Annotated in this window: 54 protein-coding genes and 2 pseudogenes (1 of these 56 running past the window's edge); 16 read left to right on the forward strand and 40 right to left on the reverse strand. The window is 37.3% G+C overall.

Annotation, left to right across the window (positions count from 1 at the left end; translation table 11 throughout):
* Nucleotides 1–352 (reverse strand): arylamine N-acetyltransferase (locus DL897_RS19090; protein ID WP_145962234.1); only part of this gene is annotated, 352 nt, incomplete at its 3' end.
* 212 nt (nt 353–564) lie between these two features.
* Between DL897_RS19090 and DL897_RS15055 the strand changes: the two genes are divergently transcribed.
* Nucleotides 565–798, forward strand: coding sequence for a helix-turn-helix transcriptional regulator (locus DL897_RS15055; RefSeq protein WP_113659951.1), 234 nt, complete (start codon nt 565–567; stop codon nt 796–798).
* Nucleotides 799–1114: 316 nt separating this feature from the next.
* On the opposite strand, the gene DL897_RS15060 is transcribed toward DL897_RS15055, so the two are convergent.
* The 3 genes from DL897_RS15060 to DL897_RS15070 form a co-directional block, all read right to left on the reverse strand.
* Nucleotides 1115–1720, reverse strand: a complete 606-nt coding sequence (locus DL897_RS15060; RefSeq protein WP_113659952.1) for an alpha/beta hydrolase — start codon at nt 1718–1720, stop codon at nt 1115–1117.
* Nucleotides 1717–2670, reverse strand: coding sequence for a ring-cleaving dioxygenase (locus DL897_RS15065; RefSeq protein WP_113659953.1), 954 nt, complete (start codon nt 2668–2670; stop codon nt 1717–1719). The genes DL897_RS15060 and DL897_RS15065 overlap by 4 nt, the downstream gene beginning before the upstream one ends.
* Nucleotides 2671–2947: 277 nt before the next feature.
* The gene (locus tag DL897_RS15070) at nt 2948–3343 is read right to left on the reverse strand and encodes a DoxX family protein (RefSeq protein WP_113659954.1); all 396 of its coding nucleotides are present in this window, start codon (nt 3341–3343) and stop codon (nt 2948–2950) included.
* A gap of 125 nt (nt 3344–3468) precedes the next feature.
* On the opposite strand from DL897_RS15070, the gene DL897_RS15075 reads away from it, so the two are divergent.
* The gene (locus DL897_RS15075; protein WP_113659955.1) at nt 3469–3780 is read left to right on the forward strand and encodes a winged helix-turn-helix transcriptional regulator; all 312 of its coding nucleotides are present in this window, start codon (nt 3469–3471) and stop codon (nt 3778–3780) included.
* Between the two features lie 725 nt (nt 3781–4505).
* On the opposite strand, the gene DL897_RS15080 is transcribed toward DL897_RS15075, so the two are convergent.
* On the reverse strand, nt 4506–5912 hold the full coding sequence (locus DL897_RS15080; RefSeq protein WP_113659956.1) for a Piwi domain-containing protein: 1407 nt from the start codon (nt 5910–5912) through the stop codon (nt 4506–4508).
* Nucleotides 5913–6199: 287 nt separating this feature from the next.
* A complete protein-coding gene (locus DL897_RS15085) occupies nt 6200–6715 on the reverse strand; it encodes a hypothetical protein (protein WP_113659957.1) in 516 nt (171 codons plus the stop codon).
* A 351-nt stretch (nt 6716–7066) separates the two neighbouring features.
* On the opposite strand from DL897_RS15085, the gene DL897_RS15090 reads away from it, so the two are divergent.
* Complete coding sequence (locus DL897_RS15090; protein WP_168188818.1) at nt 7067–7660, forward strand: competence protein CoiA family protein; 594 nt, start codon at nt 7067–7069, stop codon at nt 7658–7660.
* 216 nt (nt 7661–7876) lie between these two features.
* On the opposite strand, the gene DL897_RS15095 is transcribed toward DL897_RS15090, so the two are convergent.
* The 4 genes from DL897_RS15095 to DL897_RS15110 form a co-directional block, all read right to left on the reverse strand.
* On the reverse strand, nt 7877–8299 hold the full coding sequence (locus DL897_RS15095) for a hypothetical protein (protein ID WP_113659959.1): 423 nt from the start codon (nt 8297–8299) through the stop codon (nt 7877–7879).
* Between the two features lie 6 nt (nt 8300–8305).
* Complete coding sequence (locus DL897_RS15100; protein ID WP_113659960.1) at nt 8306–9586, reverse strand: ParM/StbA family protein; 1281 nt, start codon at nt 9584–9586, stop codon at nt 8306–8308.
* Between the two features lie 557 nt (nt 9587–10143).
* Nucleotides 10144–10347: a hypothetical protein gene (locus DL897_RS15105; protein ID WP_113659961.1), complete on the reverse strand. Its 204-nt coding sequence runs from the start codon at nt 10345–10347 to the stop codon at nt 10144–10146.
* Nucleotides 10348–10939: 592 nt separating this feature from the next.
* Complete coding sequence (locus DL897_RS15110) at nt 10940–12280, reverse strand: hypothetical protein (RefSeq protein ID WP_113659962.1); 1341 nt, start codon at nt 12278–12280, stop codon at nt 10940–10942.
* Nucleotides 12281–13065: 785 nt separating this feature from the next.
* Between DL897_RS15110 and DL897_RS18920 the strand changes: the two genes are divergently transcribed.
* A complete protein-coding gene (locus tag DL897_RS18920; RefSeq protein WP_276308595.1) occupies nt 13066–13194 on the forward strand; it encodes a hypothetical protein in 129 nt (42 codons plus the stop codon).
* A gap of 133 nt (nt 13195–13327) precedes the next feature.
* Here the strand turns inward: DL897_RS18920 and DL897_RS18325 are convergent, their stop codons facing one another.
* The 3 genes from DL897_RS18325 to DL897_RS15115 form a co-directional block, all read right to left on the reverse strand.
* Nucleotides 13328–13480, reverse strand: coding sequence for a hypothetical protein (locus DL897_RS18325; RefSeq protein WP_168188819.1), 153 nt, complete (start codon nt 13478–13480; stop codon nt 13328–13330).
* Between the two features lie 188 nt (nt 13481–13668).
* Nucleotides 13669–13794 (reverse strand): hypothetical protein, encoded by a 126-nt coding sequence (locus DL897_RS18925; protein ID WP_276308596.1) that lies wholly within the window; start codon nt 13792–13794, stop codon nt 13669–13671.
* 11 nt (nt 13795–13805) lie between these two features.
* On the reverse strand, nt 13806–14018 hold the full coding sequence (locus tag DL897_RS15115; RefSeq protein ID WP_113659963.1) for a helix-turn-helix domain-containing protein: 213 nt from the start codon (nt 14016–14018) through the stop codon (nt 13806–13808).
* 143 nt (nt 14019–14161) lie between these two features.
* Between DL897_RS15115 and DL897_RS15120 the strand changes: the two genes are divergently transcribed.
* Nucleotides 14162–14590, forward strand: coding sequence for a hypothetical protein (locus DL897_RS15120; RefSeq protein WP_113659964.1), 429 nt, complete (start codon nt 14162–14164; stop codon nt 14588–14590).
* 234 nt (nt 14591–14824) lie between these two features.
* On the opposite strand, the gene DL897_RS15125 is transcribed toward DL897_RS15120, so the two are convergent.
* The 8 genes from DL897_RS15125 to DL897_RS15160 form a co-directional block, all read right to left on the reverse strand.
* Nucleotides 14825–18166: a replication-relaxation family protein gene (locus DL897_RS15125; protein ID WP_113659965.1), complete on the reverse strand. Its 3342-nt coding sequence runs from the start codon at nt 18164–18166 to the stop codon at nt 14825–14827.
* A 158-nt stretch (nt 18167–18324) separates the two neighbouring features.
* Nucleotides 18325–18840, reverse strand: coding sequence for a hypothetical protein (locus tag DL897_RS15130; protein WP_113659966.1), 516 nt, complete (start codon nt 18838–18840; stop codon nt 18325–18327).
* Nucleotides 18841–18852: 12 nt separating this feature from the next.
* Nucleotides 18853–19368, reverse strand: coding sequence for a hypothetical protein (locus tag DL897_RS15135; protein WP_113659967.1), 516 nt, complete (start codon nt 19366–19368; stop codon nt 18853–18855).
* Entirely contained in the window at nt 19369–21924 is a 2556-nt protein-coding gene (locus tag DL897_RS15140; protein WP_113659968.1) for a CD3337/EF1877 family mobilome membrane protein, read from the reverse strand. It abuts the gene before it with no gap.
* A 19-nt stretch (nt 21925–21943) separates the two neighbouring features.
* Nucleotides 21944–24475, reverse strand: a complete 2532-nt coding sequence (locus DL897_RS15145) for an ATP-binding protein (RefSeq protein ID WP_113659969.1) — start codon at nt 24473–24475, stop codon at nt 21944–21946.
* A 4-nt stretch (nt 24476–24479) separates the two neighbouring features.
* A complete protein-coding gene (locus tag DL897_RS15150) occupies nt 24480–24902 on the reverse strand; it encodes a TcpE family conjugal transfer membrane protein (protein WP_113659970.1) in 423 nt (140 codons plus the stop codon).
* 1 nt (nt 24903) lies between these two features.
* On the reverse strand, nt 24904–25149 hold the full coding sequence (locus DL897_RS15155; protein ID WP_113659971.1) for a hypothetical protein: 246 nt from the start codon (nt 25147–25149) through the stop codon (nt 24904–24906).
* Between the two features lie 12 nt (nt 25150–25161).
* Nucleotides 25162–26097: a conjugal transfer protein gene (locus DL897_RS15160; RefSeq protein WP_113659972.1), complete on the reverse strand. Its 936-nt coding sequence runs from the start codon at nt 26095–26097 to the stop codon at nt 25162–25164.
* Between the two features lie 106 nt (nt 26098–26203).
* Here DL897_RS15160 and DL897_RS15165 point away from each other — a divergent pair, with 106 nt between their 5' ends.
* From DL897_RS15165 to DL897_RS15180, 4 genes are all read left to right on the forward strand, one after another.
* Nucleotides 26204–26782, forward strand: coding sequence for a hypothetical protein (locus DL897_RS15165; protein WP_113659973.1), 579 nt, complete (start codon nt 26204–26206; stop codon nt 26780–26782).
* A gap of 15 nt (nt 26783–26797) precedes the next feature.
* Nucleotides 26798–28534, forward strand: a complete 1737-nt coding sequence (locus DL897_RS18510) for a transglycosylase SLT domain-containing protein (RefSeq protein ID WP_206186537.1) — start codon at nt 26798–26800, stop codon at nt 28532–28534.
* Between the two features lie 102 nt (nt 28535–28636).
* Nucleotides 28637–30238 carry a hypothetical protein gene (locus DL897_RS15175; protein ID WP_113659974.1) on the forward strand — a complete coding sequence of 534 codons (1602 nt, stop codon included), beginning with the start codon at nt 28637–28639 and terminating at the stop codon, nt 30236–30238.
* A 53-nt stretch (nt 30239–30291) separates the two neighbouring features.
* Nucleotides 30292–31461, forward strand: coding sequence for a type VII secretion protein EssB/YukC (locus tag DL897_RS15180; RefSeq protein WP_168188820.1), 1170 nt, complete (start codon nt 30292–30294; stop codon nt 31459–31461).
* Between the two features lie 17 nt (nt 31462–31478).
* Here DL897_RS15180 and DL897_RS15185 read toward each other — a convergent pair whose 3' ends face one another.
* Together DL897_RS15185 and DL897_RS15190 are read right to left on the reverse strand one after the other, a co-directional pair.
* Nucleotides 31479–32306 (reverse strand): hypothetical protein, encoded by an 828-nt coding sequence (locus DL897_RS15185; RefSeq protein ID WP_113659976.1) that lies wholly within the window; start codon nt 32304–32306, stop codon nt 31479–31481.
* Nucleotides 32307–32486: 180 nt separating this feature from the next.
* A complete protein-coding gene (locus DL897_RS15190; protein WP_113659977.1) occupies nt 32487–34079 on the reverse strand; it encodes a L,D-transpeptidase in 1593 nt (530 codons plus the stop codon).
* 104 nt (nt 34080–34183) lie between these two features.
* On the opposite strand from DL897_RS15190, the gene DL897_RS15195 reads away from it, so the two are divergent.
* The 3 genes from DL897_RS15195 to DL897_RS15205 all read left to right on the forward strand — a co-directional run bounded on the left by DL897_RS15195 (nt 34184) and on the right by DL897_RS15205 (nt 36729).
* Nucleotides 34184–34789 (forward strand): helix-turn-helix domain-containing protein, encoded by a 606-nt coding sequence (locus DL897_RS15195; RefSeq protein WP_113659978.1) that lies wholly within the window; start codon nt 34184–34186, stop codon nt 34787–34789.
* A gap of 394 nt (nt 34790–35183) precedes the next feature.
* Nucleotides 35184–36017 carry a ParA family protein gene (locus DL897_RS15200; protein WP_113659979.1) on the forward strand — a complete coding sequence of 278 codons (834 nt, stop codon included), beginning with the start codon at nt 35184–35186 and terminating at the stop codon, nt 36015–36017.
* On the forward strand, nt 36010–36729 hold the full coding sequence (locus tag DL897_RS15205) for a hypothetical protein (RefSeq protein WP_113659980.1): 720 nt from the start codon (nt 36010–36012) through the stop codon (nt 36727–36729). Before DL897_RS15200 ends, DL897_RS15205 begins: the two co-directional genes overlap by 8 nt.
* Nucleotides 36730–36810: 81 nt before the next feature.
* Here DL897_RS15205 and DL897_RS15210 read toward each other — a convergent pair whose 3' ends face one another.
* The 4 genes from DL897_RS15210 to DL897_RS15225 form a co-directional block, all read right to left on the reverse strand.
* Nucleotides 36811–37179, reverse strand: coding sequence for a helix-turn-helix domain-containing protein (locus DL897_RS15210; protein ID WP_113659981.1), 369 nt, complete (start codon nt 37177–37179; stop codon nt 36811–36813).
* Between the two features lie 465 nt (nt 37180–37644).
* Entirely contained in the window at nt 37645–39771 is a 2127-nt protein-coding gene (locus DL897_RS15215) for a heavy metal translocating P-type ATPase (protein ID WP_113659982.1), read from the reverse strand.
* Nucleotides 39752–40129, reverse strand: coding sequence for an ArsR/SmtB family transcription factor (locus DL897_RS15220; protein ID WP_113659983.1), 378 nt, complete (start codon nt 40127–40129; stop codon nt 39752–39754). The genes DL897_RS15215 and DL897_RS15220 overlap by 20 nt, the downstream gene beginning before the upstream one ends.
* A 131-nt stretch (nt 40130–40260) precedes the next feature.
* On the reverse strand, nt 40261–40632 hold the full coding sequence (locus tag DL897_RS15225) for an iron chaperone (RefSeq protein WP_113659984.1): 372 nt from the start codon (nt 40630–40632) through the stop codon (nt 40261–40263).
* Between the two features lie 582 nt (nt 40633–41214).
* Between DL897_RS15225 and ppsA the strand changes: the two genes are divergently transcribed.
* The gene (ppsA, locus tag DL897_RS15230) at nt 41215–43815 is read left to right on the forward strand and encodes a phosphoenolpyruvate synthase (RefSeq protein ID WP_113659985.1); all 2601 of its coding nucleotides are present in this window, start codon (nt 41215–41217) and stop codon (nt 43813–43815) included.
* A gap of 540 nt (nt 43816–44355) precedes the next feature.
* Here ppsA and DL897_RS18335 read toward each other — a convergent pair.
* Nucleotides 44356–44511 carry a hypothetical protein gene (locus DL897_RS18335; RefSeq protein ID WP_168188821.1) on the reverse strand — a complete coding sequence of 52 codons (156 nt, stop codon included), beginning with the start codon at nt 44509–44511 and terminating at the stop codon, nt 44356–44358.
* 22 nt (nt 44512–44533) lie between these two features.
* On the opposite strand from DL897_RS18335, the gene DL897_RS15235 reads away from it, so the two are divergent.
* A complete protein-coding gene (locus DL897_RS15235) occupies nt 44534–44872 on the forward strand; it encodes a site-specific integrase (RefSeq protein ID WP_276308597.1) in 339 nt (112 codons plus the stop codon).
* Nucleotides 44873–45046: 174 nt separating this feature from the next.
* Here DL897_RS15235 and DL897_RS15240 read toward each other — a convergent pair whose 3' ends face one another.
* The 7 genes and pseudogenes from DL897_RS15240 to DL897_RS15270 all read right to left on the reverse strand — a co-directional run bounded on the left by DL897_RS15240 (nt 45047) and on the right by DL897_RS15270 (nt 53223).
* Nucleotides 45047–45517 carry an SRPBCC family protein gene (locus DL897_RS15240; RefSeq protein ID WP_113659987.1) on the reverse strand — a complete coding sequence of 157 codons (471 nt, stop codon included), beginning with the start codon at nt 45515–45517 and terminating at the stop codon, nt 45047–45049.
* Nucleotides 45518–45547: 30 nt separating this feature from the next.
* A complete protein-coding gene (locus DL897_RS15245) occupies nt 45548–45988 on the reverse strand; it encodes an SRPBCC family protein (protein ID WP_113659988.1) in 441 nt (146 codons plus the stop codon).
* 5 nt (nt 45989–45993) lie between these two features.
* A pseudogene (locus DL897_RS15250) lies at nt 45994–46493 on the reverse strand (MerR family transcriptional regulator).
* Between the two features lie 506 nt (nt 46494–46999).
* On the reverse strand, nt 47000–47947 hold the full coding sequence (locus DL897_RS15255; RefSeq protein WP_168188822.1) for a GNAT family N-acetyltransferase: 948 nt from the start codon (nt 47945–47947) through the stop codon (nt 47000–47002).
* Nucleotides 47948–48341: 394 nt separating this feature from the next.
* Nucleotides 48342–48938, reverse strand: coding sequence for a TetR/AcrR family transcriptional regulator (locus tag DL897_RS15260; RefSeq protein ID WP_113660048.1), 597 nt, complete (start codon nt 48936–48938; stop codon nt 48342–48344).
* A gap of 8 nt (nt 48939–48946) precedes the next feature.
* The gene (locus tag DL897_RS15265) at nt 48947–49696 is read right to left on the reverse strand and encodes an alpha/beta fold hydrolase (RefSeq protein WP_113659990.1); all 750 of its coding nucleotides are present in this window, start codon (nt 49694–49696) and stop codon (nt 48947–48949) included.
* A 344-nt stretch (nt 49697–50040) separates the two neighbouring features.
* Nucleotides 50041–53223: a bifunctional cytochrome P450/NADPH--P450 reductase gene (locus DL897_RS15270; RefSeq protein WP_113659991.1), complete on the reverse strand. Its 3183-nt coding sequence runs from the start codon at nt 53221–53223 to the stop codon at nt 50041–50043.
* Between the two features lie 579 nt (nt 53224–53802).
* Here DL897_RS15270 and DL897_RS18705 point away from each other — a divergent pair.
* Both DL897_RS18705 and DL897_RS19095 read left to right on the forward strand, forming a co-directional pair.
* A pseudogene (locus DL897_RS18705) lies at nt 53803–54119 on the forward strand (MFS transporter); the annotation flags it as partial.
* Between the two features lie 114 nt (nt 54120–54233).
* Nucleotides 54234–54302, forward strand: a complete 69-nt coding sequence (locus tag DL897_RS19095; protein ID WP_420824143.1) for a DUF6506 family protein — start codon at nt 54234–54236, stop codon at nt 54300–54302.
* 550 nt (nt 54303–54852) lie between these two features.
* Here DL897_RS19095 and DL897_RS18710 read toward each other — a convergent pair.
* From DL897_RS18710 to DL897_RS15295, 5 genes are all read right to left on the reverse strand, one after another.
* The gene (locus DL897_RS18710; protein ID WP_240627467.1) at nt 54853–54987 is read right to left on the reverse strand and encodes a cytochrome P450; all 135 of its coding nucleotides are present in this window, start codon (nt 54985–54987) and stop codon (nt 54853–54855) included.
* Between the two features lie 68 nt (nt 54988–55055).
* Nucleotides 55056–56282: a serine hydrolase domain-containing protein gene (locus DL897_RS15280; protein WP_113659992.1), complete on the reverse strand. Its 1227-nt coding sequence runs from the start codon at nt 56280–56282 to the stop codon at nt 55056–55058.
* A 257-nt stretch (nt 56283–56539) separates the two neighbouring features.
* Entirely contained in the window at nt 56540–56908 is a 369-nt protein-coding gene (locus tag DL897_RS15285; protein WP_113659993.1) for a DUF1048 domain-containing protein, read from the reverse strand.
* Complete coding sequence (locus DL897_RS15290) at nt 56898–57230, reverse strand: PadR family transcriptional regulator (RefSeq protein WP_206186538.1); 333 nt, start codon at nt 57228–57230, stop codon at nt 56898–56900. Before DL897_RS15290 ends, DL897_RS15285 begins: the two co-directional genes overlap by 11 nt.
* A 387-nt stretch (nt 57231–57617) precedes the next feature.
* Nucleotides 57618–57671: the 3' portion of a MerR family DNA-binding transcriptional regulator gene (locus tag DL897_RS15295; protein WP_113659994.1), read on the reverse strand. Its footprint extends 666 nt past the window's final position; 54 of the gene's 720 nt are visible here — the last part of the coding sequence; the start codon falls outside the window, past its right edge — the gene reads right to left on this strand; it ends in the stop codon at nt 57618–57620.

Consider the following 57671-nt stretch of genomic DNA (forward strand, 5'->3'; position numbering starts at 1 on the left):
CGACATCGACATAATAAAGTTGATCATCCAAATGAACCACTATGGCCATGTGATCGATATCTGATTCATTGATGAAACAACCAATTAGATGGCAATCGAATCCAATAGATTTAAGCAGACAGTAAAAAGAGTAGTTCAAATGAAAACAGATTCCACCAGACCTTTTTAATACTGGATCAATAAGTGAATGATAATCATCAAAGTTTATCCAACTTGGTCCAGATCGGAAGAAGTCGATATTTGAGAATGGAATTCTTTGAAGGTGGTTGTTTTGCAATCGGGCTAGGAATTTTAAGCTAGGTTGGATATCACTAGGAGATATATTTAGATTCTGTAGGTATTTTTCAATAATTCTATCACCCTCTTTTTAATAGATATTTGAGAGTGAATTTTGTTTTTTATATAAAAGGGAAAATAGATATGAAGTGGTTAAATTGAGCTGAGGATAAAAAAAACATATATTGTTTTGGAGATACATTTGGATTATTCCGTCTACTTATTATATACCCTATTTACATAAATTATAAAATATCAAAGATCAAAGATAAAGGAGTTTTTAAAAAAATGGGTAAAAGAAGATTTTCAATCAAAAAGTATCTAGCTCAGCTAGGCTGGACACAAGCAACGTTAGCTAGAAAGTCGGGAGTACCGCCACAGATAATATCTAAATATATGATTGGCTCAAAAACTTATACAATAGACTATCTGATTGACATTAAAGAGACGTTTCAAAAAGCCGGGCTTCAATTAAATGGGATCGAGGACTTATTTGAAGACGAAAAAAAAGATGGGGATTAAGTTCCCCATCTTTTGTGACTATAACTCCCTAAGTGAATTAATAAGACCTCTAGGACATTCTGGTAACCCAGCTGCATTCCATAAAGAATCAAATATTGGTATAAGAGCTTCTGCCAGATCACCATAGTTTTCTATCATAATATTGGGTAATATGATATCCAAAGCAAGGAAAAAGCCGAGTCTGTTGCTCGTCATTTTGCTAATCTAGTTCGTGAGAAAAAGTACTATATTGTCAAACAACTGATTAATTATTGCTAAACAAGCGAATGTTCCAGATGATTATTAAATAACTCACTTCGAAGGCTAAGCTGCTAAATTACATTAGTTGAGAGTACCAGGCAGCTGCTTTTTGAACTTCAGATTGGGTCAATTGGTGACCAAAACTCTCCCAGTGAATCTGGACAGTGGCACCAGCGCGTTCCAATACTTCGGCTAATTCCTTTGTCTCTTCTGGTTTACAAATGGGGTCGTTTGATCCCGCTCCTATAAACACAGGCGTTCCACTTAATTTCGGTAATTCAATTCCTCGCCGTGGAACCATCGGATGAAATAAAATGGCTCCTTTCAATGCGTCTTCATAGTGAAATAGAAGACTGCCCGCAATGTTTGCCCCATTAGAGTAACCAACAGCGATCACATTGTTTCGATTAAATCCATAATCCTTTGCAGCCGTATCGATAAGCTCGTATAATTCCTTCGTTCGAAAAACAAGGTCTTGTTCATCGAAAACACCTTCAGCAAGTCTTCGGAAAAAACGTGGCATCCCATTTTCAATTACATTTCCCCGAACGCCTAAAACCGATGCAGTATCATCAATCATACCAGCTACTGGCAATAGGTCCGTTTCTGTTCCTCCAGTGCCATGCAAGAGCAATAATGTTGGCTTACTTAAGTCGTTTCCTTTATGAAAAAAATGCTTCATGAGTGATCCTCCTTCAATTCTCGAATTGTAACAGGAATAAGAACCTCTTCGATTTTTTCACGATGCACCTCAAGCCATGGTGGCAACATCAGCTGCTCGCCCATCTTTTCAGCTGGCTCATCACGGTCAAATCCAGGAGGATCTGTAGCAATTTCAAATAGTAAGCCTCCTGGTTCACGAAAATAGATCGCATTGAAATATTGACGGTTAAGAATTTCCGTCGGGTGAAAACCATTTTCCTCTAAATGAGATCGCCACTCTTGATGATCTTCAAAATCCTTTGCACGCCATGCAATGTGATGAACCGTACCGACTCCCATCAGGCCTCTCGGGCTTGCTGTCAGTCTAATATCTATCACATTGCCAAGGTCGCCTTTGGTACGAAGCCTTACATAATTCCCTTCTTCTCCGATTTTTTCAAATCCCATGACTTGCTCAAGCAGTTCCACTGTTTGATAAGGAGAAGCTGTTAAAAGGATAGCCCCTCCAAATCCTTTGATCGCCTCATCCTGAGTGATTCCATCAAATTCCCACTGGCTTTTAGGCCCCTGTTGTCTTGCAACAATTTCGAGTTTTAGGCCATGAGGATCATCAAATTGAAGATAATCTTCGCTAAATCGTCTTTCTGTTTTAAATGGAACTTTAAATGCAGTGAGTCGTTTTTCCCAGAAATCGAAAGCGTTTTCGGGTACTACAAATGTAGTTACACCGACTTGACCGGTCCCGATCCGTCCTCTATAAGCTCCTGACCATGGAAAAAACGTCATGATTGTCCCAGGTTGTCCCCCTTCGTTTCCAAAATAGAGATGATAAGTCCCTGGATCATCAAAATTAACTGTTTTTTTAACTAATCGTAAACCCAGAATACCTGCATAGAAATCAACGTTTTCCTGTGGATTTCCGACAATTGCTGTAATGTGGTGAATACCTGTTGTTGCTTTGTTAGCCATTTTTCATTTTCCTTTCAATTTCTTACTTCTTCATGTTCTAGTTGACCTTTTAACATGATGACTCCATTTATAAAACCCATCAACGGCTAGACAAAATCATCGTTAAGGACACACATCAGTCCGAAACTGCTATTGTTTGGGCCATAATATTTAGCGAATGATAAACTAATATTGCTTCTTAACACCCCAGATCTGATGTAAATAGAGATGCAACAGGATAAATTTTAATCATGTTTTGCTCTCATCTTTCTAAAAATTTGGTTATAGTATTCCTATTTTATTTCCATAACAATTCAAGCGTGTAGTTACCCCCTCCGATCAAACCAATGCCAATTGCAACCGCAATGAGGATCAAGTTATATTCAAAACCATTGCTGGTACTCCAGTAACCATTTTGTCCATGGACTTTGAAGATAGCTACCAGCATGGTTCCCACGATCAAAATGGATGAAATAGGCATAAATATGCCTGCAGCAAACAAAAATCCTCCAATAAGTTCGCTTAACCCTGCCAGAAAAGCCATCCATATGCCAGGCCTTATCCCGATAGATTCCATCCAACCTCCAGTCCCTTTCAATCCATGTCCCCCAAACCATCCAAACAGTTTTTGTAACCCATGTCCCATAAATGTAAGACCTACAACTAAGCGAATGATAAGCAAGCCTAAACTCATGTTATATACTTCCTTCCTTAAATTTAATTATATAATATAATTAACTTACTTTATATAAGTATAATATGCGATATATACTTACTTTTGTCAAGTAACCATGATAAAGTAATTTAAGGAGGGATATCATGAAAGGTTTGCAGATTTGCCCCAAGTTCGAAGCCGCTTTTGAAATCATCGGCAAACGATGGACGGGGTTAATTATTCATGTACTGCTTAGTGGAAGTAAAAGATTTAAGGAAATAAAAGACGTCATTCCTGAGATGAGTGATCGAATGTTAACAGAAAGATTAAAGGAACTGGAAGCAGCAGGAATTCTCTCTCGGAACGTTTACTCTGAAATGCCTGTACGCATTGAATATGTACTTACAGATAAAGGGCATGCATTAGAACCAATCATGAATGAAATGCAAAAATGGGCAGAAACATGGATGGAATAATAATGGAAGCTAACAGGGGTATGGCATCATACCTAAAATAGTTAACTCTATGAATAAGGGAAGGGATAGTGAACACCGTTTTTGGTATCATCAGTCCAACAAATGTAAAATGACTTGAGAAAACCATATAGGTAACTCAAGTCATTTCGTGTTTATACAGGAGCTCAGGGATGACTCGTTCATATTCATCCTGAGCTGAGGATACTCATAGGTCTTGTCGGACAGACCTACGTTACCTCCTTATTTGGGTTTTGTACAATTAACAGAAATGCTTCTCTTATTCGAGTATAATTATCTCATTGTTTTCATCTCTTGGCTTTTTCTAACAACATAGCCTTTAAGTAGTTTTTTATCTCCAATATCTTCAGTAAAGGTTAAGGCTGATTTTACATCCCTGTAAATTAGGATAGTATCATATACTTGATTTCATTTTGAATGATTGGCGGTGGTTTATGTATGTAGTGTTCCCAATTGACTTCAGCCACCCTTTCTATGGAATTATTGCATCCTGATTTCTTCGATTGTTGGGTTAATACACAACAGAAGCTCTTGGGCTGTATGTTTGTCCATGAATTTTTATCACATTCCTTTCTCTCAAGACGAATACTAAATGACAAGGTTACTCATTCTAGTACTGTTGTGTAAGACAAATAAAAAAAGAGAATGGTATCAAATTAGTTAGCTCCACCCTCTTTTAATTAACACCTCTACGCTTTTCCAATAACTTATACCGACTGTATGGGCATTTCTATATCTAATGGAAGCATCCCTCTTGCAAAGAAGCTTGCACTTTTGTCCGCATAGTTAATTGTCGAAGGTAATCTCGATTTATTTATAGCATGAATATTCATGAATGTTAATTTATATATATCCTCGATTATCTGATCAAAGTTCATGTCATTCGTCCATTGAGTAATACGAAAAGGTTGTGCCATTCCAACAGATTCACTTGGATTCGTCGTACAAAGGTAAGCATATCGTTCTTCATCTTTCACATATGCAAAATCCATCGAATTTAACCATTTAGATTTCTTTTCTTCCATTTTATATGCCATCCGCCGATTTATCTTTTTCTCAATTGAAACATAATCATATTTGATTTGTAGATGATCTAGCAATTCGCTAATTACCTTTAGTTCAACTTGATGGCCACAACCATCCCGATGAAATGTAATATGTTTAGGAAGTCTACCATTCATTTTCTTAAATTTATCTAATGTCTTATAAATGGTTTCTTCGATTGTTTCTCGTCGAATGACTTCTCCTCTTTCCGAATTAGAAAGAGGTTTTGTCCATAGTGGCAATCCATCTTTTCCAACGACCTGAATAATTCCTGTTATATGAAGCTCTTTATCATGAGAAACATCTAAGCCAACAAAACAATCAGAATGAAGACGCTCACTTAGCTTCCAAGGATAAATACCCATTTTGACATAAATACCTAGCAAGATGTTCATATAGACACGTTCTAAATCTTCCCTTTTTTTCCTTTGATCTTTCTTCTTACTTTGATATTCACTTGTTTCAAAAGTAACCACTTGAGTAGAAAGTTTATACTCTCTACCTAATTCCCGTTTGAATAAGGTATAGTAATCAGCCTGATCAGGCCCTATTTTTTTGTTTATATTTTCTTTTTTTCCAACAATAATAATCGGGTATATAGGATTCATATGTTCCCTTATATTCTGAAGTTTCATACGAAAACTAACTGGATCATCAAAGCATATTGAAACAATTTGTCCACTCTCAAAACTTGATCTTATCATGGGAACTCCTAATTGATTTGATAGATAAGACAACTTTCTAAACAAAGGAAAATCAAGCTTTCCATTAAAATCCCTGATAAATCTTGAACCAATTTGTGAATCCACAATAAATTGACATTCAATCGGTTGAGAAGGAGGGAATATTACTCCACCTTTTAAAAGTGATTTAAATACAGAAAATCCTTTCACACCTTTTCCAAATTGGAGTTTAGGTGATTTTAGCTGCTTTATACGATACCCTTTTTCAATTGCCAAAAGTCCACGCTTATTATACTCAATAGGAAAATAAATCGCATTTTGCTTCCATCCTGCCAAGGCATCTCCCATCATTTCCAACAATACATTCATTCGAATATCAGTAGACATTTTAGTTTTCTTCTTTACCTCAATCGGAACCTTATCCCATGAACAAACGATCTTAAGTAATTGAGGAATAAAAGGTACAGGTTCAGCACCCTCTTTAGATGCACAGGAAACAGCAGGAGTATCAGTTCTGAGAGTTTCTACGTATCTTCCTTTGCCTTTATTCTTATAATAATCAATAAGATTTTCTCCACTTGAAAGATGTGGATACGAGATAGATTTATCTAAAACTTCCTTGAAAAAATAGGTTCTACCAAATACAATGTCTTTTACCTTGCAGTTAGGACTAATTAAATTCGATTGTTCTTTTGGTATAAGCTTTTTTTATGAGTAAACTCATGTGATATATCAAACCCAATAAAAATCGAACCTTTAGGAGAAACTTTGATGTCAAACTCTAATGTTCTTCTTATCTCAAAATCATCAACAATCTCACAATTTTTGGGAACGATCTTATGTCGTCTTGCATTGAATTTTTTGTTATCTTGTGCTCGCTCCAAACTTCGAGATAATAAACGCTCTAATAAACGCCGCTCCGTTGATGAATTCAAATCGATGCAACGATATTCATATTTAATAGGAGTTATATCTCCCCAAGACCTGATCTCCTCAAATGATCCAAGAAGATGGGCAGCACTCTCTATAATAAACCCATTTTGTTTAGTTATAGAATATTTCATATTGGCTGTATCCCTTTCAATTAAACCTTTTTCCTGATTTTTCTGTGGCATAAAGTACAAGTAAATTGGTATATTTGAGGATTCGGTCTTAAGTTGCCACTCAGTAAGCAAATGAAATTCGTTCACTGCTATCTCTCCTAACATATATTTTTTTAGATTATTCATTTATATAATTGAACTATTACATTTTCAATTTTCACACATTTGGTATAATCATTTCAACATTCTAAAAATGTATAATATAGTATAAAATATACTTATAATTATTTCGTTTATCTATTTAATGAATACAAATACACTAAAACAACTTAATAATTTGATTAAAAAGTAGAAATTATAAAGCGAGATGATAAAAAGAAACTTATTTAAATCAGACTGTAGATAAACCACGTCTTTTTTATTTATCAATTAAATACTTTTGGAATAGGGGATTAAGGGAAACTAAATATCAAAAGGATTAGAAAAGGTGGTCTTTTATTGAAGATTAGAGCATATCACCGAAATAAATATGGGACTATTCCGTATGCTTTAAATATAAATAAAAGAATCACTTTGCCAGAACAAGCACAACCATATCAAAAATATATTTGTCCACAATGTAAACATCGTCTAGTCATTCGGAAAAGTAAACTAGGGAAAGTTTATTTTGCCCACTATCAAAAAGGGAATTGTACAATATCTCGTTCATCTAAAATGCTGGCAAAGCATGTATTACGTCTTAAATTGGAAGAATGGCTAAAAGGTAAAAGCCCTCCCATTGAAATCAAGAGCTTTTTAGGAGCCCGTTATTTCCTACCACGTGAAGAAATCAAAGAAATTATCGTTGACTTCCAACCTGAAATTCATTCACCTACTTCTCATATAGCCTTAATTGATAAAAATAACTTCTTGTTTCTTGGAATTGAATTTCGTGATAAAGAAAGAAAAAGACCCATAAAAAAGTTTTCTTGGATTGAGCTAGATCCTGAAGAAACTTTAAAAAATCCCTATTTACTTTCTTCATTAAGTACAAAATCATCTTTACCATATTTTATTAACCATGTTCAGTTAGACTTGTTTGATCAGGAGTGATACCATTTCATATACAGCTAAAAAAGAATTGGAACCATTTAGTTCAATTCCGCACTATTGTTTGAATATCAGATGGTTTCTAGATATTTTATTGATTTTAAGCTATACTTAATTTGAATCTCTCCAGAGATTGAATTGATTCGCACCGGGGAAGAGCGTCCGGCAGGGCGCTCTTTTTCGTTATGAATAAAAAAGACGCTCATTTAGAACGTCTCTCTATATATCTAATTCATCTAATGATTGTTCCAAGAAATCATCCAGTTCATCACTTTCATCCCATTTTTCATCAAAACTCATCTCTTGTTCAATAGGTTGGTCTGAAGATGTTAGAACTTGTGGAGTACCCATAGAAATTGAGGGTACTTCTTCTCTTAAAAGGGCAATACATATATTTGCTAACATCTTTTGCACGATTGGATTATTTAATTTCTCTTCTTCTTGAGGTGAAAGTGGGGAATCTAAGGGTAAAGTCAATCGGTTTCTGGCATTTACCAAATCCTTGATTTTATCAAAAAAGATAACACCAGTTTGTTTAGACGAATGGAGCTGGTTAATCATTGCCAGCTCCTCGTCTGAGATGGATAGAGGTATTCGAAATCCGATCACATCGCCTCTTTTTTTTGCCTTTGATTTAGACATTTTCTATCATCCTTGCAGAGCTTTTTCCTGCCGCTTTTTCTCCATTCTCCTTGCTAGTTTGTAATTTCCTCGTGCATTTAAGTAAATGACTATTTCTTCATCTGGAACTCGTGGAAACTCTCGCCCTTGCTCTTCCATCTTGATACGTTCAATAGTAGGTCTAGGAATGGGATCCACGAATTTAAAAGCATATTTATCATTATTGATAGTTTGGAGGTGAGACTTAGTAGGGATCGAACCTCCACCAATCCACAAAGTTAGATCAATATCATCTGTATTCTTCCACTCACTGTCAATTATGGTATAGATAGATTGTGCGCAAGCAAAGAAATGTTTCATTGCGATATCCTTAAAATCTACCCATCTTCCATATACCTTATATTGATATGGATTTTCTAAATCCTTCATTCTTTCTACAACTTTTTCTCTTGAAGTCATCGCAAAGTCATGTTTAGATTCAAACTCATCCATAATTTGTTGGATGAATTCATTAATCCCGATCTTATGTGTACGTGCTTTTTTAATCTTCCCATTTTCCACTAAAATCAGGTCAAAAGTGCCTCCACCAAAGTCGGGAACTAGAATCTTCTTTTTAATGAGAGAAGAGTCAGCAATGTGTACGTTTGTTTCTTCAGCGATTGAGAGATCAATGATCCCGGAAAGACACTCAGTAGGAGTATAGACCTCTGGAAACTCTAAATATACAGTAATATTTTGAAAATGGGGGACATCCAGAAATTTAATAGTATGTTTATGGTCCTTGAATTTAGATTTGAACTCTTCTTTGTTTTTTGTTTCATCAACTGGGAGACTGATGGAGAGAACCATCTTTGAATGGACAGTATTGTTTTCAACTTTGAAATATTCTAAAGCTCGAATTGCAGCAGTAACAAGAGCATTGATTATGATTTGATCATTATCATGTTTCTTTGTCTTCTCCCTGATCTCCCATTTAGTTTTCTGTTCGGTTGCCAATTTTCCTGCTGCATAGAATTGTCGATTAAATTCCCTGCTAACTGCTGGTGAATCGATATAAAAGTGAATATTCTCTAGGAGCAAATCCTTCTTAGATTCCTTCGATACAGAATCTGTAAAAATCGATTCATTGATAATATCCCGCTTTTCTGGCATAGGTGCTAAGATATTAGGAATCTTCATGGTGTTCCTAAGCGTTTCAAAGACGCTTTTTATATCCTTGTTACCAACATCCAATCCGAGAATTGGGTAAGCTACATAAACCGGATTACTAGTTACAAATCCATGAGATGGATTTTTGAAGATACCCATCTAAACCCCTCCAATTATAATATTTTGATTCGCACAACCCAACGTTAACATACGTAAACAATTTTGTCAATTCATAATGGAAAATGATTTATTATCGGTTTTGATTATATGAACTATTTGAGTAACGACAATGGTTTCCCGAATGTTAACGTTTGTAAACAATAAAATAAAAAATAACCTTTACAACGTATATATTGAGGTTATTTTTTGGGTATTAAATAACAGTTTGGAGATAATTTTTGCTAGCATTCTTGCTAGCGTTCTAGATAACTATATCCTTTACATGTTATCTAACGGATTGGTATCTAATTTAAATTTTCAAAATCCATATGACGCATAAAATAGTTAATAGAATATCCACTAAAATGGTTAATAAAACTATACATTTTAACCATTCCAATAAATACTTATATAGTCATCTCCGAGAGATGACTTGCTTACTCGTTCCATCTCTCCTTCCTCATCCTCTCATCAGCACCCCACTCCCGTTGCACTCACCCTCTCCCCTCAAAAAAAACGCCCAAAAAAATAGACGTTTAATGGACGCTATAAAAAAATTATCTCTTTTCTTCCGTTTTCTTTTTCCTGTTTCTCCAGTATTTTTTCTTACGTTCCTCTCTTTCTTTCTGTTCCTCTTCTGTTGGCATTCGGATTTCTATCCCTGTACTTATAAGAAATTCTAAAACTTCTCTTTTTACTATCTCATTTTCTGACATACCCGTTTGATCTGAGTATCTTTCAATCGCATACTTCAATTGCACGGGCATATGTCAACAAGTGAATTTGGCGAACGTTTGAGAGTGGTCTATCCTATGAAGGAAGGATTGCAGCAAGGTAAACGATTTCGCCGCCTGTTGATATAATGGATCACTACCATAAGTAAAGGATGGCTCTTTTAGACCATTCTTTTTTATTTCACTTTGACTCACCAGTCTAAAAATAACTATAGGTATATTCCGTAATCCAACTGGATAAAATAAAAAAGCAATAGGAAACTAACCGAAACATATTTTATTTTTCGAAAAATGAATTGGGTTATTTTAGTCAGGTATTGATAAACATTTTGAATAGCCATTATAGCGAATCTAATGTTGTAAATTCGCGTCGAAATTTGAGTTAGATATAAATTATTATAATCCTATATAAAACGGCTCTTAGGTGCCTTAAATTTTGTCTATGACGGTTTCTTGATAAATCAATAGTTTTCGAGTTAGATCTGTTTATAATATATACAGGATTCGACCATTGTTTATTTTGTGATCTCAGAACGATTCTACAGCTCTTAGAAATCGATTCTATTTATAATTTTGGTAGATTCCAACAAAAAATCGTGTCAGACAAAATATAAGTAGATTAGGTGTTTTGATATAGCTTTTTTTCTAGGGCTTCAATTTGTCTTTCTAAAGAGCCAATCAAAGTATAGTTTGGAAAAGAACTAGATTGTTCTTTACTTAATTCATCTTTCAATCGTTCTAGTTCTTGTTTCATCAGGTGAGAGCTTGTCTCTCGATTTATTTTCATTTCCTCTATTTTTTTTCTTATATCTTCTTCTGAAATAGCTTTAGTACTTATTGAATCAGTAGATTTGTTTTTATTAAAATGGCTATTGGCATAAGTGCTAGATCTTCGGACTGGTGATTTCTCTTCTTGTTTTTCCTCATCTTCTTCAGGAATCCAAATTTCCCAGTTTTCCATAATAGCTCTAGTTACCAGTTTATAAGGGCTAGTTTTGATATTGGAGATTGGATATTTTGTATAAATATACTTCATTACTTCGAAAATACGATCTTTCAGAGAAACCTCATCATTACCTTTTTGTAAAGCCTCATTTACTCCATTCCAAAGTGATTTGATTTGACTTTCACTTAAATCTTGGTTCCAATACTCTTTCCATTTCTTTTGAATTGAAATTAAAACCGAATTCGACAAAGAAACGACGACGACTTCTTTTTGATCTTCTTTGGACACTCTCTTTATATCATTAGAATCTATATTATTAGGTCGTTGTTGTTTATTTGTATCGTTATTTAGATTATTAGAATCATTATTATGTTTATTTGGTTCATTAGTATGATTATTTGTATAGTTATTGGGTTTCCATTTGGAAACGGTGGACGGTTTCCATTTGGAAACGGTGGACGGTTTCCATTTGGAAACGGTGACGGTTTCCATTTGGAAACGGTGGTTAGATTCCATTTCTACTTCTGAGTCAACATCTATTTCCATCTTTAATTGGTCAGAAGAATCACTTGTTGGTCGTCCTCCTTTTCTACCAAATAATTGGGAAGGTGACCCATATTCCGTATCATAGTCACGTAACTTCTCAAGAGGTTTAATTTCAGTTTCATGCTGGTTCATGGGAGATTCATAGACAATGATATTTTTAGGCTTCTGGGATTTTCTTTTTGAATCATCATATTCAACAATGTCGATGAGATAGTAGTTCCAAAGTGGTCGAATTACTTTTTCATAAAACTTCTTTTTTCCCATACCTAACTTTTTCCAAGTCGCTTCTAAGGTGTAGGGGATTTTATCATATTCTCGGTTTGCATCCTCACGGTCGACCCAAGTATGGAACTTGAGCCAAGCGATAAACGCATCATGACCTAATTTATCGATCCAGTCATCGGAAACTATGTACCGTAAAGCTGGTAATAATAGTTCATTTCTTGACTTTTTGCCTTTTTTAAACATAAAAAATTCCTCCTTATGATTTTTTCACAAAGAAGGAGGACAATCCGAATATATCCATACAATCTCAATAGGCAATAATTGACGATGTGTTATTTATTTCGACAAAAGTTTCATATTGACTAGTAGGAATAGAGTAGATAAGATTGTAATGAGATATTGTGGATTTAGTGTAAATAAATCCTCCTTAACAAATCCTTTTTGGATTTCTCCTTTTTTGTGCTTAAATAAGCCTTATTTAGCTATAAGGTGTTTTTTTAAGCTCACTTTCTTGACTTTTTGCCTGGATTTAGTTCAAATCATTTTTTTGCTTTTAAAGCAAATATTGACTAGAACAAATCCTCCTTTTGTTGTTTTAAGTATTGATAGGTTTTTTGTTAGGTTTTCTGTGATCAGAGACGCTCGGCAAAGCTCTCCTTATGATCACCTTGGGATTTAGTTTTCGGATTGATTAGTGGCTCCTCAGATGGAGCCACTCTTTTTTTGTGTTTTTTTCTAAGTTTGATGCTTGAATTTTATCAGAAAATATTTTTTAAATCAGCATTCAAAGTTGATAATATCAAAGTTTAATTTATTAGTCTATAATCAAAAACCAGTTTTATTTTTTTTGAAATAAGTAGACTAATTCCCCCATTTTCTGAATTGGAGTTTATCTTTTACATATTATCCGATTTACATAATTATCAGATAACGTTAAAAAAGTGGAGCATTACACCACTTTATCTTGACCGAATTGGTATTACCAAACAATCCTACAATCAATATAGAAAGGGAAAAATTGTCCCTCGATGGAAAAGATGATTATTATTGCTGATTTCTTTGATGTATCGATTGATTTTTTGCTAGGGAGAATGGATGCCCCAAAATGTCATCAAAGAGATGGGGAGAAGGGAGAGAAAAAGAAGGAGAATAGTTAGTGAGAATTACCCTCTGAGACGGAATATAAGGGGTCATAGAATCGTTTTAATTTTATTTTCAATAAATTATACTAAGTTGTTAAAAATAACGTTACAAAATATTAGAATGTTGTTTTTGGGCAAAAAAAGAGGATTACGACTCACGTCGTATCCTTTTTAATTCTTCTTTATGCTTTTGCCTCCTTTCGTCGTTTTTCTTTTTCAGTTCCTTTATCCACTTTAGCTCTTCTTCAAGTTTTTTCTTTTTTTCTTTGTAATAGTCATCATTTTTAAATAGGGACAACATAAAAAAAACCTCCTGCTAATTATTTTGATCATCATCTGGGATATATACAAACAATCACCCGGTTGACAATTAAAAACTTTACTTGTCCCTTTCCTATATTTTGAAATCGTGTGGAATATAAGGGATCATAGAATCATTTTAATTATAAATATTAAAATTGTTTTTGAGGTAAAAAAAGAGGGCATAGATCAGCCCTTTTTCTCATACTTTTTATTTATTTCATCAATTTTCTTTATTGTTTCCTCTATATCTTTTTTTTCCTCTTTAAGTCTTTTTATTTCCTCTTCATACTGTTTTTTCTTTTTCCAAAACATCCAAATCCCTCCTATTGATTTTCATCCACATACTCAAGCAAGTCACCAACCTGACAATTAAAAAGCTTACAAAGCTTATTTAGATGCTCGATTTCTATACGTTTAATGGTTTCATGATAGTAAAGTGATACAGTGGCGGGGCGAATCCCTGTTTCTGTTGCCACTTTGAGCTGATTATATTTATGTTTTCCCATCAATTCAGCCAATTTTATACGAATAGCCATACTATTCCCCTTTTCTCTTTTTACTTTTATAGTCATTATAATACTTTGAAAGAAAAAAATAAACCTAAATATTTTGATTTTTTACGCTAGAGGTAATATAATTTATTATAGAAGGGAGGGGAGGGGAACAAGGGGATTTATCAATGGCATATCTATTATTAGTGACATATTTACCGTACTTCACAGAGATTCACTTGGTGAGTTTTTTATTCGGTTCAGTAATCACAGCAGCAGTTACTTTTCTCATTAGTATGATAAACAAAAAACAAAAAGATAAAGAAATAGAGTTATTAAAAGAACAAGTAGAAGTCATAAAAGCAAAAGAAAAGCTAGAAAGAACACTAATAGTAAACAGAGAAAAAAGAGAAGAAGAGAAACACAATCTAGAAATGAGAATACAAGAGGAAAAGCATCCAGAAGAAGTGAAGAAAATAAAACTTGAAGTAGCATTACTAGAAATCGAACTAATGGAGAAATGGGAGAAACAGAAGAAGGACAAGAACAAGGAGAACAAGAAAAAAAGAGAAGAAACAAATGACCTAAACCGCCTCGCAAGCGTAAAGGTTAAGTAAGGAGACGGGGGAGAAAATAAAATCCCCCTCCCGTCCCCCGCCGTTTCTTCTCAAACAAATAATAACACAAAAAAAATACAAATGCTATGGATCATCCCCCGATATGATTTACTATAATAGTTGGCTGGAGGACAAAGTGACTAACCCCTTATTTATCAACGCATTTAGTGTCCTCCTTTAGCAAACTAAATCCTCCCTCAAACCTCCTAAATGGAAGTTGAGGGAGGATGGGACCTACAATAAATTTCTTACTTCATCTAAGGTAAGAAACTTCATATTTGGTTTATTTTCTCCTCCTTTTATGAACTCTTTCCACTTCTCCTCCATGTAACCTCTTCTAGTTTCCTGATCAGTAAACCAAAGTATGATTTCCTCATTTTTTATTTGCCCCATATATTTGATGTATTTTTTATATCGATCTACAAGCAAGTCTTTCCATTCTGTTCCATTATCATATTCGATCCAATAATGTTTTTCGTCTATAATTAAAAGCGCATCTGGTTTAGGCAGTCTCTTTTTTTCATCGTGATATTTCTTTTTATCCTCATTTTTTAATTGAATTCCCACCTTCTCTTCCCATAATTGATACATCATTCTAGTAGCATCTTTGGTGTTATACCATAATAATCGTTCCAATGCCTCTTCATGTCCTATTTCTTTAAATAAACGGATAAACACCTCATTAATTCCCCAATAATGAGCTAACTGAGTATTTTTATTTTCATATAGAGTGATTTCTTTTCCGATAAATTCTTCCACGACTTTTTTTCCATCTTTCCCAAGGCTATACATGCGTGGTTTTGATTTTTCTTTGTAATGAGAAATAATCATTTTGCCTTTTTTATTCATCTTAGATATACTATTAAGAATTAATTTTTTATCCTTATTCATCAGTTGACCAAGTTGCTCTGCGGAGATCATCGTACTTGCATAGACGAATAGTGGAATAGCTTGGCTATTTTTAAGCGGTGTTTTTAAAGCCTCCATCATAATTGACTTATCAAGTATCTTTTCCTCTTTTATTTGCGTTCCTTTGATATTAAGTGGTTCTGGAGTAATCTCTGTTTTGGAAGTTGACTCCATATACCTCATTATCATTTGGTCAACCTCTTTAATATCCGTAACCTCTTTTTGTTCTTTCATTATCTCTAATCCCCATTTATAACCCCATTCCTGAGCAATTCCCTTTTCTCGATTTAAATAATTAGCCACTTTTCCATTTGGTAAATAAACGATAGGAGGTTCATTTTGAATAATACAAGTAGTAATATGACTTTTGCCTTCGTGTTTCGACCGGGTGAAAATAGCCGCTTGTCGTTCAGGGAGTCGAGAAATCATCGAACGGGTGAAATAAGAATCGGTCATCTTTTCGATATGTTCAGCACCCTGACCTTGAGCGCAACTCATGATGGTTCCGATTAAATTAAGAGAGTTTAGTAATTTAGCATCCTTAATCTGCTTTACTTCTTGCGTGATCAGACCAATTCCAAAGTTAAACTTCCGGTCTTCTGCAATAATATTAGCGATAATTGGAATTTGTGTTCTATGAGCTTCATCAATCATCATGATATGGTGCTTAGAGCCAATCGGACGTTTCTGAGCAACAAGATGATACTGGGTAATCATGTGACCAACAATGATTTTAATTTCCTGATCGCTCATTCCTAAGATGTCTACAAAAACTATACATCCATCATCCATATATTTTCGGATATCGAGTGCCATTTCGAATTGACAATACATTCTACGCATACTTTTATTACTTAATAGTGGATCCAGTCGATTTAAAATGGCTTCAATTTTACTCTTATAGTCTTTATCATCATCGATACTATCCCAAAACCGTTTTACATAAGGATCTTTGATATTTTGAAGCACCTTTTTACGAAACTTCGAGTTTGTAAATAAATCCTCAATGCCTAAAATCGTGTGTTGCTCTGTATCTTCTAACAATGCCCATATTGCCATTTGGAGTAGTCTTTTACTTTGTGTAAGGTTATCACTTTTAGCTGTTCCTAGGATAACCTCTGCTGTATATTTAGCTACTTTCTCGAGTGAATGACCTTTTGTTTTATATAAGAGATTTAAAGCAATGGTATGGGTCGTATCATCGGTTAAATTAAAGTGTTTGATTTTATGCTTGGGTATCTTCATTCCTTGTTTTTCATAATATGCTAATCGATTTTCGATAATAGAAATGGTTTCACGTGCGGGGTCAATTAATGTAAATCCGGGATGGTTTTCTGGGTCTTTTAGCCAATCTTTAATAATCCCATCAATAAATTCAATCAATAGACTTGATTTTCCCATACCAGGTGCACCTGTTAAAAGGAAATGTTTTGTTAATTGCTCCCAATCGATGCGGATATCTCGTTTGTAAATGGGATGTACCCACTCACCCAAACGTGTCCCTTTGCTTAATTCCCAGTCTTTTAATGTACGCTGTGCGGAGTTCAAATGGAGGATGTAGTCATAAATATGATGACTGGTGGTAATCTCTTTTTCTTCTTTAACAGTTTTTCCTTCGGGTAGATGTATAAAGTTAGATAGCTCTTTATCAGTAAAAAGCACAGTGGATGTAAAGATATCAGGAAGTGGTGTTTTATCTCGAATTGGACACTTTCTTGTCTCCTTGATTATAAAGTCGTTCCCTAGTCGTACCATGCTGGATACTTGATTTGCAATGGTGTGAACGGAAGTTTTACTCCTTGACCAAAGAGATACCCTTACTTTAAAAACCTTTTGATGCTTTAATAACCTTTTTTCTAAACGGTTTAACAAATCCCGTTCCATTCCCTCAAGTTGGAATTTCCGCATATCATTCTTTAACATGTGCTGACGTGCCTTCTTAATCTTACGTGAAAGTTTTCTGGTGGAAGTGGGGGTAAAAAGGATATCGATGTAAGATTCTTTTCCCATTGAGAGGAGGATATCAGATAGATGATCTTTCGTTATGGCTTGATAGGGCAAGCCTTTTTGATTTTTCAAAGGTTTAAAATACCCCCCATAACCTTTCTTTTCTTGTGAAGGAAAAGGTAATTCGGTCAAAGGGATCGAGTGAAGTTCAGCGTTTTTGTAGCAACTCTGGATAATCTGTTTTACATCATTAGTTCGATGGATGGGGAAGCCGATATAGAACGAAATTTGCTCATTTTTATCTCTGTAAACGAAGAAGCGGAACCATTCACGGCCCCTCAATATACGTTGAATCCAACGATGTTCTGTACCTCCAAGTTGATTAACCATATGGGTGATGGCTTCAGTGTCAAATTGGGTTTGGATATGGGGTAAAATTCGTAGATAGTGGTAGTTTTTAAGGATACTTTTTTTATGATAATAATGTAGCATTGCCCCTATACACGTTGCTAAAAATAAAGCAATTAGGACGCCATTTAACACCATCATGATATTCCATACCACATCTGAAAAAGAAATCCCCAACCACTCATCGAACAGTTGGGGAGAGTTGAAGAGCTGTCTAATTAGCCAGATTGTTGCGATGATAGCAACAGCAGCGACAATATAAAAAATTTGGTGAAGTTCATTGATTTCTCGACTTTGTTTTTGTTTATTCATAGAACTTTCTCCTTACGTACGGGTTGTGGTTGAATTTTCTCAGTATCTAAATCAAATTCTATAGTCCGAAATCGGGCATCAAATTTATTAATAAAACTAAGCATCCTGTTATAATCCATATTTTTTATTTTTTAGTTGGCTCTCCATGATTCAGCTCCTTATTGATATTCATAGCGTACGGGTTGAGGTGTGATTTTCTGCGTTTCTATATCAAACTCTATGCGATGCAATCGAGAGTGATATTGATTTGCTATTTTCCATCCATCTGCAGTTTTAATCAATTTATGATAACCACTAGATAAACCCCCAGGACTTTGATATTGAATGTGATAATAAACCGTGTTTTGATCTTTAGGGTAACGAACTAAGGTATACTGTTTAATTCTTAGATCTAAAGCTGCCACTTCTGGATAAGGTTTTTCATTGGGATCATATAGTTTTTGGTACTGGCTCCTTAAGTTTGGTTCGATCATTTCTAATTTTGTTTTATTATCTTGTCTTAACCAAGCTTCCTCAAATTTCACAACAGTTTCATCTGCTTCTTTAAAATATTCATTGGCATCTTCGATATCGGTGATATCTACTTGGGTGGAGGAGAACCACCATGTACCTAGGATTATTAATAAAACTAAGCATCCCGTTATTATCCATATTTTTTTTAATTTGCTCTCCATTATCACAGCTCCTTATTGATATTCATAACGTACGGGTTGAGGTGTGATTTTCTGCGTTTCTATATTAAATTCTAATGTGTGCAATCGGAGATTAAATTTATCTGCGATCTTCCAACCATCTGACGTTTTGATTAGTTTATGAACATCAGTAGATAAACCTCCAGGAGTTTGAAAGTTAATCTTGTAGTAAACTGTATTTAGATCTTTGGGATAGCGAATAAGTGTATATTGTGTCAATCTCAAATTAGCTACTTCTGGTTCAGGGATTTCTTCTGGTTTAAAATATGTCATATATTGACTTATTAAGCTAGGTTCAAGCATATTTAGCAAGTTTTTATTATCTCGTCTTAGTCTTGCCTCTTGAAACTTCACAACAGCTTCATCCGCTTCTTTAAAATATTCATTGGCATCCTCTATATCACTGATATCTACTTGAGCGGAAGAGAACCACCAAGTACCTAGAATAGCCAACAATACTAAGCAACCTGTTATAATCCATATTTTTTTATCTTTCAATTTGTTTTCCATTTATCTCTTCCTTCCTTTCGGTGGAGGTTTAGGTGAAATATTTCTACCTGGTATTCTTTTTGGTCTTTTTTGTTTAGATTGTGACTGTTTCGTAGTAGAACTTTTGATTGGATTCGGCTTGCTGACCTGCTCTTTGTTTTTAGCATTTAATCTACTTTTCTTTAGTTCGGGATGTAGATAACCTTTGTAATAGTGGAACGTCGCTCTATCTTTGATTTCATTGTGCTTTTCTTTAACTTCACTCTTCACCTTATCCTTAACATTCCCTACATCATTAAAGCGATTTTCAATTGATTTAATTGGATCTTTTTTAAAGCTCTCTATGCCTCTAACTACTCTTCCAGCACCTTCAGAAGTCCCTCGTGCAGCGGCTCGAGCACCACGTCCGACTGTTCTCGTTGCATTAGCTGAAAATTGAGCAGTTCTCTTGTCACCTCGTTTTACACCTCCAATCAATTTCTTTCCTTTTCTATACGTATTGATCGCTTGACGTGGTGCATTCATAACCATTCTTGCTCCACGAGATGCAAAGTTTTCAAAGCTAGATGCCTGAGTATTCATAAATCCGAAGATTTCGTTTCTTTTATACAGAATTCCTAAGATGATAATTAATTGAAGGAAGAGAGACCAATAGATCCCATACCCATCTACTTTTCCTGCTATATTCCGGGCAAGGCTACTCATAATAAAGATAATGATAAGTAAAAATGAATATCCAAACTTCATGAAAGCTGCCTTTAGGATTTTCTTCCCCCAATTCTTAAACATTCTTCGGAATCTAGGAAAGACAGCCATCAAACCGATAACTGGATATAGCATAGCTAGGACTAATAGGTAAATTTGATAAACGATAATGGCTCCTGAAATTACTGCTAGAACTACGATGATAATTAAAAAAGTGATTAGAAAAAGGATAATCATGGTTAAGCGGTCCCATTGTTTATCGGGTCTTATCATATTTCCCTCTTGATTTGACTCCGCTTTAGCTGCATCAATTCTTTCTTGACTCCCTATACCAGCTTCTAAGATTTTTTTAATTCGCTCTTTGCTTAATGAAGGCTTTGTTTTCTCAGTTCTACCATGTTGTAGCATTAAATAAGGTTCATAAATGGTTATGTCATATATTTGATCAGAAAGTACATAAGGGGCGGCTTCACTCTTAACATTTTTATTAGTTGTTGCATTGAGTGCATTAACTAATACTTCATTGTTCACATCGGATGAGACATCATTTAATGTTTTTAAAATGAATGCGGACTTTGTGAAAAAACCTACTGAGAAAAGCAATATAGCAAAACTTGCAGCAAGACCAGTCCAAAATTTGATGTGTTGTTGTTTTGCTATCTGGACTACTGCCCATGCACCAGTAAGCATGAGTATTAGAGATAGTAAAGATCCCCATATTCCACCTTCGAATACTCCACTATTCCATCCTGCAACTTGTTGTACACCTTTTTGGATTTCATCAGCAAAATCATCAACGATATCAAGTGTAAAGGCATTTTGTACTACCAAAATCATGATAAATGCAGCCATCCGAATTAAGCTCCATAAAGCATCAACCATCTTGTAAATCCCAGACTTAGTATAGTCTGCAATTTGAGCAATATCCCACCAGCTATTATTATTTTCAACATATTCTAAAGTATAACGACTGGGTAAGTATTCCGCATATCTCGCTTTATAGCCAGTTTCTTTTTCAATTTTTTTCTGGATCTCTGGAAGATTCATGTTGTAATCGAATGTGCTTTGGGGTCCACTGTAGTCTTTATTTTCCTTCCCTTTTAGATTAGTAACAACATCCTGAAGATTATTATATCCTGTAATAGATTGACTAGTTGTTAGAGAGAATGGTAAAGGTTGTCCCGTTTGAGTTGGTTGAGAGATGTTAGATGCGGTAAATGGAGTTGATTGGGCAATTTGTTGCTGTAGGTCGCTACTTAACATAAAGTGATTAGGTGCAGGGGGGATTTGTTCTACCGTTGGTCCGCATTGGTAGGTTAATCCACCAAGTTCCTGTACAAGTTTATTCACCTGACTTGGCCATAGTCTATTGGTACCATTTATGTCATTAGCTACACCTCCTGGAGCATATTTGGGTCCGATGGTTTCAGGAGTTGTTCTCCCTTCTGAGATATAATTTTTTCGAAGAGTATACGCTTTTTTTTCAATTCCCGATTCAATTGATCCAAATGTCTGAAATTCTTTATTTTCGCTCGTTATTCCAGCCATCAATCCACCAGGATTATTATAGTTTTTAAGAGCAGGAGTTGTCCCATAACCTGTTTCAAAAAAAGAAATGGCGATCATCAAAACAGGGTCAACCCCATATTTTTGACCAGCTGCGACAAAAGCCGCTGCTTTCCCTCTTAACAAACTGTTCTGTTTTCCATTTTTAAGAATTAAAAGTTCCATCCGTTGATTAAGCTGTTCAACACTTTGCTCTTTTCCGCTTGGAACACACTTGATATTTTTCGGTGCAGCCCATACACCGGGGATTCCAAACATCATTAGAAACAAGGAGATAAGTAAGGCAAGATTGATTGAACGTTTCATATTTGTCCTTCCCTTGATGTTAACCGACTTGTTTTTTGACCTTCTCTTGTTGAGCGGAGAAGTGATCAGGTCGGGTATCTAATATTGCAAATAGTTCAGGGTGGATATCTTCGATGATAAACTCAACTTCGCCCACTCTTCCTTCCAAATCTGCCATGAGACATTGTCCAGGACGTAAGCTTTTGAGCCTTCGTTTATTCTCATCGGTTGGTTCGATTCCTAGTAAATGACAAGAGCTGTTTGCATCATTCCCATCCTTGGCATGGAAGCAAAAACGCATTCCTAAGTTTCCACGAATCTCTTCACCTCGGTCTCCGTCTTTATCCAGATCACCAAAACTAAGGTCACGTGCATTCTGAGTTACGACATATAGTGCTGAGTTCTGTGAACGACCTGTACGGATTAACTCTTCTAAAACGGCACGACCTTCTGTAGTCTTAGCCAGTCGCCATGCCTCATCGAATACACTGATTTTAAAGTGTTTTGATGGTTGATTTGCAAAACGGCGTGAAAAGTCAGCAAGCGAACTAAGTAGGGATAATCCGAGCACCTCATTTTCCTTGTCATTAATGATGTTGGGTAGATCTTGAATTTGAAGAATGGTTAACTGCTTATTCAAATTGATACTCTCTTGCGAACCATCACCAAACAGAAGCATGGATTGACCCGAGTTCGCTCGGTGTTTCAACGTATATACCATGGTCTCGAAATCATCATAACGGCTGTTGGTAACTTTTTCTCTGGACATCCCTTTAAAACGCTCATCGAGTCGCTCCACGACATCGATCATACATGGATTATCTCCTTGGATTGATTGTTCGACTGCTTCTTCGATCGCTGTAGCTTCAAACTTCCCATCTCTTACTGCTGCTAGTAGTTTTAAAATCCTTTTGGCTGTACTTGCACCTCCTTTTGGATCTCCTACCAACGGGTCTAGCTTTCCTTTATCTTGCTCTTGCTCTCCTAATGAAACTACCTGCATGACGTTTCTAATTTCTTCTGGCATGAGATCTGGCCAGAGTATTCGGTCCCCTTTCGGGTCAATAATTAGGACTTGTGCCCCTAGCATTAGCTCGTTTAAGATTAGATAATTCACGCCTACAGTTTTTCCTTTCCCTGATGCCCCAACTACTGCAATAGAAGGGGAAGTGGAGATAAAGCTATCCGATGGGGCGCGCCGTGGGTTAACAAACACTTGTTGATTTCCTGAAGCTCCTATGTAGAAGCCGTCTATATCTCCAATATCTCTGGTTGCTCCAAACATACTGCATGCTACATAGTTTGGATCGAGTGGGTGCTGATATTGATCTATATACTGTTGTGATCCGATTAGAAATTCTGAAAAAGCATGGTATTGGTCTGTTCGGGGAATATCGATCTCAAATTGCTTCGTTTCATATATATAGATCAATTTATCAATGTAGGAGTGAAGTAAATCTTCACTTTCTGCATAAACACAAAACATTACGGTTGTATTAAGTATGGGGAATTTATCTTTGGAAAGGTCCCTTTCTAACTCTCTAGCGTCATTAATAGCTTCCTCCACGTTTCTAGATATGGTTCCACCAATTTGAGCAATATGTTCGGCTTGCTCATCTAGTTCCGCTTGTTTATTTCGCACCTTTTTAAGAGCGATATCATGCTTAATTGGTTTTAATCTAATAGAAACCTCGACAGGGAAATCGAGCTCTTCTTGTATCCAGTAAATCCAGGGAAATCCGGGAAACTCACGCTCATCGGGTAAATAAGTAAGGGAGAGGAAAGATAAGTAACTTTTTCGGAATTCTCCTTGATAAAACTGCTCTAATTCCAACATCCGTTGATATCGGTCACTTTGTAGTCCTCCAAATAAAGTCAAGATATCTCCAGTCGGCTTTTTTGCTTTCCCTTTTTCGGTAATAACCTCTTCGTAGCGAGGAGTCCAATTTTTCCGAAGTAAAGGTTCTTCGATCCCTCTCCAGACAGTTCTTTTAAGTAGCCATTGGATAGTATCGGTAGGGACACGATAGCCATTCAAAAAATACTTCACTTTATCATATAGTCGTTGTTCTGCTTTTTTATATTCATTCATTTCTTCATCTAAAATATAAAAAGTATCATCTCCCAAACTTTTGAGTTGGCGTTTCGTATCCTTCAAATGATATTTAATCCGATCAAATAAGGATAACTTTTTAACATTAAAACTTGAACTTACTAGTTTGATAGATAAAAAGAAATGATATTCGATCATTTCTTTGCTTTGTTTCAAATATTGATAAGTTCGGTCGAAAAACCCGTTGCCTGTTTCTTTCAATTGTTCTGGTATTTGCGATTTTAGTTTATCAAATTGATAATCGAATCTTCTAATCTCTGGAATCATTAAAAGCTGACATTCCTCATCATCCAAACTAATTAAGAGACCTTCCCATAAGTCAGATTGATACATTTGTTGTTCATAACTTAAGAAATCAAAATGAATAGGGGGAATCTCATACACCGCCCGAAATTCCCCGGCAGAATTAAAGATAATATTATCTTCGAAGTAGACGATTGGGCAATTGTAATGATTCACTCACCTAGTCATCCTTTCTTTTTTTGAACATAATCTGATGATTAATAAGTAGTTGATGGTTTTCGATATCTTTATACATCGAGTGATACTTATTTGATTGGATGTATCTGATATAGTCTCTCACAAAATGAGTAGGAATCTTCCCATCTAGTTTGGTATTGCTAAGTGCATAACTAGCAAGAGCTGGAATAATGAAATACTTCATAAAAAAGAAATTGAATATGGAGATAATGGGTAACTTCCAAAACAAAGAGAGAGGATAAACATTACTGATGATAAGCATAAAAGCTAGCATTAAGACAAAATATCCTACTGATTTCAAGGGAATCGCTCTACCTAAATCATATCCGAATAAGTGACGAATCAATTTTTCTTGCTTAAATACATCGGAGTAAGTCCGTATTTTTTTTGGTAGTTTTTCTTCCATATTACTTATTCCAATCTCTAAAAAGAGTAGGTCCAATCGTTTCAGCGATTCCTTGAATGATATCCGGTCTATATATGAAAATACCAGCAATAAAAGATAAGCATAGGAAACCGAGTAATCCAATGAACTGTCTTTTCCACACTAACCAAGCACAAAGTCCGGCGACAACTAGAAAGAAAAAAGCCTGAATTTCTGGTCCTAAAATATTTCTTTGTAATTCTTGTATAGGGCCCAAAAGTAATATCATAGTCCTCATCCTCTATTTCTCACGTATTTTTGAAATCAATAATTGATTGTTTTTTTGCACAATATCTATTTTAAACGGCATGCTCATGATGATTTTAGTTCCGTTGTCTTGGAAAGAGGCTGTGGTTCTGACTAAATAATCTTTTCCTTTGTATACCTGAATGGATTCGATTTCTTTAAAAGTAAGCAGCTTGTTATAACCTTTGATCGGCTTCCCGTTCTCCATCAGATAAGCCAACTCTTGAGAGGAACCTTCAGCATATGTTTTAAGAAATTGAGCAAGGAACTTTTTAATTTCTTCTTTTTTATTGGTATCGTCGATTTCATCCGTATCCTCTATTTCTTTTTTTAGATTTGCTTTCTGTGGTTGTGGTATGACTTTTGGAAGGTCAATAACAGCAAAGGATGTCCCATTGGTTCCGATTGGGATAGATAGATAACGGATGACATTATATTTTTTTTCACTCTTCCCATCTTTGTTTAATGTTTCAAAGATGGTGCTTACTCTTACGGTGAGATTTGCTTTCTTTGCGTCTATTTCATTGATGGAATAAATCTGAGTACCGATTACTTGACTATTAGAGTTATCGAGAGATTCTTCTTTTAAGCCCGCTTGACTATCAACCCCTTCACTTAGAAACTGTGCTAAATTTTTCATTCTTCCTTCTTTATCTTTTGCTTTCCATGTATAAAATTGTTCTGCAAATTGTTGTGCGAAGGATTGGGCTTCTGGACTACTGATTATGTTCTTTTCTTGTTTAGTTAGAGTATTTTTAATTTCAACTCCATTTTTCCCAGAATCGGAATTCGAAAATATATGTATTAGAAAATAACCAGTTAAATTAATAGAAACATAAATAAGCAAAATATTAAATACAATCTTTTGCCATCTCTTCTTTTTAATTTGATACCCTTCGCCTTTTTTAAGTACTTTTTGCAAATTATTCATATTAGAATCACCGATGTTTTTGACTTTTTGTATTAATTTAATAGTAGAATATTAGGTATAATTTTTTCAAGTAAATATAATCGAACTTTTAAAAGGGAGGGTTGGAATGTCGAGTAAAAAAAGAAGAGTATTTTATATTTTATTCATTGTATTTGTCCTTGTAGTCGTTATTTTGAATGTAGCAAAGAAAGATCCATTAAAGTCTACTGATCAAACTATTCATAAAGCGAGTGATAAAACACCAAATAAAATAAACATCTCAGAAGAAGATGTGGATCAAGTTTACAATCAATCAAAACCATTTGCAGAGTCTTATTTTTCATACACAAATGTAAATCCTAATGGATTCTTAGAAAACTCAAAAAACTTTTTACATAGTCGCTTTAAAGACAAAAGAAAACAAATAGTCGATGAAATTAATATGCCAAATCGAGCCGGGATTCAGTTAGTTGCTAGTAAACCATTGAAAATTGAAGTCTTCTCAAATAAGAACCAGATTGGGTTGGAAGAACAATTAATCACTTCGATTGTCAAAATGAAAGTAGAAGATACCTATTTAATCCTTGATAAAACAGAGAAAAAGCAAATTGATCAAGACTTTATTATCTTTTGGGCTAAAGAGAAAAATAAATGGAAGGTTATTGATGTACGGGATTTTGATCCAGATGCTATATATGACTACTAACAAGGGTGAATTGATGTGCAGAAGATAGCCTTATTTTTATCGGTAATAGTTAGCTTTTGTATATTCTTAATCGCTTTTATTTTGGGATTATCCATGGGAGGAGGTTCACGCAACAACGATAGTAGTCAGGTACAACTTCCTGCTGATGTGCATCAGCAACTGTTAGACCCTGTACCGGAACCATTGAAAACAACTTATGAGGAAATTGGTAAAAAGTATGATATTCCTTGGTCTATACTTGCTTCTATCCATAAGACTGATCAGAACTACCATCAAGATGTCCAAGGGATATCTAGTACAACATCTGCTAATGGAGAAGATGTTCCTTATGCTCAAGTTTTCGTTGAAGCTGGAGCTAAAACTGGAATCGATCCAAATTTACTGAAAGCTATAGCGAAGCAAGAAAGTAACTTTAACCCTAAAACCGTATCAAAAGCGGGAGCAAGGGGTGTAATGCAGTTGATGCCAGAAAATTGTAGAGAAGCAGGTTTAAATCCCGCTACTGATTGCTTTGATCCAGTTAAAAACATTCATGCAGGCGCCAAACATTTCGCCGATTACTATAAGAAATATAACAATGATATGATTCTTGGTTTAGCAGCATATAACGCAGGGCCCGGAAACGTTAATAAATACAAAGGAGTACCTGATTTTACGGAGACTAAGGATTATGTTAAGAAAGTTCCACATTATTACAAAGAGTATTTTGCTAAAGGGAAAATCCCGCCAGGTACACCAACAGAAAAAGCTTCAACAGTAGTTTCAACGAATCCCACACAATCATTAGATTCGATTAAACAAAAGATAGAGTTAGTGGCTAAAACTTTGAAAGAGAAAATGGAAGCTCATGAAAAATCAGAGACCGATTGCATGAAATCATTAAAGGACAAGAAGATAAAGGAGGCAAAGGAAGGGAAAGTTGGAGGATACGGAGCGGTTACCTGTGCTTTAGCAGATATCACCAAGGATTGGAACAAAGTTGCAGCCATTGAAGAGCAGGCCAGGAACTTTGATGGCACAGTATTATTAGCTGGAGTAGGTTCACCTTCTCAAAACGGTGGTAGTCTTCCGGGATGGGTATGGCCAGTCGGAAAGCCAACTGACCCGAATCTCCCTGTTTGTGAGCAGGCTTCTTGGGGACAAAGTCGTCCGCATGAAGCGGAAGGATTTCATAATGGAGTAGACATAGCTGCACCGATTACTACACCAATTCTAGCAGCTGCGGATGGAATTGTATATAAAATAAAAAGTAATCCTGGAGGTTTTGGATGGTATATAGGGATTGTCCATGCAAATGGTCTTTTGACTTGGTATGGACATACACCGAGAGAAACCATTACTGTCAAAGCAGGTCAAAGAGTAAAAGCTGGACAAGTGATTGCTGGAGTAGGAAGAGAAGCATTTGCCTACGGTTCTTCGCCATCACATCTTCATTTTGAGGTTCATATCAAAGATTTAAATATTATTAGAAAGTTAGTCCCTGTTTGGGACCCACGAAGTCATCAGAATGGACCAAGAAATCCTTGGCTAACTGCAAACTCTGACTCTCACTTTGCACCTCATACAGTTGTTACAGATCCCTTCATTGGGCGGGGTCAAAACTGTCATACCGGTTCAAATATGAGACCAAAAATAGAAACAAAGCCTTACTTCGATCATCCAAAATTCCCAAGAGGGATAGGAAGTTGTTCTGGTTGTAAATCTGAAGTTCTCGATCCAGCAGAAGTACTCAAAAATAATATCTCGCCTTAAATTTTGTTAAATATGACAAGAGTAAAATATTGAATTATTTTAGACAATTGATATAGAATAAATGAATAGTCATATATTTATAAAAAATCAGGAGGTTATGAGATGGCTCCATTTGATGCAAAAAAATGGGCGAAGAAGTTGGGAGCAACTGCAATGGTAGCTACCGTTGCGGCAGGTGCTTTAGCTGGCTGTAACACGACTACCAAGGTATCTGCAACGGTAGATAAAAAAGAGGAAGTAAGTAAGGACTTAGCCGCTAATATCAGTCACCCCCCCCAAGCTAGTCAGGAGTCTAGTAATCTATCAAACTCAAATACTACCACTGTTGAGACCATTAGTACAGATGATTTAGTACAACATATCGTCAGTCTTGCTACCAAAACAAGTGATAGTGACAAAAGTCAAGATGGTAATATAGATACAAAGAATTCTGATACAGCAACGAACCAGTTAAACGCAACAGACCTCCTCGGAATGAAAGTAATTAATGACGACCAAGCAGATTTATTAGCATCCAAGATGATTGATGACGATAAATCCGATGATAATAAGACCGATGACCAGAAAGATGACGACGATAAAAACGATGACGATAACAATAAACCATCAGATGATAATCAAAAAGATGATAATCAAAAAGATGATAATCAAAAAGATGATAACAAGCCAGATGATACGAATACGGATGACAACAAGCCGATTGACAATAAACCCAACTACCCAAATCCCCATAATCCAAATATTGACTTCAATAAACCTGATTACCAAAAGCCCGATTTAAAACCTGATTTTAAAAAACCCGACTACAAACCTCGCTTACCAAAAATCGGTATCAAGAAACCCGATTACCAAAAACCCATTCAAAAGATAAAAATCGACAATTCCCAAAAACAACAAGGAAATCATAACACCCAAAACATTAACAACAACATCACTCGAATTAGTAACAATGTGAATAAGAATGACCATAATAGCAGCACCAACAATATCTGGAATATTACAAATCAATATCAAAAAGACGATGATAGAAAAAGAAATCGAGTAGACGATCAAATTGTAAAGATCAAAGACCCGAAATTGAAAAATTCAAATGATATAGCTATAAACGATGATGGTCAGAAAGACATCATTTTAATTAATGATTCTAATTATGGAAAGAAAGATAAAGAGGAGCCGATATCCAATAAAGATACAAATGTAGATTTAAATGTCAAAGGAGATGTCGGGGATTACAATGTTGATTTGAATGTGAAAGGGAAAATTTCCAAGAAGGGATCAAATTATACACCGAAACCCACTATGAATGACGATAAACCACCCATTTATCAAGACGATGATAAGAATATTGATGACCCTAAAGATGTAAAAAATTATGAACCTACTAATGATCTTGCTCCGAAAGACATAGGTATTCGTGAACCTGCTGATTATCCTGATCCAAAAGACATCCAGCCTAAGCCAAAAAAAATAAGCTCAAAAAGTGTTTCTAATCAGGGACAAACCGTTATTTATGTACTTAAACAGGATTGCGATTCTAAGAAAAAAAGTAGCTTGAACCAATATAAAAGTGATGGAAAAGTTCAATTGAAAAAGAATAAGGTAAGTGTCCAAAATAAAAATGGAAAAACCTATTTGAAGAAAGAATACAAAGTGAAAAAAGATAGCGGAAAGGTAAGTAGTAAAAAAGCTGCTAACACGTTATAACTCAAAAAGAGACGGCTTTGCGCCGTCTTTTCTTACTTAAAAGGGAGATGGTCATGAAGGAGATTAAATTCAACCACGGGCTTCTAGGGCTAACCGAAACCAAAGCATGTTATGTGTTAACCCCTTTTGAAGAAGAAGATTTTTATAAAGTATGTGATCTGACAAAAGTACTTCCTGAAGAGAATATATCGTTTAATTGTGAATTGGATTATATATATGACCAAAATGCACTCTGTATAAAGTATTTTATAGACCCCGGATTCGCTCCACTACAAGAAGTGAATAAACATCATATCTTTATTACTCGTCTAGACATAGCAAAGAATATGATCAAGTTAGGTAAGCTGTTTGAGGAATATGATCGATTAAATACCATACTTTCGCCACTGAATCTATTTATTAATCGTGACGGGGAAGTGAGAATTCTTTACTATGGAATAAAAGGGGTCTTACCTGCCGAGGGGTTTGATGAAAGTACTATTTTTCAACAGATTAAAGATTTGATAATCTATGTAATCGAAGACGAAGTCATAGAAGAGGATCGAACCCATTTAATAAATGATATACATAGAGCCCGTATATATCATGATTTAGAAGATGTTATCCAGAGAGAAATCAATGCTATAACCACTGAGCTTGAAAAGCCAGTATCCTATGATGATGACCCTAAACCTATCGAATTAGAAGTAGAGAGAAGAAAGAAACCTTCTAAAAAAGGTGGAAAGGTATTTCTTGTTACTCTTTCATTAATGATCACTATTATTGCATGTATCATATTTTTTGATGTCCCCTCCCTGGTTACAAAGAGTAAGGCAACCCCAAAAAATCAAATAGATCCTCGTTTGCTGGAGGGAACCAAGCTTGCTGCTATTCAAAAGTATAAAGAAGCTGCACGTTTATTCCATCAATTAGATTATAAGAAACTTTCTAAACAAGATCGGAATATTGTTTTATTTACTTATTTATATGCCGAGCCTGATAAAGCCTTTGAATTAGAACCGGAACTATCTAAGTCGCTGATTCAGGCATTTATCGAAAAGAAGCAATTTGAAAGAGCATTTCAGATTGCGAAGTTAGCTAAAAAAAAAGGGTTAATGTTGGATATTAAGAAGCAGGAGTTGAATGAGATTAAGAAAGCTTCCTTAGATGAAAAAGAAAAGAAGAAAAGAATGGATAAGGTTCAAAAAGAGATAAATCAGATTAATTCATCACCAACTATATAAAAAAGAAGCACGGAAGTTCACTCCTCCGGCGCTTCTTTTTGTTTTAATTGTTTCTGTAATTTCTCTTCAATCTCCAAAATCCATCCTCCTAAAAGTTCTATTTCTTCATCAGTTAATTCTTCCTCTTTCTCGATAACATAATAAGTGACATCTCTCGCTCTATTGCTTCGATAAAGGATAATCCGTTCGCTTTCATCTAGTAAAATAGCTTGATCTGGAATCTCATAGTTGATTCGAAGAGTAGCCTCAAGTTGCTCGTCGGGGTGCTCGTATTTCTCAGACTTTTTCTTAGTCTTAGGTTTTACTTGAGGTGGTTTTTGTTCTTTCTTTTTGTTCATTTTTAAGAGTTCGTCGATTTGCTTACGTTGTTGTTCGATAATTTTCTTGTATTTTTCTGTTTCATCCTTTTTCTCTTGATGTTCCTGATCATTTGGTGCTGGATCTTTTTTTGATTGAATTGGCTTTTCTATATCGGGAGGTTCCTTATCTTTTGCTGTTGTGATGTTATCTTTCTTTGGCTTAGGTTTTGGTTTATCTATGATTAAAGAGTCGACGGGAGGTAAATTTTCTGGATCAGGTGGCTTAAGGGATAGAGCAAGAGCCTCTTTTTCTGCCTTTCTTTGCTCTTGTTCATTCTTCTTCTCCAGTTCTTTAATATAGCTAGGATCTTTCAATTTCTTTTCGTATTCAATTCGCTTTTTCTCCTGATCAGATGTGATCTCTGTAGCTTGAATATTTTCTTTTGACTGTTGAGACTCTTTTAAAAGACCAATAATGGGAGCCTCACATCCAGAAAGGATAATTAGTGACATGACTGCCACTGGAATGATTTTAATTTTTTTCATTTCTTATCCTCTTCCATTATTCGTTAAATCACGACGACAATGGGAAATGTATCTCTTTTTTATTTTAGTTTAGCACAATAACCATAGAATAGATTATATTTTATATACTTTTTAGAATGTAATGGTAATTGATTTTTGGGATAAAATATCCCCATAACAAAAGTCATGGGGATGCTATAGTTATACAACCTTTTTTACGTATGTTTTTTTTACGAACTTCCCTTTTTTCTTGTCAAATCCTACTTTTATCTTTGTTTTCTTAAATTTACTTAGTTTATGTTTGATTTTCATGTCTTTTTTGGATTTAGACACTTTATGATACCCTGCCAATCTTACTTTTTTCTTTTGATTCACTATGGACTTTGTATATTTCCCTTTTTGCTGTGTAGACTTTGAAATATTTTGTTTTATATTTTGCTCTTTCTGCATCGGTTTTGAGATATTTTGTTCTAGGGTTTGTTGTATTTTCTTCTGTATTAATTGTGAAAGTTGTTTTTTCTGCTCAATGTGTTCTTGTTTAGGTGTGTATTCTGTAGATTGCTGGTTTAGCTGCTGGGTAGAAGTTTTTGCTTTGGGGGTATATTGTTGATTCTGGTCTGTTTTCTTAGCTTTCTTGCTACTTTTCTTAACTTGATAATATTTCTTACTTCCTTGCCATTTCCCATTGCTTTTGCCTGAATGAATCCAAACAGGAGTGCCAGATGGAACGATATCATAAAGTTCTTTTACGTCTTCATTGTACATTCGGATACATCCGTTTGTGCTATGGCGTCCAATCGAGCTTTTTTTAATCGTTCCATGGATACCATAGATCTGCCCTTGAGCGCTTCGACCTTTATCTCCAACCTTCAAACCATGCCAACGTGGACCGAGCGGATTTTTAGGGTCTCCACCTTTGATGTTTCGCCATTGCGGTTGTTTGGTCTTAGTCACGATGGGGAAGGTTCCCTCAGGAGTTCGGTTATCCTTTTCATCAGCCCCTGTTGCGACTGAATACTTTTTAATTAATTTTCCTTTCTTGTATAAATAGAGTTTATTTGTGGTTTTGTTGACCTCGATTTGATAAGGAGTTTTAAATACAACATATTCCTCATCTTGGCTATCTTTTTGATTATCTTTCGGAATATCTTTTATATTATTTTGGTTGGAATTATCTTTATTATGATTGGCTCCGTCTGGTTTATCGACTTTAATGGTATTTCCGAGTTTATTTTTATCGATAGGTATTTCATCTCCAGTTGGTAAGGTGATGCTCTGAATTTTGTCGAGGTCGGATTTTTTGATAGCGAGGTTGTATTGATTGCTATTGTTGTCTTTTTTGACTAAGATCACTTTTGAACGTTTGTGAGTATCGGTAGTTTGTGTTGGATTATCAGATGATGTAGTTTTTGGAGTAGTTAATGAGGATTGGGTACGCTTTGTTTGATGTTTAGATTCTTCTTTGTTTAAATCGCTTATTTTATTCGTTTTATCAATATTTTTATTTGATTGATTTGCACTCAATTTGCTTAATAAAATAGAATTAACATTATTATTACTTTCAACATATTGTTTAACTACTTCTTGGGCTTCTTGCTGGTCTGGAGTAGGTGTAGGCTTAGTATCTTCTGGCAGGTTATCTTTTATCATAGGTGGAGTAGAAGGCTTTTTATTTTCTTTCTCTCTCGGTGGAGCCTTTGTTTGCGCATTATCTGTCCCACACCCTGTTAATGCACCTGCCGCTATTAGTGTGGCTAAAGCAACTTTCCCTAATCTGCCAGGTAACTCTTTCATTATATTCCTCCTTAAATTAACTTTTTATAATTTTTTATTTTATCATACCAGTAAGACAAGTGGTGGAGATGTCATATAATATTCAAATAGGTGGGTGAGAGAAAATGCTGAATATTGAACAAGCGTTAGAGATTTTAAAAGAAAATGGTATCCATATTAGTCAACAAGTCTTATACCGGCATCTGAATCAAGGGAAAATTAAAGGAACCATTCGTACGAAAAGAGAAGGATGGTTGATTGATCCTGATGATTTAAACCGATTTATTGAAGAAAATACCGAGAAGGTGGAGAAAACCGATGATAACGCAAATAAGGATGAACACAAAGTTGAATTAACCAAGCAAATTGAAGAGTTAGAGGGGATCAGAACTGAATTGACTGGACAAGTCGAGGAACTAAAAGAAGAAAACGAAAATTTGAGAGAAGTCATGAATATATTACTTGAATCCCTAATCGCCAGAGTGAGTGTATTAAATGATAACAAACAGATGGTAGAGAAGAATCTAAAATTATATACGAAACGTCTGGATGATACCATCCGACATGATAAGTATCTGCGTGGGATACTCGATCAAAATAAATGTGAACAGGTGTTTATCGAATCGATCATATCAGCATTTTGGGATGAAGAGGATATTGAAGGCTTTGAATGCAATCTCGAATACTTAGAAAGTATAGGTATCAGATATGATAAAGTGCGGAGCGAATAGATATTTTTTGGACTCAAAAAAAAAGCGCCCTAGATAGGCGCATAAAGTATGTAAAAAGGATGGCAATAAAAGTAAAATTACCGGAGTAAATGGAACAGTTTTATTATAACATAAAATTCGGAAATTGGTTAACTTTAAAATAAAATTTATATTACGTAAATACGCAATGCCTATTATTTAATATGAAAATTAATAGAAAATGGAGAGATAAGTTTACTTGTTACCAGAGAGCAAGAATCACGTAAACCAATAAAGTAATGCATATCACTCCCTGTCTTTTTGAGATAGGGATTTTTTACTTTCCAGTTTCTGAAAAATTACAAGCAGGATATTTTGTTTGAGCCTAAAACCACTTACAATAAGAGAGTATAAGTAGAAGGGTAGGTGGAAATAGATGAAAACAGCAAAAGTAGTTTGTGTAGCAGGACAAAAGGGGGGAATTGCCAAAACAACTACTACAGGTAGTCTCGCTTTTTTAGCTAGTTTAAGTGGTTATCAAACTCTCGCAATCGATATGGATACGCAGTCTGACCTTTCATTGTTACTTACGCAAGTAGATGATATTGATGATGAGATTCAAAAAGGTTTCTTTAAGGGAACTGTTTTTGATGCGATGTTAGAGGGAAGACCAGAACGATACATAAATCATGTGAATGAAAACTTAGATGTTCTGGTGGCTAATGATGATTTGGCGAATCTACCAGCCTATGTTTATCAAGAATACGATGGGCATCCATCGGAACTTTTACGAGTAACCATCGAGCCTTTATTACCAGCCTATGATTTTATTTTTATCGATACACCCCCATCACTATCCGAGATGATGACGAACGCATTAGGAGCATCAGATTATGTAGTGATCCCGTTTGATGGAAGTCGATATAATCTCAATGCACTTAGACGATTGTTCAAAACCGTAAATAAAATTCAAGAGCGTGTCAACCCGACACTTGAGATTTTTGGTATTTTGCCAACGTTGATTGATACATCAGGGGCCAAAGGGAGAAACGAATATTTTGGTCAGCCTGTTCGAAGCGATTACAAATTAGTTTTAAACCATCTGTTATCCCATCCAGAATATAAAGATTATATGTTGAAGTACATCATTCCAAAGCGTGCAGCCACTGACCGACTTTCTTATGCAGGATTTACTAGTGATAATCCAGAATTGGAACGGGCATGTGAACCATATTTGCCATTGGTCGAGGAGTTGATTCAACGTGTCTAAGCAGTTAAATAAATTACAAAACAAGTTAAAAGGAATTGCAGCACATGATCGAATGATTCCAGAAAAGAAAGAAGAAAAACAGGATTCAGTTAAGTCAACTAATGTAGTAGAAAGGAAATCGGAACCTGTTTCATCAAAGGAAGAAAAAGAAGTTGATGTTGTAAGTGATGTTAAACTTTCTAATCAGCAGGATTCTTCTTTTATGTTCACTAAACCTAGTGATAAGGATAGTCCAGAATACGATGAATCCACTACTCAAGGTAATCAAAAAAATGCTAGTGAAAATGCTAGCAAAAACAAAGTAGATATCAATAAAGATGAGCAAGAAGCTAATAACATGGATATTTTCAAGGCTTTAGCTAATGCTCTTCAATCCAATCCCGAAATCCTATCCAACTTAGTAAATCAATCTAAAAATGAAAGTGGACCTGAGCCCAAAAAGACTCCGGTTAAGAAAAGGAGAATCAATAAGGATGTAGTAATCGAAACGGTTTCTGAAACAATTAAGCGTGATGAAAAGAGAAAGAAGAAGAAACATTTTTATGAGAAGTATAAGCAGAAGAATATCTATATCCGAAATGAAATATTAGATGTAATCAATCAATTATCAACGAGGAAAGGTGATATCCAAAACATGGTTCAAGATGCATTATTGTTGTACTTTAAGACAGTACATGGTATTGATTTATATCATATCTTAGATGAAGAATAGGCGCTAAGCGTCTATTTTTTTATGGTCTAACAGGTTCATAGATAAAGAAAAAACACAGGAGTAGAAGAACTATCCTGTGTTTTATTGCGATGAAGCTTGTTGTATTTGATCGAATATAAATTCCAGTTGTTGTTTTAAAAACTCCTTTTGACGTGGAGTTAAAACACGACCATCATATAAAAGTGTCTCAGCTTCCAAAACATTTCCTATATCATAAGAAACTTTTTTTCCTTCGACTTCTCTACCTAATAAATAGTCAACAGATACCCCCAGAGCTTTAGATAAATCATCGACTTGTTTAGTAGGCGGGCAACGCTTTCCAGTTTCATATGAGCTAATGACCGCAGCTGACCTGCCTATCAGTTTTCCAATCTCTTCTTGGGTCATACCTTTTTTTATACGGATTAAACGGATACGTTCACCAATATCTTTCCTTCCTGAATTCTTCATCGAATTCCCCCATTTATATTTAATGGACGTAGTAAAAAAGATCCTATACTATTTTTTACATATTGATCACCAATATTTTCACTATAGGCTATTTTTTCAAGTAAAATGTTATCACAGAAATTCGAAAATGACTATATTCGAACCAAAAAGAACATAGCTAAACATATTCGACCATAATCAGACGAAAATCCAATATGCCACTAAATTATTTTTTTGACAAAATATAAAATACATCACATATCAAAGGGGATTGATGAATTAATGAAATTTAGCGATAACATCAGGAATATTTCAGTGGCATTATGTCAATTTTCAAGCGACTGCTTCTAATCCTAAACGAATGATCCTCTTGCATCCGCTGCATATCAGACTTTATTTTCACTCATTCCGTCTCCTCTTTGGACTAAGTATAATATAGATAGTCCCTATCACATACGAGGAATACCACTTTTCCACCACGAATTACTACTCTTTCACTCTCAGTAATCGCAATCCATTTAACGTAACAATCAATGTCGCACCCATATCCGCAAAGATCGCCATCCAGAGAGTAAGCCAACCTGGAATAATGAGTAATAAGGCGATTACTTTGATTACTACAGAGAAAATAATGTTTTGCTTAATAATCTGTAGAGCTTTTCGGCTCAATTTCACCGTGAATGGAAGCTTTCTTAAATCGTCTGCCATAAGCGCAATATCTGCTGTTTCCAAAGCGGTATCGGTTCCGGCTCCTCCCATAGCAATGCCAACAGTTGCAGTTGCAAGAGCAGGAGCATCATTCATACCATCACCAATCATAGCTACAGTTCCGATTTCATTACGTAGTTTCTTCATATACTCTAACTTATCTTGTGGAAGTAAATCGGCATGAATCTCAGCGACTCCTAATTGTTGTCCAATCGTTTTGGCTGTAGAGGCATTATCTCCCGTAAGCATTACGGTTTTCTTAATACCCAGCTCATGAAGTTTTTGAATAACTTCTCGACTGCTTTCTCTTACTTCGTCAGCCACGGCAATCAAGGCTAAAATTTCGCTTTCTGTGCCCAAGGCCATAACAGTTTTACCTTGTAACTGTAGGCTTTTGCTTTGATAATACAGCTCTGGTGTCATTTCTTTTGGAAGTAACTCCTCAAAGAAAGCAGGACTTCCTACATAGTAAAGTGTGCCATTGACTTTCGCTTGAACCCCTTTTCCTGTCAAAGAAGTGAAGTCTTCCACCTGATATTGATTAAGCTCAATCCCTTCTTCTTCTGCTTTGCGCAGGATAGCAGATGCAAGTGGGTGTTGTGAATTCTTTTCGATGGCTGCTGAGATCCCCATCAACTCTATATCTTTTCCTTGAGCCAATGATATGAAGTCAGTTACTTCTGGTACTCCTTTGGTCAATGTTCCTGTTTTATCAAAGGCAATGGCTTCAAGCCTCCCAGCTTCTTCAAGATAGATTCCGCCTTTGATAAGAACCCCATTTCGCGCAGCATTCCCAATTGCTGTTACAATGGAAACAGGGGTGGAGATCACCAATGCGCATGGGCATCCAACAACTAGAAGAGCTAGACCGCGATAAATCCAGTCATACCAATCTCCGTTGAAAAAGAGAGGAGGAACAACGGCTAAGAGTAAACCCGCAATTAGAATGGCTGGAGTATAAACTTTAGCAAAGCGGTCTACAAATGCCTGAGAAGGTGCTCGCTCTGCTTGCGCTTCTTCCACTAAATGAATAATCTTCGATATTGTGGTATCTTCTATTCGTTTCGTTACTTTCACTTCCAATAATCCTTCTTCATTCAAGGTTCCGGCAAAAACTTCGTCATTCATCGTCTTAGCCACAGCGAGGGACTCTCCCGTAATCGCCGCTTGGTTGATAGAAGAAGTTCCCTTCACAACAATCCCATCTATGGCGATTTTTTGTCCTGGCTTGACGATCATAATGTCTCCGACTTGAATTTCCTCAACGAAAATCAGTTTTTCTTTACCATTGCGTCGAATCAAAGCTTGCTTTGGAGCAATATCCATTAAGGAGCGAATCGATTGGCGTGCTTTATCCATTGAGAAAGTTTCTAGAGCCTCACTGACTGCAAATAAGATAACGACGGTTGCACCCTCACCCCATTCTCCTATAGCTGCTGCTCCTAAAATAGCAATGGTCATCAATGTATTCATTTGGAACTGCAAACGGATAAGATTTTTGAGTCCATTGATAAAGAGTCGGTATCCTCCGATAAGTATCGAGGAAGCATACAGAAGAATGGTTGGAATACTTTTTTCTCCATAGGAGTTTCCTACAAGCCATGCACCTATAAGGAGGATCAAAGAGATTAGGACTTGGATGTTTTCTCTCCGTTTCCAAAACGGTTCCTTTTCAATTTGTTCGATCTGATTTTCTGGTGTTATTTTCAGATTTTCGAAGGATCCCGCCTTTTCCAATTCGTCGATACTGGCATCTCCATAAACTGTAATTTTCGAAGCACCGAAGTTCACTTTGGCATCTTTTACACCAGATAAATTACAAACATTCTTCTCAAATTGAGCAGCACAGTTTGCACAGGTAAATCCTTGAACCCGGTAAACTTTTTTATCTTGAGTTTGCTCCATTGCTTGCCAGCTCCTCGCTGTGATCAAATGCAAGTCGAACCAATAGTTTGATATGATCATCATCAAGAGAATAAAAAACCAATTTTCCCTCTTTGCGGTACTTCGCTAGTCCCATGTTACGTAGTAACCGCAGATGATGCGAAGCCGTTGGTAAAGAAGATTGAATAATATTGGCTACATCACATACACAAAGCTCATCCTCTTGTACTAAAGCATAAGCGATTTTTAAACGTGTAGGATCAGCTAATGCTTTAAAAATTTGAGCGGTATCTATTGGATCAACTGTTTCTAATGAAGTTTGAACTCGCTTCACTTTTTCTTGATCATAACAATAAATTTCACAATGATCTGTACTCAATGAATTACACCTCACTTTTATAATAAAACAACCATTTGATTATAATATAAAATGAAATGACCTTATGGTCAAATAGTTATTTGATTATGAGATTATTTTTCGTGTCATGCGTTTTTTGATAGGCGTATGTATTATTTCCGCCAAAAATTCGTATATTCTGCTTTATCCTGGATATTAAATTCGATCATTTTCTCAAGCAATTCGTAATTTACCGGCTCATTCCACAGAATTCGAAACAAGCCTTTGGTAGCGCTGTAGCCAGCTTGTGCAATGTCATCGGCAAAGTGCGCAATGCTTACTTCTTCGAGTGCAACACTCAGATGATGCTTCGCTGTGGAAAAGCCGATGATAAATGTACCGTGATCGGAAAACATTGGCGTATTCCACTTGATTTGCGGTTTTAAGTTTGGAAATTTATTAGCAACCCACACCAAAATTTCCTCTATTCGGTCGCGGTGGTCGGGGTTGTCGATACCTGCTAAATATTTTTCAAAAACTTCCATGCCTTCTTCCTCCTTCGATGTTAAATTTGAATTTCCAGCCTTATAGCAATTTGTAATTAAGGGCAAAATGCACCATTGTCTCTTCTTCGCGTAAAATTGAATGGAAAGCCTAACGGGTTATGTTTCCTATCGCAAAAATCATCACTAACATAATAAGTTTAGTGTGGTCTTATATTTCCTCTAACACTTTTTTAAGATCTTCGACCTAGCTCCCCCAACCATATTACTCGTCGACTTTATTTCGAATCGTTGGAAAAAGCATTTATTTGAGGATGACGGTACAATCAATCATCATTATTATGAAACAGTAAGAACCTAGAAAATGAAAATAAATACGTCCCTCCCCTTTTAATTATAAAATATAAATAGAATAAGATATAGACTGTTTATTCTTAGAGCTAAGTTCTAGAATTTATATATATGATGTAGACGTTGATCTGATTTATGCATATGCTTTGCAACTTGCGAAGGACTATTACCGAACCGACTCTAGCGAAGACACACTCCAAAAAATTAGAGATATACTCCAAATCATCAAAGGTAGAATTGCGATAAATAGAATTTAAAAAAGGTGGGAATTGAATGAGTTCCTATGTTGTCAGTTTTCAGGAGATTGACAAAACGCAACTCTTGCTCGTTGGAGGAAAAGGGTTAAATTTAGGGGAACTATCGAAGATTCATGGCATACAAGTGCCAGAAGGATTTTGTGTTACGACAGAAGCCTATCAAAAAGCCCTCGAACAAAACAAAGCCTTCCACGCATTGTTAGATCAACTAACAATGCTAAAAGTAGAGGATCGAGATCAAATTGGTGAAATCAGCAGGAAGATTCGGAAAGTCATGATGGATGTAGAGATTCCTTCCGATGTTGTGAAAGCAGTTGCTCACTATCTCTCCCAATTTGGCGAAGAACATGCTTATGCAGTTCGTTCCAGTGCAACTGCTGAAGATTTACCCCATGCCTCTTTTGCTGGTCAACAGGATACTTATCTAAACATCAAAGGAAAAGATGCAATTTTACAACATATTAGTAAGTGTTGGGCTTCACTATTTACTGATCGTGCAGTGATTTATCGCATGCAAAACGGATTTGACCATAGCCAAGTTTACCTATCCGTTATCATTCAACGGATGATTTTCCCACAGGCTTCCGGAATTTTATTTACTGCTGATCCAGTTACTTCAAACCGAAAGGTGCTGTCGATCGATGCTAGCTTTGGACTGGGTGAGGCGCTTGTTTCTGGCTTAGTGTCTGCGGACAATTATAAAGTACGGGAAGGTAGTATTGTGGAGAAGACGATTTCTACCAAAAAGTTGGCTATATATGTACGCAAAAAAGGCGGAACAGAGGAAAAGGAAATTGAGCCGGATCAGCAAAATCTATCTACACTTTCAGATGAGCAAGTGTTAGAGCTTGAAAGGATCGGTAGAAAGCTTGAATCATATTTTGGCTGTCCGCAAGATATCGAATGGTGTTTGGTTAATGATACATTTTATATTGTTCAGAGTCGTCCAATCACTACTTTATATCCCATCCCTGAAGCGAATGATCAAGAAAATCACGTCTATGTATCTGTTGGGCATCAACAAATGATGACCGATCCCATGAAACCACTGGGAATGTCTTTTTACCTGTTAACAACAATAGCACCCATGTGTAAAGCTGGTGGAAGGCTATTTGTTGATATCACGCATAATCTGGCTTCACCTGTTAGCAGAGAAATTTTATTAGATACCCTAGGACAATCCGATCCTCTCATAAAAGACGCACTCATGACCATCATAGAGCGAGAAGATTTTATAAAATCGCTACCAGATGGTAAAGAAGCACTAAGACCCAGTAGAAGCAATACAGATATGCTGGCACAGATCGAAAACAATCCGACAATCGTTTCTGATTTGATTAAGAGTAGTCAAACATCGATAGAGGAGTTAAAACAAAACATCCAAACGAAATCAGGATCAGATTTATTTGATTTTATTCTAGAAGATATCCAGCAATTAAAGAAGGTTTTATTTGACCCACAAAGTTTGGGTGTGATTATGGCTGCTATGGATGCTTCATCATGGATCAATGAAAAAATGAACAAGTGGTTAGGTGAAAAAAATGTAGCAGATACGCTTTCTCAATCAGTACCCAACAATATTACTTCGGAAATGGGTCTAGCGCTATTGGAAGTCGCCGATGTGATTCGTCCTTATCCAGAAGTAATTGATTATTTACAACATGTAAAAGATGATAACTTTTTAGATGAACTGGTTAAGTTTGATGGTGGAAAAGAAACCCAAGACGCTATCCATGCTTATCTTAGCAAATACGGAATGCGATGTACCGGAGAAATCGATATTTCGAAAACTCGTTGGAGCGAAAAGCCAACTACACTCATCCCTATGATTCTCAGTAATATCAAAAACTTCGAGGCTGGTGCTAGTAAGCGAAAATTTGAGCAAGGGCGACAGGAGGCTTTGAAAAAAGAACAAGAGTTATTAGATCGATTGAAGCAATTACCGGATGGTGAACGAAAAGCTGAAGAGACAAAACGAATGATCAGCCTGATCCGGAATTTCATCGGTTATCGTGAATATCCAAAATACAACATGGTCAATCGCTACTTTGTTTATAAGCAAGCTTTACTGAAAGAAGCCGAACAACTCGTACAAGCCAACGTTATTCATGAAAAAGAAGATATATACTATCTCACTTTTGAAGAACTTCGCGAAGTCGTACGCACAAATAAATTGGATTACCAAATCATCAGCAAAAGAAAAGACGAGTACAAACTATATGAAAAACTAACTCCCCCACGCGTTATCACGTCTGATGGTGAAATCATTGTAGGTAAATACAAAAGAGAAAATCTCCCGGTCGAAGCGATTGTAGGTCTACCGGTTTCTTCTGGAGTTATAGAAGGCAGAGCACGTGTCATCTTAAAAATGGAAGATGCAAATCTAGAAGAAGGAGATATCTTAATCACTGCCTTTACTGACCCTAGCTGGACCCCCTTGTTTGTATCCATAAAAGGTCTCGTCACCGAAGTCGGCGGACTGATGACTCATGGAGCAGTCATCGCACGTGAATATGGCTTACCAGCCATTGTCGGTGTTGAAAATGCCACCAAGTTGATAAAAGATGGGCAACGTATTCGAGTAAATGGAACAGATGGCTATATCGAAATATTGTGATTTCTGAATACGTACAGATTTAACATACTTACGTAAGAAGTCTCCCGCTTCTATAAGAGGTGAGATGAATGACACGTCAGACGAGGGAGGTAGTTTTTTTTCCTCTCTCGCAAGTCTGGCTATTTTTTCGTTTTTCAGAATCGTTTTTTGCCTATTTATTTCACCTTGATGTATAATAAAATGGCTGATTTCAGACATGTCCTGTCTGCAAGAAGAGAAAAAAGGTCTCTTCTAGAAACTACCGTTGTTCCTGTGGGTATTAAGAACATCGAGACACACATGGAGCGAGAAATATTTTAGCCAAATCGCTCTATGGAGCGATTCAGCATCTCGATGTTTTCACAAAACAAATGTATCTACGGATCGCTAAGCGAGAAGTAGTAGATGGTCTGTTCCGACCCTAGTACATCCCTTTTGTACCTGTTGCTTACTTAGGAATCCAGATGACTATCCGATCACTTCGATCTAGTATCGAAGGCAAACCCTTCGATACGTGAGAGCTTCTTGATTCTGATGGTAAGAAACTCCCACATCCTAGCGTTAGCGTAAGTGGGAGAGGTTCATTAGTAAAACAGTAAACACTAATCGACTTGCTCCCATTTTATTTCCAATAAGTTGCTTTTCAACGGGAACCAATCCAAAATGTTCTAGTAGCTCATTTGGATTCCAATTCGCTTCATAAGGTTCTTCCCCCAATCCAACCACCTTCAAAGAACTGTTGACCATGCATCCCGATAGCGCGGAGAAAAAGGTCGCTGTCTACCTGTTTGAATCGTCCCCGAAGAAAAAATACACCGATCGTGGCATTCGGAAAATCCTCAAGAAGTATTCCGATCAGGCTGGCACAGTTCAATCTATTTCGCCGCATAAGTTGCGTCACTTCCTGTTGACATGGCTCAAGAAACAAGGCATTGAAGATGCACTCATTCAGCCTCATTCTGGACATACAAGCCATCTTCTCTTGGTGAATCTTCTACAAACTGGGAGACAAAAACAAAATCAGTTTCATTTATGCGTTGGATGTAATAGTCGCGATTTTGATTCAATTCATGTGTAACATACTTCTTGATAAAATAATTTAGGGCGTTTTCAGCATCGTTCGTTAAACAAAATAATCTTTATATACTTCTTCTGTATAGTAGTGATTGTTCGTCACCAGATCTCTTTTTTGCACATGAAAAAACTGGCCTTTCGGCCAGCACGTGATCTCACAGAAAAGGTACTTAGGTTCTCAGACGGACATCTTCTTCAAATACGCTTCGAGCCGGTCAAGATTTTGCTCGTTGGCTGGAGCTGCGATTTTCTTGATGGCGTTGAATACGGCAGCGTTTTCGAAAAGCTGACGCCAAGTCAGTCTGGTTTTGCCACCAAGATCCTCGAAGGTTACCGTGAGCTGATAATGGGGTGCACAAAGATGCCGCAGCACGATCCGTTCAGATCCAATTTCGACAAATTCGCTTTTGTTGGGATAATCGACTCCGTTCGGTCCATGCATCACAAATTCCCATATCCCTCCCGGTCGTAAATCAAATTCGTGAAAAGTGTTCGTAAACCCGTTCGGACCCCACCACTGCGCCAAATGCTTGGGTTTTGTCCAGGCTTCGTAAATGAGAGCAGGGGATGCATTCATCACCCGCGTTGTTACAAATTCGTATTCTTGCGCAGCGCTGATTTCGTTGTTTGTCGCACGGTTTTCCGTCATGCCCGTTCCTCCTCCACATGTTAAAATAGGTTAGCCGATCTCCAACTGCACACCCAGCTTGTCCAGCATCTCTTTGGTGCCGTGCTGGCGCTGGGCTGGCGTATCGTGGTCGTCCAGGAAGACGCCTTGCTCGGTGAAAATCAGCTTTGTGCCTCCGCCCTCTGGCTTGAACTCGACAGTCGTTGCGGAAACGGAAATCCGCGTTTGGTCCATATCCAAAGTATAGGTGTAAACGATGCGCTCGTCCGGCACAATGTCATGGTACCGGGCATCGAACGTAAATACCGGTCCGCCGGGAGGCCCTCCTTGACTGCTTTCTCCACCGCCGACACGGAAGTCAAACTCATCCGCTTTCGAAAACCATTGCTCTTTCAGGCGAGGGTCCGCCCAGTAAGCAAAAACCTTTGCCGGCGAGGCTTTATACACCCGTTCGACGACGAAAGTGTTATGAATGGCAGATCGTTCATTCATGATTTTCAGCTCCCTTGATTTGATTCGTCGGCATCCTTGTCAAGGAAGTCGCCCAGCAGGTCCAGACAGTGCTCCCAAGTCATCCGACGTTCGAGGATCAATTTTTCATGGCTCTTTTTCATAATTTTCAATAATTTTGTAAAATCTTCGACCGTCACAGGTTGTTTCAAATGCATCAGATTGGATATATTTTCCAATTTGGCCAAAAGCTTTTGCTGCATACGGATAGTTTCTTTCAGACGGGCGATTTGCAGCGACACGATTTACAGCGCCGACTGAAATGCCCGCCGGTTACTATGGACTTAATCTCCTCCAGCGATAAGCCGAGCTCTTTTAACGACAAAATTTGCTGCAATCTTGACAGATCGGCTTCGTTATACAGCCTGTGCCCCGAATCGGAATGTGCCGACGGAGAGAACAGACCGATCTGATCGTAAAACCTCAATGTTCGTATCGTGAGTCCTGTGAGCTTAGCAAGCTCTCCCACTTTCCAAATCCTCTTCATCATCATTTCCTTTTTGATGCGATCCGTTTACCAGTAACTATACTATAAAGCATGACGTTACGTCACGTGCAAGTGTTAAAATGCAGTTGCCCTCCAGCCGACAGAAACACGTAGATTTAAGTTACTGGTTTGCGAAGATATTTCATGCAATGAAGATGACTTTCTGCGTAATCTATTGCATTAAACAGTGGATATATACCTATAAATTAGGCACAAACCTGTTTTCTTGATTACCTAACTAAAGAAGCACCAATATTTTTGCAGTTGACTTTGCCCATAGGGTAAGGTGTATAAAAAATTGAACAAAGTATCAATATTTAAAGCATTTTTCCGTATAAAATAAGAAAGCCGTTGTAGTGGCAGTACTTTGGTATTATCAATATTTGTCTCACGGTGTTTTTGAAAAAGCCGCCATTTTCTATTACAATTAACCGCTAGTTGAAAGCTCACGGTTTCATAGCAATGACTGTAAAACATCACGCTAAGAAGTATTTTAGTTACAATTCTCAATATAGCTCCGCTAAATTCCATTCCATTAACCATTGTCCAGACTGTTTCTTATACCCCATTCTTTGATTAATTGCTAGCATGGCTTCATTAGCTGATAGATTAAACGTTCGGAGATAGGCAATCTTTCTTTCATAAGCAAAATCGGAAGCGATATATTTTAAAATAGAACCAATTCCTTTTCCTTGGTATTCGGTACATACTGCTGTAAATGCATTTCTCATTTCTTTTTTATGGACACGTCTTAATACAGTCATACCAATCCACTTTTCCTGATCTTTGGCTATCCAGATACTATCTTCAGAAACCCCACGATTAGGCGATAGAATGTATTTAGCAACATCAATTGCTAGATGATCAATTCTAATGAATTGTGGATTTTCTTGACATAATTGAAGATATAGGCGACATGCTCTCTCCCATTTATCTAAGCTCTCTTCATTAGCTAAGTTTCCATATTGAAGTCCGTCCAACATGATAGGAACTTTTGACAATGAATATCTGGGACGATAGTCTTTCAATCGGAGAATAGACTCAACTTCATGTGCTTGCATTTTAAAGCCAATTCGCTCTGCCCATTCTTTTGATATAGGCTCTGTGTCTAAAATAAATGTCTCTAAACCATTTGGTTTTTCTCTTTGAATTAAGGACCATAATCTATCCCAAATCGCCTTACCATATCCTTTGTTACGATGGCTTTGGTCTACCTGAATGGTAGTTATTAAGTATCCTTCACGTGATCCAGGACGTTTCATTAAATGCCCATAAGCAAGAATTGAATTATTTTCTTCCAAAACATAACGACGAAAATAACCAAAATGCTTTGCATTCAAATCAAGGGCTTTGAATTGTTCTAATGACATTGGTGTACCCCGCGATTGATTATAAATACTTAGTATTGATTTAATATCTTTATTTTGATAGGGGCGAATAATAAATTTTTTCATAATTACCTCCTGTAACATAATAAGTCGCTTTTTTTGCTCCCAAGACACTCGTTATAAAATAAGATTTTAGCCTTATAAGACTAAAATCTTATAGAAGTAATTTTCAGTTTGAAGACATAAAGAAAAAGACCATTTAATTAACTAAATGGCCTTTCTTCGAATAAATCTAGTCTCGCAATGGGATCCATTAAGCGATCAATATAAATATATCTAAATTTTATCACATTTGCTAAGCATTTGTAAATAGTTGGTTGTCAGTGGTCTTCATCTTATCGTGGCAGCCACTGTACTATGGATTACGATGTATTGACTAATCGATTTTTACTGATCAGTCCATCGATAATTATTTTACTCCAGAAAAGCTTCCTATAATTGAATATTAATATGAAAACATTTAAAAGGTCGGCGGGTTACAAAACTCACTAACAATCTGCTTTTTTATTTCTTCTATAGGAAACTGCTGTGGATAGGTAGATATCATCAACATGATCCCTTGAAGCGTGGATGAAAAGTATAACGACCGTTTCCGCGGTTCTTTTACTCCTAGTTTTTCAAATATCTCACATTGAAACTCAAACTGTCTGGCGTTCTCTTCAATAAGAAAACGGCTGTATTTGATTAACTCATGATCTGCTTCAGGTTGCGTTTGCAAGTGCAGATAGAAACGGAATACTTCCGGCTTCTGGTAGACATTATCGATAGCGCCCTCTATGATATGCTTGAGTTGATCCGCTGGGGTCTCAATCGCCTTTGCATGATTCATGACTTCAATCAGTTCTCCCACTCTGGCTTCAACCATTGTCGCTAGAAGTTCTTCTTTTCCTTTAAAATAATTGTAAAGCAGTCCTTTAGATATGCCAGCTTTTTCAGCAATGTCGCTAATAGAAGTCGCATGATACCCCTGTCTAATGAACAATTCCAAGGCAGCGTTGCGAATATTCTCTTTGGATAGCTGACGAATGCGCTCGTTCTCTTTTGGTGTTCTAGGCATGGCAATCATCATTCCTCCATAAAATCTATAATATGGCGATACAAATCTTCAGGATGAGTTAACGTGACCATATGATCTGAACCATGGATTTCTACGATTCGAGCGTCTGAGTGCTTTCGAAAATAGTCAGCGACACGAAGGTTATCAGGTAATTCCTCTGTACCAATTATAAATAATGTTTTAACAGTCAACTCTCCCAGTCTTTCGGCTGCCAAGGGTTTCGGCCAAATCATTTCAAAAGCTGGCCAATTCCATGTCCGTTTGATATGGTGTCTAAGCATTTGCTCAGTCAGATCCTTGTGAGGACTAGCCTGAACAGCACGATACAATGGGGCGCTTTGTGAAATCTCAATCATTTTATCTATGTCTGGTGCAGCCGCATTTATCTTATTCATGTATTCTACAAACTCCGATGAATAGTTAAACCCTGACAATGCTGGTGCTATTAAAACCAATTCGGATACGTATTCAGGATATTCTAATGAAAAGTCTGTTGCAATCTGCCCTCCCATGGAATGTCCGATCAAGGTGACCTTATGAATGTTCAAATGATCTAGGAGATCTTTCAAATCTTCCACACAATTAACATCTCCTACTGGATCTGGTGATTTCCCGGCTCCGCGCCCGTCAAAAGTAACAACCATGTGATGTCTTGCTAAAAGTGGCGCAACAAATGTCCAGTCTCGCAAATCAGCACCACCACTGTGAATCAGAACAACAGGGTGCCCGTTTCCATGAACCTCGTAATACAAATCCATTGAAATCCCCTCCATCATTTTTTAACTATTTAATATTATTTTATTATTGAATGAATGTACAGTCAATAAAAACTAATTAGGCGGAGGGAGCATCCGTCAATTTTGGTATCACGAATACAAATAGAAAAATGACTTGAGGCTACAAACATAGCAACACAAGTCATTTTATGTCTATACATGATATTCGAGAAGGACCCACTCATATTCATCCTGTGCATCGGTGATAGATAACTAAGAATATAGCCTAAGAGCGATTTACAGCTTGCATGTCCAAAATAAGGGGACTGAATGCATTAACGTAAGTTTTCACCAAAAAATGGGTACTTCCCCTATATTAACTGTTTTTAAATACCTGTCCAAACATCTTTCGTATAGCTGCCATTTAACTGAAGGTTTTCCAACCACTTTTTCGCTTCCTGTTGTCCAACTCCATGCACAGACTGATACGATTTTTGTAACATCGTCTCCACATCTGGAGCCATTTTACTGCCATCTCCGCATACGTATAAACGTCCTCCATGATCCAACATATCGATGACTTTCTGTGCATTCTGTTCAATTAAATGTTGAACATAGGTCTTCGGTTTTCCTTCTATGCGAGAAAAAGCCGTAAAAACCGTGACGATCCCTTCGCGTTCATAATGCTCTAGTTCCTCACGGTATATAAAGTCCTTTTCGTTACGACAACCAAAATATAGATGTGCTTCTCCTAACTTTTTTCCGTCCTGTTTAAGAGCCGCTCGCGCTTGAAGAAAACCTCTAAACGGTGCCACACCTGTTCCAGCTCCAACCATGATGATGGGCGTTTCATAATCATCTGGGAGTTGGAATCCAGATTCCGGCGGACGTATAAACATGATAATATCTTCTCCTAGCTTACGTTCAGCTAAGTAGTTCGAGGCAACCCCACGATACTCCCCTTGTCCACTCCGAGCGGGGCTACGAACCACTCCTACAGTAATACTGGCACGTTCTGCTTTTATCCGAGGGGAACTGGATATCGAATAATATCTGGGTTTTAGTGGAGGTAAAAGCTCCAAGAACCGTTCAAACGGTATTTCGCATGCTTCATATTTTTCAACAAGATCAAGCATCGTAATCCGTTTCTTTAATATCTGTTCTTCGTAGGTTCCCTCCTCTAACAAAATTTCCAATTCACGCTTATGCGGAGGACAAACAGTGAAAGCAGCCACTTCACGTATTTGGGCGCGAGTTGCAGCTTCCTGCAACTCTACACTATAGCTCAAAAGATCTGAAAGAGATACGGGTCGATCCAAAGGCAGATGGGATGCACTGACTCCACTTGCTGTCAAAATCACTTGATCTTTTCCACTCAATCCAAATCGTCGTAGAGTGCGGTTGACATTCTCTTTACTGTTTCTTGGAAAGACTCCAAGGTGATCTCCTTCCTGATACATAATCCCTTCTGGTAACTCAATCTCAATATGCCGTGTGCTTCGTTCGCTACCAGACTGTTGAAGTTCGCGATTTTCCATCACCGTTCCGTGAACTGCATGATACGCTTGTGCGAGGGGAGTCTCTGCAAAGCCACTGACAAATTGAATGTTGAGTGTGCTCCGTTCTTTCTCTGCATTTTCGTTTAGTTTTAAGTCGAACGTCTTTATCGCATCGGTCCACATTTGACTTTTCCATGCTTCAAGCTGCTTTTCGAAGTCTCCACTCGCATCGGCCTCTCCGCGAGGAGAAAATCTTGTCGCTCCTTTTTCGGCGAGCTTCTCGTCGATGTATCTCGGTACCTCTTGATACGTCGCAGCCCAGTTATGATCTCCACAGCCAAATACCGAATAGGTAACTCCTTGAAGTTCCTCAGGTTCAACTTGTTCCAACCATTGAACGAATTGTCGTGCATTGCTTGGAGGCTTTCCATTATAGGAAGAAGTGATAATTAATAAGGCACCTTCTTTTGGCAATTGGCCTAACCGATCATTTAGTGTAGCCACTTCACTACGAATACCGTGTAAACGGGCAATGTCCGCCAGTTCTTTTGCAATCCGCTCTGCCGTTCCCATATTAGAACCGTAAAGAACCAGTAACGGTCGATTATTCACGCCAATGATGGACACCTTCTGTACTTGATTTTCCTGATCAGGAGCACTGGCAGCGTCTTCTTCAGGTTTGATCGTAAATGAATTGGCTATTTTCTTATCCCGCAATTGGACACGTATCTTAAAATCATCTGGCTTCAGCGTTAGTGTTTGTTTTACTTTCAACTGATAGTTCATATGATCAATCAATTGAAAGTGTTGAAGGATCATACTAAGGACTAAAGTCGCTTCGTGAAGGGCAAACTGCATTCCGATACAAGCTCGTTGTCCATTCCCAAAGGGTTTATACGCATGGTTTGGAATTTTAGCAGGATCTTCGAACCTTTCAGGTCGGAATTGTTCTGCATCTTCCCCCCATGCTCCTTTATCCCGATGAAGTTTAGGTAAAATAATAGAAACGACTTCCCCCTTTTTAATAGGATATTTTCCTCCAATCATGGTGTCTTCCTTAGCAAAAAGATTAAATTGAGGAGCAGTCGGCCATAAACGTAAGGATTCATTTAGAATCATTCGTATATATTTAAGCTGCAAGACTTGTTCATAGGTTGGAACTGAATCCGTTAACACGCGATCCACTTCTTCGTATGCCTTTTTTAATACATGAGGATTCTTTAGTAAAAAGTATATGGAAAAGGATAATAAACCACTCGTAGTTTCATGTCCCGCGATTAAGAAGGTAATGATTTGATATCGAATATTTTCATCATCTAGTAGTTCTCCTGTCTCAGGATCTTTTGTACTTAACATACGGGCAAGCAAGTCAATTTCCCCTTGATCTCCCCTTGATTTCCGATCCGCAATAATTTTGTCTACCAACGAAAACATCGTTTGAATATCATGCTCGAACTGATGTTTTGTTTTTAACATCAACCTATTTTGAATCGGAAGTCGATTACGATAGTGCATAGCTTCATCCAGTGAGCGAACCATACTAACAATAAAAGGATTGGGTGTTTCTCTGTAGAAACTGTTGAAACGATAGTTAAATCCACATAATCCAATGGTATCCAGAGTGAGTCTTGTCATATCCTCTGGAACGTTGATGCTTTCGTCTGGATTCAACCTAGCCCATTTTTGAACAAGCTGCAAAGCGATATCTACCATCATGTCATGGTACCCTTTCATGGCCTGTTGGCTAAATGAGGGCATCAGAATATTATGCGCTTTTTGCCAATTTGGTTCTTCCGTTAGACTTGTGAATAATCCGTCTCCAGCAAAATCACGTACTTTAAGTAAGTGATCAATGGCTTTGTCAAAGCGAGACTCATCACATACATCGGCCACTAAGTCAGGGCCGGATAAAATAAGCACTGATCTTCCAAATGCCTCGAATCGGAAAATAGGCCCTATCTCGTCAGCAAGCTTACAAAAAGATAATGTAGGTGAATCCTTATCAATTAAGGGTAAATTCCCTAGCACCCCATATGTTTTCGGTTGTGGGATTGTCATAAAATTTTCCATAAAACTCTCCTTCTTCTTTTCAGCTTTCAAAAGTGTATTTTTTGGTAGTGGATGTTCCTGTGTACGTCATGGGATGGAGTGATCCCACATCCCTGAACTTGGGAATAGCAGAAACGAACTGCGAACGCTAACTATCCAAGAATTCCTTCAGCTATGTGAAATGGTCAAATAGGCAAGAAAATTTAATAGGGCTGCATCCGTTATTCCTGCACGATGGGAAATTCAGTGATGGTGGTTGCGCTATATCCGCACTCTGCAAATAATGTGCGGGCTCCTTTTATTATTTTTCTTTCGTATCTAATCGATTTTCCATAGTTACCACACTCTTTTTAATTCGGTTAGTAAGTATTCACTTGCCATGTTATATCTCTTTTGTTAAATAAAATCAGGTGGTATAATTTATATCACATGTAAATACTCCCCAAAATACCTAAGAACAATTCTTGCTGTTTAATTACTTGTTTTATTAAAATATTTTAACTATTCGGTTAATATATGATATGTTATATGTGATGGCCACAATTGTATCAGCAAATCTGACTTTTGGAGCATGAGATCAGTACTCTGCTGTTCGACTGTTACATCCTATTATTCCTATTTGGACAGTTTACTGTACCTATAGCTTTCATTACCTTGATTTGGGGAATATCGGCTGAAAGTAGGAGCAAATATCAATCAATATTGGCTTGCTTCTTCAGATCCCCGAAGCGCTGATTCCTTGTCAATGGCTCTGTAACATAGGAACAACAATTGGTGCAGCTGTAGGCGGATTATTTATATCAGAAATGGGTACACAATACGTTGTGTTAGTGGGAATTCTATCATTGATACTAGGTTTGTTAACTATTTTACTAAGAAATTATATGTATAGTCCTACAAAACAACTCTCCACATAAGGTGTATTTTTAGAATGCTTTCAATCAAAGACGAGAAATGGAGGATTTAAATGTCACAGGCGGGAATCGAGGAATTGGATATGAGCTGGTCAAGCAATTAGCGTTGAAATTCAAATCGCGCAGCAACTCGTAAAAGAAGGAGTTCAAATGATTGAACTATGTGGAGGGTTCGGACCTATATAGATTGCTAAGGTAAGCGAAGCCATAGATAATGTTATTCCTGTAGGAAGTGTTGCGTATGGACCTGAAGCACGCCAACCTATGCTTGATTTGCTTGCACCTGACAAATTAAACGAAGGTTAGACCTTTTTTTGAATATATTAATAAAACCGATCTATCTCTAAACAGGAAAATCAGTTTTTTGATTTTTGTTTTTAAATTTACGAGAGATAAGAATTAGGACTCATAATTAATAGAGCAAATTAACCGATTTTCTTAACATCGGTGTTCACTCCTTCCTTCCCTTCTGTCTTGCAATTACTTAACACAACTGACCATCTGCAAATGGTCAGTTGTGTTTTATATTCATGGTATATCAATATTATCAAAAGGATCGCGAAAATATAGAACAACGATTAAACTTAAATATAAAATCGGTCAAGGAATAATATATGCACTGGAGAGATTGTATGGTATCTTTGGAAATATCACTATACGAAATGGAAGAAAAATTCTTCTTGCAATGGATTCCATTTAGCTTTGTATCGAGTTTAAAACAACATACCACCAAGGGTTAGAAAATCATTGGGATACTAGCAATGGAACGTACAACTCCATTCATGCTATAAATCAATTCATCTGTATCAATCGCCAATTTTAAATCTGGGAAGCGTCTAAGCAAAGTACCAAAGGCAACTTTTGCTTCCAATCGGCCGCCAGGAGCTGACTGTTGGGTGTCGTGGGTTGAGGGCGGGCGTACCAGGCGCGGGCTTGGTGTCAGTCTTCGATTGCCTGGTAGACCATGGTCCAGAAGTCGTGGATAAGCCGCGCTGAATCCGGGGTGGACATCCCAACTTGGGTGAGTAGGATTCCGATGAGCTGTTTATCCGGGTCGGCGTACGCCGTGGTGCCAGTTCCACCGTCCCAGCCGAACTGGCCTATGGACGCATAGTCACCGCGGTAGGTGCGCACCGCCATCCCTAAACCCCAGCCGCCGTGCTGTCCTTGGCCGTGCGACACATGGACGTTGTTTTTGGCCAGGGCGTCTCGGGTGGCTTGTTGCTCGGACGTGAGGCGGTTGGTGGTCATCAGCTGGACGGCGGGCCGGGATAGGATCTGTTCGGTCCCGTGCATCCCTTGGTTCAGCAGCATCTGGAAGTACGCGTGGTAGTCATCGACGGTGCTGACCAGCCCACTGCCACCTGACTGGAACACCAGAGGCTGGCTGTACTGTCCGCCAGCGGCCTCGTCCCATACGATGAACTCTCCGGTCTGCGGGTCGGGGACGTAGCTGGTCGGCAGCCGGTCGATCTTGTCGGCGGGCACGTGGAAACCGGTGTCCTTCATCCCCAGCGGATCGAGGATGCGTTCGCGCAGGAACGTCTCGAACGGCTGACCCGTGACCCTGGCGACTAGCACGCCGAGTACATCGTGGCTGATGTGATACTGCCAGTGTTCTCCGGGCTGATACATCAGCGGAAGCTTGCCAAGGCGGCGCATCCACTCGTCTGGCTTAGGATAGTCCGTCATTCTCTGGGGGAATATCCCCTGCTCGAAAACTGCGGCCATGATCGGAAAGTTCAGCGACGTCAAATCCACTCCGAGCCCGAACGTGGAGGTCAACAGGTCCCGTACGGTGATCGGTCGCCGCGCCGGCACGGTATCGTCCAGCGGGCCGTCGATCCGCTTCAGCACCTGCCGGTCGGCGAGTTCGGGTAGCCACAGATCTACTGGGTCATCTAGCCGCAGCCTACACTCGTCGAGCAGGACCATCGCCGCCATCGTGACCGGTTTGGACGTCGAGGCCATCCGGAAGATCGTGTCCCGGCGCATCGGCGCTCCACCATCATGGCGCATCGTGCCGATCGCTTCGACATGCGTCTCACCGTACCGGCTGACCAGAGCAACGAGCCCAGGAATCTTTCCGGATTCGACATGCCGTGCCAGCACGTCGCGCATTCTACGCAGCCCTGTTTCGGAGAAGCCTCTGTTTTTTTGTCCCATCATGAATCTCTCCTCTGTTATTCATGCTTGAAATCCCTTTGTCAAAATAGATGTATTTGATGCATCAAAGACGGGTACGGCAAGAATTACTTCTTTTTTGGGCCACTCGTTGATAACCATGAATTCTACGACACTTTTTTTGTGTATTAGATGATCTAATTCGTTGATTTTTCTCGCCACCAGTGGCTATAAGTAGCGTAGAAAACTATTTCTGTGTCACTTTTTACTCTGTGGCCTCAAAAGTAGCGAATTCTTGCCTATTCCCCTTTACCAAGCTTTTTACGAATGTTTTCGCTCAATTGTTCTTTTCTTTTTCCTGTCCAGGTTTGCCCTTGAAGCTCATGTAACAGGTCATCGCAAAAACCACCCACATCCTGACCCACTACATCCAGTACATCCCTTCCCTCTTGTGCATTTGATTCAAAAAATTCTAGTAAATCTTGTAGCGCTTTAAACATGACCATGGCAGAGTCATGATCGGATGCACAAGTCCATAAGAAATTCTCAATCTCATTCATCACTATCTGATAATCCCTTGGCAGAGCATTAATCCGTTTTTTGTATCTTTTATATTCCGCTTTTTCTTGTTTCCATCTTTTTAAAATCGAAAAAATATTATATTCCATCCTGATTCTCCTTTAATTCATTCATTTTTGATGCGATAAAATCCCATTTACGCCAAAAGGTTTGGAGTTGATTTCGTCCCGCATTGTTGAGAGTGTAGAACTTTCGGGGCGGTCCGATTTCCGAAGGCTTTTTCTGAATCTCGACTAATTTGTTCTTTTCTAGCCGCAGTAAAATCGTGTATACCGTTCCTTCGACAACATCTTCAAAGCCAAGCGAATTCAACTTTTTCACGATCTCGTAACCATACGTTTCTTTGCGGCTAATGATTTCGAGTACACAACCCTCCAGAATACCTTTTAGCATCTCGGTCAGATTTTCCAAAGTGAACCACCTCACTACTACGTAACACTTAGTACATCTATATAGTAATACTAAGTAGATGGTAGTGTCAATAGTCCGATTTATTTTTTTTCCCGAAATGATTTGAGTAGAAGGTCATTATTGAAGAAATATAGGAACTATGCCATACTGTGGGGCTACACGTTAAGGATAGTCGGCTAATAGTCTTCGTCGAATAAGCTTCGTCAGCCATTAGATCAAAGTTTCATACATTCTGGCTCCATAATAGGGTTCCGTTTTGAGATACAAAACTAAATCGACACGAAAAATGAAGTGCAAACTGACAACAGTCAGGCACTTCATTTTCTAAGTTATAAAAGGGGTCTTTAATATTGATGTTATTCAACACAAACGACCAAAAGATGAATGTCAAGAGTCCCTGGTTAACGATTCATCTGTTAATCGAATCAATTTGTATAAATA

The sequence above is a fragment of the Thermoflavimicrobium daqui genome, assembly GCF_003313465.1.
In the GTDB taxonomy this organism is placed as follows: domain Bacteria; phylum Bacillota; class Bacilli; order Thermoactinomycetales; family Thermoactinomycetaceae; genus Thermoflavimicrobium; species Thermoflavimicrobium daqui.

Bases quoted from the DNA above. Each gene is read 5' to 3' on its own strand.
- DL897_RS15055 (WP_113659951.1), top strand. From the start codon at position 565: ATGGGTAAAAGAAGATTTTCAATCAAAAAGTATCTAGCTCAGCTAGGC.
- DL897_RS15060 (WP_113659952.1), bottom strand. From the start codon at position 1,720: ATGAAGCATTTTTTTCATAAAGGAAACGACTTAAGTAAGCCAACATTA.
- DL897_RS15065 (WP_113659953.1), bottom strand. From the start codon at position 2,670: ATGGCTAACAAAGCAACAACAGGTATTCACCACATTACAGCAATTGTC.
- DL897_RS15070 (WP_113659954.1), bottom strand. From the start codon at position 3,343: ATGAGTTTAGGCTTGCTTATCATTCGCTTAGTTGTAGGTCTTACATTT.
- DL897_RS15075 (WP_113659955.1), top strand. From the start codon at position 3,469: ATGAAAGGTTTGCAGATTTGCCCCAAGTTCGAAGCCGCTTTTGAAATC.
- DL897_RS15080 (WP_113659956.1), bottom strand. From the start codon at position 5,912: ATGTCTACTGATATTCGAATGAATGTATTGTTGGAAATGATGGGAGAT.
- DL897_RS15095 (WP_113659959.1), bottom strand. From the start codon at position 8,299: ATGTCTAAATCAAAGGCAAAAAAAAGAGGCGATGTGATCGGATTTCGA.
- DL897_RS15100 (WP_113659960.1), bottom strand. From the start codon at position 9,586: ATGGGTATCTTCAAAAATCCATCTCATGGATTTGTAACTAGTAATCCG.
- DL897_RS15110 (WP_113659962.1), bottom strand. From the start codon at position 12,280: ATGTTTAAAAAAGGCAAAAAGTCAAGAAATGAACTATTATTACCAGCT.
- DL897_RS18920 (WP_276308595.1), top strand. From the start codon at position 13,066: ATGGAAAAGATGATTATTATTGCTGATTTCTTTGATGTATCGATTGAT.
- DL897_RS18325 (WP_168188819.1), bottom strand. From the start codon at position 13,480: ATGTTGTCCCTATTTAAAAATGATGACTATTACAAAGAAAAAAAGAAA.
- DL897_RS18925 (WP_276308596.1), bottom strand. From the start codon at position 13,794: ATGTTTTGGAAAAAGAAAAAACAGTATGAAGAGGAAATAAAAAGACTT.
- DL897_RS15115 (WP_113659963.1), bottom strand. From the start codon at position 14,018: ATGGCTATTCGTATAAAATTGGCTGAATTGATGGGAAAACATAAATAT.
- DL897_RS15120 (WP_113659964.1), top strand. From the start codon at position 14,162: ATGGCATATCTATTATTAGTGACATATTTACCGTACTTCACAGAGATT.
- DL897_RS15125 (WP_113659965.1), bottom strand. From the start codon at position 18,166: ATGAATAAACAAAAACAAAGTCGAGAAATCAATGAACTTCACCAAATT.
- DL897_RS15130 (WP_113659966.1), bottom strand. From the start codon at position 18,840: ATGGAGAGCAAATTAAAAAAAATATGGATAATAACGGGATGCTTAGTT.
- DL897_RS15135 (WP_113659967.1), bottom strand. From the start codon at position 19,368: ATGGAAAACAAATTGAAAGATAAAAAAATATGGATTATAACAGGTTGC.
- DL897_RS15140 (WP_113659968.1), bottom strand. From the start codon at position 21,924: ATGAAACGTTCAATCAATCTTGCCTTACTTATCTCCTTGTTTCTAATG.
- DL897_RS15150 (WP_113659970.1), bottom strand. From the start codon at position 24,902: ATGGAAGAAAAACTACCAAAAAAAATACGGACTTACTCCGATGTATTT.
- DL897_RS15155 (WP_113659971.1), bottom strand. From the start codon at position 25,149: ATGATATTACTTTTGGGCCCTATACAAGAATTACAAAGAAATATTTTA.
- DL897_RS15160 (WP_113659972.1), bottom strand. From the start codon at position 26,097: ATGAATAATTTGCAAAAAGTACTTAAAAAAGGCGAAGGGTATCAAATT.
- DL897_RS15165 (WP_113659973.1), top strand. From the start codon at position 26,204: ATGTCGAGTAAAAAAAGAAGAGTATTTTATATTTTATTCATTGTATTT.
- DL897_RS15175 (WP_113659974.1), top strand. From the start codon at position 28,637: ATGGCTCCATTTGATGCAAAAAAATGGGCGAAGAAGTTGGGAGCAACT.
- DL897_RS15180 (WP_168188820.1), top strand. From the start codon at position 30,292: ATGAAGGAGATTAAATTCAACCACGGGCTTCTAGGGCTAACCGAAACC.
- DL897_RS15185 (WP_113659976.1), bottom strand. From the start codon at position 32,306: ATGAAAAAAATTAAAATCATTCCAGTGGCAGTCATGTCACTAATTATC.
- DL897_RS15190 (WP_113659977.1), bottom strand. From the start codon at position 34,079: ATGAAAGAGTTACCTGGCAGATTAGGGAAAGTTGCTTTAGCCACACTA.
- DL897_RS15195 (WP_113659978.1), top strand. From the start codon at position 34,184: ATGCTGAATATTGAACAAGCGTTAGAGATTTTAAAAGAAAATGGTATC.
- DL897_RS15200 (WP_113659979.1), top strand. From the start codon at position 35,184: ATGAAAACAGCAAAAGTAGTTTGTGTAGCAGGACAAAAGGGGGGAATT.
- DL897_RS15210 (WP_113659981.1), bottom strand. From the start codon at position 37,179: ATGAAGAATTCAGGAAGGAAAGATATTGGTGAACGTATCCGTTTAATC.
- DL897_RS15215 (WP_113659982.1), bottom strand. From the start codon at position 39,771: ATGGAGCAAACTCAAGATAAAAAAGTTTACCGGGTTCAAGGATTTACC.
- DL897_RS15225 (WP_113659984.1), bottom strand. From the start codon at position 40,632: ATGGAAGTTTTTGAAAAATATTTAGCAGGTATCGACAACCCCGACCAC.
- ppsA (WP_113659985.1), top strand. From the start codon at position 41,215: ATGAGTTCCTATGTTGTCAGTTTTCAGGAGATTGACAAAACGCAACTC.
- DL897_RS15240 (WP_113659987.1), bottom strand. From the start codon at position 45,517: ATGACGGAAAACCGTGCGACAAACAACGAAATCAGCGCTGCGCAAGAA.
- DL897_RS15245 (WP_113659988.1), bottom strand. From the start codon at position 45,988: ATGAATGAACGATCTGCCATTCATAACACTTTCGTCGTCGAACGGGTG.
- DL897_RS15255 (WP_168188822.1), bottom strand. From the start codon at position 47,947: ATGAAAAAATTTATTATTCGCCCCTATCAAAATAAAGATATTAAATCA.
- DL897_RS15260 (WP_113660048.1), bottom strand. From the start codon at position 48,938: ATGCCTAGAACACCAAAAGAGAACGAGCGCATTCGTCAGCTATCCAAA.
- DL897_RS15265 (WP_113659990.1), bottom strand. From the start codon at position 49,696: ATGGATTTGTATTACGAGGTTCATGGAAACGGGCACCCTGTTGTTCTG.
- DL897_RS15270 (WP_113659991.1), bottom strand. From the start codon at position 53,223: ATGGAAAATTTTATGACAATCCCACAACCGAAAACATATGGGGTGCTA.
- DL897_RS15280 (WP_113659992.1), bottom strand. From the start codon at position 56,282: ATGGGACAAAAAAACAGAGGCTTCTCCGAAACAGGGCTGCGTAGAATG.
- DL897_RS15285 (WP_113659993.1), bottom strand. From the start codon at position 56,908: ATGGAATATAATATTTTTTCGATTTTAAAAAGATGGAAACAAGAAAAA.